The sequence below is a fragment of the Chryseobacterium sp. A301 genome, assembly GCF_054489425.1.
In genome coordinates, this window is record NZ_JBTMWY010000003.1 from 346,029 (window position 1) to 395,608 (window position 49,580).

Annotated in this window: 43 protein-coding genes and 1 tRNA gene (1 of these 44 only partly in view); 27 read left to right on the plus strand and 17 right to left on the minus strand. The window is 40.9% G+C overall.

All coding sequences use genetic code 11. From position 1 onward, the window contains the following. A protein-coding gene (locus ACX3PU_RS07495) for a TonB-dependent receptor (RefSeq protein WP_459084352.1) crosses the window boundary here: on the minus strand, nt 1-649 show its 5' portion. 776 nt of this gene lie to the left of the window's left edge; only the first 649 of its 1,425 coding nucleotides appear in the window; its start codon is at nt 647-649; its stop codon lies off the left edge, out of view. A 44-nt stretch (nt 650-693) separates the two neighbouring features. Here ACX3PU_RS07495 and ACX3PU_RS07500 point away from each other — a divergent pair, with 44 nt between their 5' ends. The 5 genes from ACX3PU_RS07500 to ACX3PU_RS07520 all read left to right on the plus strand — a co-directional run bounded on the left by ACX3PU_RS07500 (nt 694) and on the right by ACX3PU_RS07520 (nt 4,764). Beyond that, complete coding sequence (locus tag ACX3PU_RS07500; RefSeq protein WP_459084353.1) at nt 694-1,461, plus strand: MBL fold metallo-hydrolase; 768 nt, start codon at nt 694-696, stop codon at nt 1,459-1,461. Nucleotides 1,462-1,521: 60 nt separating this feature from the next. Next, a tRNA-Leu gene (locus ACX3PU_RS07505) sits at nt 1,522-1,602 on the plus strand. A gap of 699 nt (nt 1,603-2,301) precedes the next feature. Continuing rightward, a complete protein-coding gene (locus ACX3PU_RS07510) occupies nt 2,302-2,832 on the plus strand; it encodes a YceI family protein (protein WP_459084354.1) in 531 nt (176 codons plus the stop codon). 26 nt (nt 2,833-2,858) lie between these two features. Further along, a complete protein-coding gene (locus tag ACX3PU_RS07515) occupies nt 2,859-4,196 on the plus strand; it encodes a hypothetical protein (RefSeq protein WP_459084356.1) in 1,338 nt (445 codons plus the stop codon). A 70-nt stretch (nt 4,197-4,266) separates the two neighbouring features. Further along, nucleotides 4,267-4,764: a hypothetical protein gene (locus tag ACX3PU_RS07520; RefSeq protein WP_459084357.1), complete on the plus strand. Its 498-nt coding sequence runs from the start codon at nt 4,267-4,269 to the stop codon at nt 4,762-4,764. 23 nt (nt 4,765-4,787) lie between these two features. Here the strand turns inward: ACX3PU_RS07520 and queG are convergent, their stop codons facing one another. Next, the gene (queG, locus tag ACX3PU_RS07525; protein ID WP_459084359.1) at nt 4,788-5,714 is read right to left on the minus strand and encodes a tRNA epoxyqueuosine(34) reductase QueG; all 927 of its coding nucleotides are present in this window, start codon (nt 5,712-5,714) and stop codon (nt 4,788-4,790) included. A gap of 113 nt (nt 5,715-5,827) precedes the next feature. Here queG and ACX3PU_RS07530 point away from each other — a divergent pair, with 113 nt between their 5' ends. Further along, nucleotides 5,828-6,118, plus strand: coding sequence for a rhodanese-like domain-containing protein (locus tag ACX3PU_RS07530; RefSeq protein WP_459084360.1), 291 nt, complete (start codon nt 5,828-5,830; stop codon nt 6,116-6,118). Nucleotides 6,119-6,167: 49 nt separating this feature from the next. On the opposite strand, the gene ACX3PU_RS07535 is transcribed toward ACX3PU_RS07530, so the two are convergent. The 5 genes from ACX3PU_RS07535 to mutY form a co-directional block, all read right to left on the minus strand. After that, a complete protein-coding gene (locus ACX3PU_RS07535) occupies nt 6,168-7,157 on the minus strand; it encodes an NAD(P)H-dependent flavin oxidoreductase (RefSeq protein WP_459084361.1) in 990 nt (329 codons plus the stop codon). 48 nt (nt 7,158-7,205) lie between these two features. Beyond that, complete coding sequence (locus ACX3PU_RS07540) at nt 7,206-8,570, minus strand: foldase protein PrsA (RefSeq protein ID WP_459084409.1); 1,365 nt, start codon at nt 8,568-8,570, stop codon at nt 7,206-7,208. Nucleotides 8,571-8,634: 64 nt separating this feature from the next. Continuing rightward, nucleotides 8,635-10,464, minus strand: a complete 1,830-nt coding sequence (locus ACX3PU_RS07545; RefSeq protein ID WP_459084363.1) for a peptidylprolyl isomerase — start codon at nt 10,462-10,464, stop codon at nt 8,635-8,637. A 12-nt stretch (nt 10,465-10,476) separates the two neighbouring features. Next, nucleotides 10,477-11,406 (minus strand): PfkB family carbohydrate kinase, encoded by a 930-nt coding sequence (locus ACX3PU_RS07550; RefSeq protein ID WP_459084365.1) that lies wholly within the window; start codon nt 11,404-11,406, stop codon nt 10,477-10,479. Between the two features lie 156 nt (nt 11,407-11,562). Further along, complete coding sequence (gene mutY / locus ACX3PU_RS07555; protein WP_459084367.1) at nt 11,563-12,621, minus strand: A/G-specific adenine glycosylase; 1,059 nt, start codon at nt 12,619-12,621, stop codon at nt 11,563-11,565. A 251-nt stretch (nt 12,622-12,872) separates the two neighbouring features. Between mutY and ACX3PU_RS07560 the strand changes: the two genes are divergently transcribed. The 12 genes from ACX3PU_RS07560 to ACX3PU_RS07615 all read left to right on the plus strand — a co-directional run bounded on the left by ACX3PU_RS07560 (nt 12,873) and on the right by ACX3PU_RS07615 (nt 24,704). Then, the gene (locus ACX3PU_RS07560; protein WP_459084368.1) at nt 12,873-13,247 is read left to right on the plus strand and encodes an HU family DNA-binding protein; all 375 of its coding nucleotides are present in this window, start codon (nt 12,873-12,875) and stop codon (nt 13,245-13,247) included. 244 nt (nt 13,248-13,491) lie between these two features. Continuing rightward, nucleotides 13,492-15,048 carry an Rne/Rng family ribonuclease gene (locus ACX3PU_RS07565; RefSeq protein WP_459084369.1) on the plus strand — a complete coding sequence of 519 codons (1,557 nt, stop codon included), beginning with the start codon at nt 13,492-13,494 and terminating at the stop codon, nt 15,046-15,048. A 118-nt stretch (nt 15,049-15,166) separates the two neighbouring features. Further along, nucleotides 15,167-15,796, plus strand: a complete 630-nt coding sequence (locus tag ACX3PU_RS07570; RefSeq protein WP_459084370.1) for an NUDIX hydrolase — start codon at nt 15,167-15,169, stop codon at nt 15,794-15,796. Between the two features lie 28 nt (nt 15,797-15,824). Further along, complete coding sequence (locus ACX3PU_RS07575; protein ID WP_459084371.1) at nt 15,825-16,628, plus strand: lysophospholipid acyltransferase family protein; 804 nt, start codon at nt 15,825-15,827, stop codon at nt 16,626-16,628. Nucleotides 16,629-16,640: 12 nt separating this feature from the next. Beyond that, nucleotides 16,641-17,075, plus strand: coding sequence for a hypothetical protein (locus ACX3PU_RS07580; RefSeq protein ID WP_459084372.1), 435 nt, complete (start codon nt 16,641-16,643; stop codon nt 17,073-17,075). A 14-nt stretch (nt 17,076-17,089) separates the two neighbouring features. Beyond that, on the plus strand, nt 17,090-17,638 hold the full coding sequence (locus ACX3PU_RS07585; RefSeq protein WP_459084374.1) for a hypothetical protein: 549 nt from the start codon (nt 17,090-17,092) through the stop codon (nt 17,636-17,638). Nucleotides 17,639-17,932: 294 nt separating this feature from the next. Further along, nucleotides 17,933-19,120, plus strand: a complete 1,188-nt coding sequence (locus tag ACX3PU_RS07590; RefSeq protein ID WP_459084375.1) for a homogentisate 1,2-dioxygenase — start codon at nt 17,933-17,935, stop codon at nt 19,118-19,120. A gap of 122 nt (nt 19,121-19,242) precedes the next feature. Further along, a complete protein-coding gene (locus tag ACX3PU_RS07595; RefSeq protein ID WP_459084377.1) occupies nt 19,243-20,520 on the plus strand; it encodes an acetyl-CoA hydrolase/transferase family protein in 1,278 nt (425 codons plus the stop codon). Between the two features lie 270 nt (nt 20,521-20,790). Continuing rightward, nucleotides 20,791-21,921, plus strand: a complete 1,131-nt coding sequence (gene hppD / locus ACX3PU_RS07600; protein ID WP_459084378.1) for a 4-hydroxyphenylpyruvate dioxygenase — start codon at nt 20,791-20,793, stop codon at nt 21,919-21,921. Between the two features lie 50 nt (nt 21,922-21,971). Then, nucleotides 21,972-22,418: a hypothetical protein gene (locus tag ACX3PU_RS07605; RefSeq protein ID WP_459084379.1), complete on the plus strand. Its 447-nt coding sequence runs from the start codon at nt 21,972-21,974 to the stop codon at nt 22,416-22,418. Nucleotides 22,419-22,520: 102 nt separating this feature from the next. Then, nucleotides 22,521-23,768: a fumarylacetoacetase gene (gene fahA, locus ACX3PU_RS07610; protein ID WP_459084380.1), complete on the plus strand. Its 1,248-nt coding sequence runs from the start codon at nt 22,521-22,523 to the stop codon at nt 23,766-23,768. A 51-nt stretch (nt 23,769-23,819) separates the two neighbouring features. Then, on the plus strand, nt 23,820-24,704 hold the full coding sequence (locus tag ACX3PU_RS07615) for a flavin reductase family protein (RefSeq protein WP_459084381.1): 885 nt from the start codon (nt 23,820-23,822) through the stop codon (nt 24,702-24,704). 217 nt (nt 24,705-24,921) lie between these two features. Here the strand turns inward: ACX3PU_RS07615 and ACX3PU_RS07620 are convergent, their stop codons facing one another. The 4 genes from ACX3PU_RS07620 to polA form a co-directional block, all read right to left on the minus strand. Beyond that, on the minus strand, nt 24,922-25,755 hold the full coding sequence (locus tag ACX3PU_RS07620; protein ID WP_459084382.1) for a TerC family protein: 834 nt from the start codon (nt 25,753-25,755) through the stop codon (nt 24,922-24,924). A gap of 269 nt (nt 25,756-26,024) precedes the next feature. Further along, nucleotides 26,025-26,492: a nucleoside deaminase gene (locus ACX3PU_RS07625; protein WP_459084383.1), complete on the minus strand. Its 468-nt coding sequence runs from the start codon at nt 26,490-26,492 to the stop codon at nt 26,025-26,027. Nucleotides 26,493-26,622: 130 nt separating this feature from the next. Next, a complete protein-coding gene (locus tag ACX3PU_RS07630) occupies nt 26,623-29,481 on the minus strand; it encodes a M16 family metallopeptidase (RefSeq protein WP_459084384.1) in 2,859 nt (952 codons plus the stop codon). 63 nt (nt 29,482-29,544) lie between these two features. Continuing rightward, nucleotides 29,545-32,382 carry a DNA polymerase I gene (polA, locus tag ACX3PU_RS07635; protein ID WP_459084385.1) on the minus strand — a complete coding sequence of 946 codons (2,838 nt, stop codon included), beginning with the start codon at nt 32,380-32,382 and terminating at the stop codon, nt 29,545-29,547. 109 nt (nt 32,383-32,491) lie between these two features. On the opposite strand from polA, the gene ACX3PU_RS07640 reads away from it, so the two are divergent. Both ACX3PU_RS07640 and ACX3PU_RS07645 read left to right on the plus strand, forming a co-directional pair. Further along, nucleotides 32,492-33,271, plus strand: coding sequence for a HipA family kinase (locus tag ACX3PU_RS07640; protein WP_459084386.1), 780 nt, complete (start codon nt 32,492-32,494; stop codon nt 33,269-33,271). Next, complete coding sequence (locus tag ACX3PU_RS07645) at nt 33,258-33,641, plus strand: DUF3037 domain-containing protein (RefSeq protein ID WP_459084387.1); 384 nt, start codon at nt 33,258-33,260, stop codon at nt 33,639-33,641. The genes ACX3PU_RS07640 and ACX3PU_RS07645 overlap by 14 nt, the downstream gene beginning before the upstream one ends. A gap of 48 nt (nt 33,642-33,689) precedes the next feature. Here the strand turns inward: ACX3PU_RS07645 and ACX3PU_RS07650 are convergent, their stop codons facing one another. Next, the gene (locus ACX3PU_RS07650) at nt 33,690-36,026 is read right to left on the minus strand and encodes an ATP-dependent helicase (protein ID WP_459084388.1); all 2,337 of its coding nucleotides are present in this window, start codon (nt 36,024-36,026) and stop codon (nt 33,690-33,692) included. A gap of 342 nt (nt 36,027-36,368) precedes the next feature. Here ACX3PU_RS07650 and ACX3PU_RS07655 point away from each other — a divergent pair, with 342 nt between their 5' ends. The 3 genes from ACX3PU_RS07655 to secG all read left to right on the plus strand — a co-directional run bounded on the left by ACX3PU_RS07655 (nt 36,369) and on the right by secG (nt 40,289). Then, a complete protein-coding gene (locus ACX3PU_RS07655; RefSeq protein ID WP_459084390.1) occupies nt 36,369-37,652 on the plus strand; it encodes a M16 family metallopeptidase in 1,284 nt (427 codons plus the stop codon). A gap of 19 nt (nt 37,653-37,671) precedes the next feature. After that, the gene (locus ACX3PU_RS07660) at nt 37,672-39,717 is read left to right on the plus strand and encodes a M16 family metallopeptidase (protein ID WP_459084391.1); all 2,046 of its coding nucleotides are present in this window, start codon (nt 37,672-37,674) and stop codon (nt 39,715-39,717) included. 230 nt (nt 39,718-39,947) lie between these two features. Beyond that, nucleotides 39,948-40,289 carry a preprotein translocase subunit SecG gene (secG, locus tag ACX3PU_RS07665; protein ID WP_459084393.1) on the plus strand — a complete coding sequence of 114 codons (342 nt, stop codon included), beginning with the start codon at nt 39,948-39,950 and terminating at the stop codon, nt 40,287-40,289. A gap of 101 nt (nt 40,290-40,390) precedes the next feature. On the opposite strand, the gene recR is transcribed toward secG, so the two are convergent. Continuing rightward, the gene (gene recR, locus ACX3PU_RS07670) at nt 40,391-41,002 is read right to left on the minus strand and encodes a recombination mediator RecR (protein ID WP_459084394.1); all 612 of its coding nucleotides are present in this window, start codon (nt 41,000-41,002) and stop codon (nt 40,391-40,393) included. A 188-nt stretch (nt 41,003-41,190) separates the two neighbouring features. Here recR and ACX3PU_RS07675 point away from each other — a divergent pair, with 188 nt between their 5' ends. Next, the gene (locus ACX3PU_RS07675; protein WP_459084395.1) at nt 41,191-41,610 is read left to right on the plus strand and encodes a hypothetical protein; all 420 of its coding nucleotides are present in this window, start codon (nt 41,191-41,193) and stop codon (nt 41,608-41,610) included. Between the two features lie 84 nt (nt 41,611-41,694). After that, entirely contained in the window at nt 41,695-43,137 is a 1,443-nt protein-coding gene (locus tag ACX3PU_RS07680) for an aminoacyl-histidine dipeptidase (RefSeq protein ID WP_459084396.1), read from the plus strand. Nucleotides 43,138-43,266: 129 nt separating this feature from the next. Here the strand turns inward: ACX3PU_RS07680 and ACX3PU_RS07685 are convergent, their stop codons facing one another. Beyond that, nucleotides 43,267-43,599, minus strand: a complete 333-nt coding sequence (locus tag ACX3PU_RS07685; RefSeq protein WP_459084397.1) for a 2Fe-2S iron-sulfur cluster-binding protein — start codon at nt 43,597-43,599, stop codon at nt 43,267-43,269. A gap of 17 nt (nt 43,600-43,616) precedes the next feature. After that, nucleotides 43,617-44,672: an NAD(P)/FAD-dependent oxidoreductase gene (locus tag ACX3PU_RS07690; protein ID WP_459084398.1), complete on the minus strand. Its 1,056-nt coding sequence runs from the start codon at nt 44,670-44,672 to the stop codon at nt 43,617-43,619. Nucleotides 44,673-44,827: 155 nt separating this feature from the next. On the opposite strand from ACX3PU_RS07690, the gene ACX3PU_RS07695 reads away from it, so the two are divergent. Next, nucleotides 44,828-45,595 (plus strand): DUF3108 domain-containing protein, encoded by a 768-nt coding sequence (locus ACX3PU_RS07695; RefSeq protein WP_459084399.1) that lies wholly within the window; start codon nt 44,828-44,830, stop codon nt 45,593-45,595. A 69-nt stretch (nt 45,596-45,664) separates the two neighbouring features. Beyond that, the gene (locus ACX3PU_RS07700) at nt 45,665-48,127 is read left to right on the plus strand and encodes a DUF5916 domain-containing protein (RefSeq protein ID WP_459084400.1); all 2,463 of its coding nucleotides are present in this window, start codon (nt 45,665-45,667) and stop codon (nt 48,125-48,127) included. Nucleotides 48,128-48,402: 275 nt separating this feature from the next. On the opposite strand, the gene ACX3PU_RS07705 is transcribed toward ACX3PU_RS07700, so the two are convergent. Both ACX3PU_RS07705 and ACX3PU_RS07710 read right to left on the minus strand, forming a co-directional pair. Continuing rightward, complete coding sequence (locus ACX3PU_RS07705; RefSeq protein WP_459084401.1) at nt 48,403-48,798, minus strand: DUF3997 domain-containing protein; 396 nt, start codon at nt 48,796-48,798, stop codon at nt 48,403-48,405. Nucleotides 48,799-48,821: 23 nt separating this feature from the next. Next, the gene (locus ACX3PU_RS07710; protein WP_459084410.1) at nt 48,822-49,565 is read right to left on the minus strand and encodes an RHS repeat-associated core domain-containing protein; all 744 of its coding nucleotides are present in this window, start codon (nt 49,563-49,565) and stop codon (nt 48,822-48,824) included. Between the last annotated feature and the right edge of the window lie 15 nt (nt 49,566-49,580).

Genomic DNA, 49,580 nt, shown 5'->3' on the forward strand with positions numbered 1-49,580 from the left:
GCAGAGACATAAGGCGATTGTCCACATAAGGGAAAGCGGGCCCCTCAAAATGAATGGTATCAATTTCAATTTTGTCCACTGAGATATCATCGTACAAAGACTTGAGCAAATTCCGGGGATTGTCAAAATAATTAAAGGCACCGTAGATAAGATTCACGCCTAAATTCCCCAACGTTTCTTGCTGTAAACTCGCTTCGTTTTCTTTAAATCGGACGTGAAGAATAATCTCACTATACTTTTCATTCGGCTGATGCTGAAACATAAGTCCCACCCAACCGTGACCTTTAAACGTTTTGTGATAGTTTATCGTTGTGACGGTATTGGCATAGGAAAAATAGCGACGGTTTGGCATCTCCGATTGGTTTAGCCGCTCGCTTATGAGTCGCATTTCGTGACTAAGCATTTTCTTTAGACGGGTCTGGGTGACAAAACGATTTTTGTCTTCCGTCCCATAAATTGCATTGCTATATTCCTTATCGTATGCGGACATTGCTTTTGCAATCGTATTGGAGGCACCGCCCGCCCTGAAAAAATGGCGTACCGTTTCCTGTCCAGCACCGATTTCTGCAAATGTGCCGTATATATTATGGTCTAAATTGATTGCTAATGCCTTCTGTTTCGGGGTTAAGAATTGCTTAATCTCGGACATTTATATTTTTTTGTAAATTTACCAAAATAATAACCGAGCGCAAAATGAAACTGAAATTTCTAGGCACAGGAACCTCCCAAGGCGTCCCCGTCATAGGATGCAGTTGTGAGGTTTGCACCTCACAAAACCCTAAAGACCAACGCCTAAGAGCCTCGGCCATCCTAACCACAGACTCAAATCATAAAATATTAATTGACTGTGGACCTGATTTCCGCGCTCAAATGCTTAAATTCAAGGAAACCTCGGCCGATTCCCTACTTATAACGCACGAACACAACGATCATATTATTGGGCTTGACGACGTACGCCCCCTGATCTTTCGCACCCGAAAAGACCTTGAACTCTACTGCCAAGCGCGCGTGGCAAAAGAAATACAAGGCAGATTTCCATATGCTTTTGCTGAGAATCGTTATCCCGGGGCGCCCTCTTTTGAGATTCATGAAATTAACGCGACTCCTTTTACACTTTGGGACACTCTTATTACGCCCATCCAAGTCTTACACTATACCCTTCCCATCTTTGGGTATAAATTCAAGAACTTAGCCTACATCACGGATGCAAGTTTGATTCCTGAAGAAGAAAAAGAAAATTTAAAAGATCTGGATTACCTCATCTTAAATTGCATTCGAAAAGAAGACCCGCACCCCGCCCACTTCATCCTTCCTGATATTAAAAAACTCAATGAAGAGCTAAAACCCAAGGTCTTACTTCTCACGCACATCAGCCATCATTTTGGTCTTCACCTAGAAAACGACCCTGATCTTGACCCGAACATTTCTTTAGCCTACGATGGTCTTGAAATTGAATTCTAACAAATTCGAGAAAAACATTTTTAAATTTTAAATTTTACCTTATATTTGCACACCAAAATTGCCCAGGTGGCGGAATTGGTAGACGCGTTGGTCTCAAACACCAATGCCATTGGCGTACCGGTTCGATCCCGGTCCTGGGTACTATTAATTAAAAGTAATCTATTGAATTTCAATAGATTACTTTTTTTTGGTTCCGAGAGGTTTTGTTTTGCACCTAATAGACGGATAAATCAAGGCAAGTGAATCATGTTCCATACTATTAATTTGCAACTTATTGCATCTAAATAATTTGCCAAGAACCTTTCGTCCTTCCTATTATGGACGTGTTTTTCAATCTCGGAATCCTCTATTTCTAGATTTCCTGCTAATTCTCTTCTAGCAACTTTTTTATTTTTTACTATTAAACGATATACCAGATCCTGCGTTGGAGTCAGTTCTGTTCTAGAACAGTTAATTTGACCACCTTCTTTCCAAAATATCTAATTGCGACAGAAAATTCAGCTAATAACTGCGAGAGAATTCTTCTCTAATTTTGGCGCATCTGTATAATTTACAATTTAATTATATCCTAATCACAAACGACTAGAATGACTTTCATCATAGTGGTTTTTGCTAAGGTTTCTACTATTCCCAATTTAAAACCATCAATTTTTATCAAACTAATAAATAATTAAACAAACGTTGAACAATCGCTATATTCCATCAACTTAAATTACAATATATGTAAAACATTAGCGAGTATTGATATATATCACTTATAATTTTCTCTAAATATTTACGAATACCCAAACCATTAGGTATCTTTGTATAAGAAAATGAAACCAATTAAAATTATCAATAATGAGAAAAGTATCAAGAGTCAAATTACTCGCCTTGTCCCTAAGTTTTGTAGCTGGAATTTTCAGTGCCCAACAGCTTTCGAGCAAAAGTGTAAATGTGAGTGTAGAGGGAACCTCACCCATGCACAACTGGACAATGACCTCCACTACGGGTTCCTTTAGCGCCCAACAGAATGGGAACACATTAACCAATGTAAAATTTACGATGCCTGTGAAAAACCTCAAAAGTAGCAAAGGGAAAATGATGGACAACAAAGCATACGGTGCTTTAAAGGCTAGCACATCACCTACCATTTCCTTTACCACTTCAAGTTTAAATGTAGGCAAATCGGTAGTGAACGCTCAACTCTCGATTGCGGGAAAATCCAAAACAATTTCGATGCCCGTGACACTTACAAAAACTGGAAATGCCTACAAAATCGTTGGAATTCAAAATTTAAAAATGTCTGACTTTGGAATGGAAACCCCCGGCTTTATGGGAGTAAAGACAGGAGACCAAGTAAAAGTATCCGTATCCATCGTAACCAATTAGAATAGTAACTCTAAAATGATAAAATAATGAAAACTCAAAACTTGAAATTAGCTCTCGCTACCGCGATTTTCACAAGTAGCATTTCGTTTGCACAAAACAGCGACATGCGAGCCTACTTAGCTCCTGAAAAATACCAAAGAAATATCTTTGAGGATCCAAAAATGCAGTCTCCTGACTACGAGGGAGTCAAAGTATCGATTGGAGGAGATTTCGCTTTGCAATTCCAAGCACTGGATCATTCTACCAAAGGAAATCTAGGGTACAAATTGGACGCAAGCGGACAACCTACGTCCGAGGCAATTCAGCTCTTAAATTTAGGAAGTGATGTCAATCTTCCCACCGCCAATTTAGATGTGAATGCCTATCTAGCCAAAGGAGTTAAAATGCATTTAAGAACTTACCTATCAGCGCGTCACCATAACGAAGCGTGGGTAAAAGGGGGATACATTCAAATTGACGACTTAGACTTCGTATCCGAAGGACTGTTATCCAATGTGATGCAGTACGCGAGAGTAAAAGTGGGAATGGATGAACTCAACTATGGAGACTCGCATTTTCGACGCACCGATAACGCGGAGGCATTAAATAACCCGTTTGTTGGGAACCTAGTGATGGACAACTTCACCACAGAACCTTTCTTAGAAGCCTACTTATTTCACAAAAACTTTTTAGGAATGGTGGGAGTTTCGAATGGAAAACTCAACCAAACCGCTGTAAAAGGAAAAAGCGACAACAAACCGTCGCTCTATGCTAAAGTGGGATATGACAAACAAGTGGACAAGGATCTACGCGTTAGACTAACCGGATCCCTCATGAAAACCAACGGTCTTACCACTGGGGGCAACCTTTACGGTGCGGATCGAGCAGGATCTCGCTATTACTATGTCCTACTTACCGAAATGGATGCAATGGGAACCAGCAATTACGCTACAGGACGATTCAATCCTGGGTTTAAAGAAATGACCGCCATCCAAATTAACCCGTTCGTAAAGTACCAAGGACTTGAATTCTTCGGAACCTTTGAAAATGTAAGTGGAAACAAGCTTGTAAGTGGTGCAAAGCGAGATACCCGCGGGAATTATACGCAGCTTGCGGCTGAACTTCTCTATCGATTTGGCCAGAAGGAGCAGTATTACTTCGGAGGCAAATACAATACGGTTTCTGGTAAAGACGACAAAAACGCAGCAAAACGCTCGATCGATCGATACAACATCGGTGCAGGTTGGTTCATGACCCCAAATGTACTTGCAAAAATCGAATACGTAGATCAAAACTATAACAACGACACTGTATGGGGTGCCTCTAGTCCACTTATGGGTGGTCAATTCAACGGAGTGATGCTAGAAGCGACCATAGGTTTTTAATTTTATCTTTTTAAATTTTTTTGGAAGGGGGGCAATCCAATTGCCTCCTTTTTTTCTAGAAACTTGCTATATGAAAATTGAACAGCTATTAATTCTACTGCTTCCTTTCTTCTTTTTTGCCCAAAACAACAGCATTGTGATTGCGGGCAAAACGAACGTGAATGCCTTTAAATGCACCCACACAAACATGCCACTACTACCCGCCTTGCAAAGTGACAAGCTGCCAAACATTCAGTTAAAAGTGGTTGATTTTGATTGCCGAAACAAACTCATGACAAATGACTTTCGTAAAACTCTAAACCACACGAAGTATCCAGACCTAACCATTCGTTTTGTAAAACTTAAAAAGCTCGGTACAAGCAATTATTACAAGGCCACATTGGAGGTTCAGCTCATGCGCAGTCAAAAGACCTACGACATTACACTATTCCAAGAAGGGAATCAACTGGTGGGAACCAAAAGAATTCAATTTAGTGATTTTCACATCTCACCGCCCACTCGGTTAGGAGGCACCATTAAAGTGCAGGATGAATTAGATCTATCGGTGAGTCTAAAAACTTTACCCTAAACTAAGTAAGGTATACTCTAAAATCAACTTAGAAATTCAATATTCCGTTTTAGTCCACTAAATTTTGTGCGCTTCACAGCCGATTTTCGAAACACCTCGGAGAATAGCTCCTGCGTTAGTTCTTTCCACTGTGCTTTTGAGAATTGATCTAAGCCTGGATTGGGATCAAACCTTGGCTGTTTATGGGGAAGCGAAAACCGATTCCAAGGACATACATCTTGGCAAATATCACATCCAAACATCCAATCCTCCATCGAATCCTTAAACGATGCAGGAATGGACTCTTTAAGCTCAATAGTAGCGTACGAGATGCATTTACTGCCATCAATGACACTAGGCTCCACTATGGCCTCGGTAGGACAAGCCTCAATGCAGCGGGTACAACTTCCGCAATAATCCCCCATCGGAGAATCATACTCGAGTTCCAAATCGCAGATAATCTCTGCCAAGAAGAAAAAAGAACCTTTTTGCTTGGTTATTAGATTCGCATTTTTTCCCACCCAACCGATTCCGGATTTGCGAGCCCAACTTCTTTCAAGAACAGGAGCTGAATCTACAAATACCCGAAAAGAAAATTCGCCGATTTCTTCCTGAAGCTCCTGAACCAACTGCGCCAAAATCCCCTTGATAATAGGATGGTAATCCTCACCATAGGCATACTTTGAAATTTTAAAATTTTCAAGCGTGGGAAGCTCCTCACTTGGATAGTAATTGTACGACAGAGAGATTACAGATTTGGAGCCTTCTACAAGCAGTCTTGTATCCACACGCTTATCAAAATGATTCTCCATATACTGCATCTTCCCCTGAAAGCCTTTTTTCAAATAATTTTCAAGCGCTTTTGCATCCTGTTCTAAAAACCCAGACTCAGCGATGCCGCAGTCTTGAAACCCAAAAGCTTTCGCTTTGGTTTTAATCAATTGGGTCCAAGATTCTTTTGATGCATTCATTCCACTGCGAAGATAAAGCAAATTCCAATGTCAAAAAAAGAGAGCTCAAGAATTCCTCGAAATTTCCTTATAGAATTTAAAAAATTTGCTACTTTAGCAAAAATTCTAAGCATATGAGTACAATACAAGAAGTCTTAACCTCTGGAAATTATCATCTAATTGATGTACGCGAACCGATTGAACTAGAAATGGACGGTGCAATTGAAGGAGCCACCAATATCCCCTTAGGTGAGGTAGAGGCACGCGCCGAGGAAATCACTAGCTTACCCAATCCGGTCATTCTCTTTTGTAGAAGTGGAAACCGAAGTGGAAAAGCCCTTGAACTTCTTTACGACCATGGACTAAAAGAAGGCTACAACGGAGGTGGATACATTCAACTGCAGGCTCTTCTAGAAGATCAATAAAATTGAGATCACGACCTAAAAAAAACACCTCTTGGGTGTTTTTTTTGCTTTAGGCTAGAAAATCGACAAACGTAGCCGATTGAAATTCTTCTAGTAATCTTTCAAAGACTTCGTCCACACTGAGCACCTGGTCTATTAGGGCGGATACCTGCCCGATTTCGAGTTCGCCTTCTGCTAAGTCGCCCTCGAACATTCCTTTTTTGGCTCTTGCTCGGCCGAGCACGCGCCGTAATTCCTCTTTATCTCTTCCCGATGCATAAATCTCCTCGAGTTGGTTAAAGAGCTCATTTTTCACCATTCTAACCGGCGCCAGTTCCTTTAAAGAAAGCATTGTACTTCCCTCCGATAAACTTGTGATATGCTCTTTCCATAGATCGTGTGCACTTGCTTCCTTCGTGGCTGCAAAACGACTGCCGATCTGAACTCCATCAGCTCCCAAAATTAGGGCTGCTTTCATTTGAGAACCCAGGGCAATTCCTCCTGCGGCAATGAGCGGAGTTTTTATATGTCTTTTCACATTCGGAATCAAAACAAGGGAGGTCGTCTCCTCTCTACCGTTATGTCCACCCGCCTCAAAACCTTCCGCCACAATTGCATCCACGCCCGCATCTTCGCACTTGACCGCAAACTGGGTAGAGGACACGACATGTGCCACCTTCACTCCTTCTTTTTGAAGCGTTTCTGTATACGTTTTAGGACTTCCCGCGGAAGTAAAAACTATTTTTACGCCGTGGGAGAGGACTATTTCAATGATTTCCTCTAGGTTGGGATAGAGCATGGGGATGTTCACTCCAAAGGGTTTGTCCGTAGCCGCTTTGCATTTGACTAAATGTTCCTTTAAAACATCGGGATACATACTTCCTGCCCCAATTAAGCCTAACCCTCCCGCATTGGACACAGCACTCGCAAGACGCCATCCGGAATGCCAAATCATGCCCCCTTGAATGATAGGGTATTTTATTTTGAAAAGCTCGGTAATACGGTTTTGTTTCTCGCTGTACATTTTCTCTGCGATGCCAAAATGAATAAAATTGCTCATGTACCAAAAATAGAAAATCCTTTAGAGATTCTAAAGGATTTTCTAGGGTTATTCACTTTCTTTATTCCACTCGCTGGTAAAAGCGCAGTGGTTGTATCGTTCGTTAATTGAGATAAACGTATCGGATAATTTCTCCTTTACCCATTTCTCAACAAGCTGTGCCTTCTTTCGTTCCGCAGCGAGATGTTTAATTCTCTCATAATCGGTTTCAATCGCGAGCTGGTGAGAAGCTATTTCCTCGTTTACCATCACAATATTCACTGTTTTTCTTTCGTTGGCGGCTTGGTCTTGGAATACTTCTGTCATATCGTGAGGCTTTATTCCTACGATTTGATACGCTAACGTAGCGGGAAGATCAATCTTTTCGATCTTATCCCCTCCATCGGCACCGGTCAAAGTACCTCCATTAAATTTCGTGTTTTTGTCGTCCGAGAATTTGAACGCCGCTTCTTTAAAGGTTAATTTTCCTTCAATAATTCTTGTACGGATAGAATCAAGCTCTTTTCTAGCACTTTCAATTTCTTCCGCGTTTGGTTCCGCTTTTAAAAGAATGTGCCTAGCATCGTACTGCTTCCCACTCTTTTTCACAAGTTGAATCAGGTGGTAACCAAAATCAGTTTCTACAGGTTCTGACATCTCCCCTTCTTGTAAGTTTAAGGCAGCAGCTTCGAAAGGCCTTACCATTTTTCCTCTCGAAACATTGGTGTAAAGACCACCCTGAGCAGCGGATCCAGGATCTTCAGAGTAAATACGAGCCATTTGCTCGAAACTTTCTCCATTTAGAATGTCCTGTTTGATTTTTAAGAGTTTGGCTTTTAGTTCGTCTTTATGTGCTTCCGTTAATTTAGGATACATCATAATCTGCGAAACCGAAACCTCGTCCTTTACCATAGGCAATTGATGTTGGTACATCGTATAGAAATCGGTTACTTCGTTTGGAGTTACGTCCACTTTCTCCGTAATTCTAGCATATTTTTGTTGACCGTAGTAATTGTCCGCGTCAATTTTCTCAATGGCGTTTTTCATCTCGTAAGAATTACGAAACTTATATCCTGCAAGCATTGATTTCTCGTCTGGGAATTGAGCAAGAATTTGATTGTATTTCTCGTTTGCCATTTCTTTAATCGCCGCCGTTTTATTCTCAATAAGCGTATCGCGCTTCGCTTCGTAGATCAGAAGCTTATTGTTCACGATGTTTGCAAGAAACGTACAGCGGTCACTCACTTGAGCTCCTTGCTGCTTGGCGTAATTCATTTGTTCGTCAATGTCTGACTCCAAAACAATTTCATCTCCGATTACCGCCGTAATCCCATCCACTAATGCTCCTTTTTGAAGTTGCTGTCCCTGAGCGCTTCCTGCAAAAAGGGTTATAAAAAACACACTTAAAAAAAGTGATTTTACATTATTTACCATCATAAAACTATCTAGTTTGCAAAATTAGGATTCTTCGCGGATTCCGCTCAAAATAAACTTATAATTATTTCTTAAAATTTTTCTCTAGGTCCTGCATAAATGCAGCGGGCACCACGATTTGAGTTTTTGCTCTCTGTTCCTGCAAAATCCCCTTGAGTCTTTCTTCCGTCACTCTAGCAATCACATCCTCTTTGGCCTCTTCAAAGCTCATTAACGTTCGAGGTGTAATTTTATCAATCGCAATGACTACGTCGCGCGCACTCATTTTGGTTGAAAAGACCCCTTTTTTAAAGGGTACCTTATATTGGGTGAAGATTTCAGCATCGCTATACATTTCACCTTCTTGGAAGGAAACTAGAACTTTATTTTCTTTATTCAACTTCCCCTCGTACTTCTTTTTAAGCTCTCCCCATTTGTTTGGATCTTCTATGGCTTTTATTACAGACTTCGTTAGACTCTCGTCACTCAAAATCGCCACTCTACCCTGGGCCATTTCCTCCCATTGAAATTCATTTTTATTGGCGTTGTAAAAACGTCTGAGATTTGCATCAGAAGCATCTACTTCGCTTTTAAGAAGATCAGAGTAAATATACTCAGAAAAAAGCATTCTACGTTCGGTTTCAAGAGCCGTTTTCACCTGCGGTTTTGCGAAAAACTCTTGGGAATACACACTGTACAAATCGCTTTTGATTCGTAGGTCTAAAAGGGATTTCCACTGGGAAGGTGTAACCGTATCCAAGTTTTGATAAAGCTGCTCCACTTGCGCCTTGAGTGTTTTGTAGTCCATCGAATGGTTCTTGTATCTCCATAGGATTGCATTCGGATTGGAAAAACTCTTAAAACTCGCATACGATTTCTCTAGGTTTTTAAAGTCATCGGTTAGACTAAAATCCGGACTCGTTTGCCTTTGATTAATCACCTGATCTTCCAAAGCCTGCAGGTAATTGCTATTTAGCATATCTGCACGAAAAAGCTCTTTGGTTTTGTCCGTCACTTCGTAAGGAACCAAGTCATAGATATAGAAAACATAATAGTTCCCATCAAAAAGCACAGGTTCTTTTGTGTACTCTCCCGCCTTCATGCCTTTTAGTGCTGCATACACGTGGTCAGGTAAACTTGGAGACCCCATCACGGCACCTCCAGCATTAATTTCATTTTGAGTCGTTCCAAATTCTTTGGTCACCTCGTTGAAAGCCTTTCCTGAGGTAAGCGCCTTGTAGATTGCTGCTTTTTGTTTCGGTGCATTTGCATCGTCCGCATACCTAAGCGTTCCAAAGATCATATACCCCAAGCTAGGTCTGGTACTGACTAACTTTGCAAAGGTTACGCTGCGTCCTTGATCGTGTAACCTCGTGTACCCCCCTGCTTTGGCCGCCATTAACTCTTTATATAGATCCTCACCAATTAAGCCCGGCTTAATGTAAATCGGTTTAATGTCCTTTTTGATGTAGGTTGAAATAGCCTGATCCATTGTCATCTTACCACTCACCACATCCTGATAAACTTTGGTGTAATCGGTGGTATCTCCCTCTTCCTTCTCCAAAGTGAACACATGCACGAGCCTCTCTAGTTTATTGGCCTGCACGTATGACTGAGTCATGCGCTCCACTTGTGCAGGGTCGAAAAAATACTGATCATGCAACTCCTGAATTTTCTGCGCCATTCGCTGGCGAAAATGCATCGTCGTGTCTGCCTTTTTCTCTTCTGCCAGTTGCTGAAAGAGCAAGAAATCTTGCGTACTTGTTAGGGTTTGAGTGATGCCGACAGACTTCAAAGTCTGTTCATTGTCTTTTTTAAAATCCTGAAGCGAAATACTGTCTGAACCTACAGTCATGACTTGCGCAAAACCGAGTCCTGAAAGGAGCGTAAGGGATAGATATACTATTTTTTTCATATAATCTTAAGATTAATCGAAGTACAAATCTACTTCAAATGTCGTTAATTGTTTGAATGCGTTGACCCGGGTACGCAAGTCTTCCACACTTACTTTTTGAAGTCTTTCCGTTCCGAACTCCTCCACCGTGTAGGAAGCCATGGCAGACCCTACAATGAGTGCGGATTTCATGTTCTCGAAGGACAAATCTGAAGTTTTTGCTAAATGTGCAGCAAAGCCTCCTGCAAAAGTATCTCCTGCCCCTGTCGGGTCGAAAACGTCTTCTAGCGGAAGAGCGGGAATGGCAAAGATTTTTCCCTCATGGAAAAGAAGAGCACCGTGTTCTCCTTTCTTTATAATCACATAGGTAGGTCCCATTTCATGAATCTTTTGCGCTGCTTTTACCAAAGAATACTCTCCGGAAAGTTGACGCGCTTCTTCGTCATTAATGGTGATCACATCGGTTCTTTTAATCATTTCTAAAAGAGTCTCTAATGCAGTGTCCATCCAGAAATTCATCGTATCTAAAATCACAAGCTGTGGACGCGTTTGCATTTTATCCAGTACCGACAGTTGAATGGAGGGATGAAGATTTCCTAGCATTAGAATTTCTGCATTTTGCGCATCCTGCGGCACTTTTGGATCAAAATTCTCCATGACGTTCACTTCCGTTACAAGCGTATCCCTGGTATTCAAATCGTTGTGGTATTTGCCACTCCAAAAGAATGTTTTTCCTTCCTTGATGATTTCAATTCCCTCGGTCTTTATGTTTCTAGATTCTAAAAGATCTAAATATTCTTGAGGAAAATCTCCTCCTACCACGCTCACTAAACTTACATCGGTTCTAAGAACCGAAGCGGCAAGACCAATAAAGGTAGCAGCACCTCCTAATATTTTATCTGTTTTTCCAAAAGGGGTCTCGATCGCATCAAAAGCGACGGAACCTACAACCAAAAGTTTCATTTATTTCCGTTTAATTTATCATTTAAAAGGGTGCTCAAGAAACCCTCGTGCCTGCCCTTTGCGACTTAGGAAATAAGGACTTGTGCCTCATTTCATTTTTTATTCGCGCGAGGCAAAAATACGGTTTTTCGCTTAATAAAAACACTTCGTACTTTTCTATCGCTTTGTCTTCTCTAAATTGCCCTCTCCAATCTGATTATTCTTTGCCCATTCTTTGATGAATTGATCTAACGGACGAGGAAAAGATTTGAGATTGGAGTCTTGAAAGGCCATAGGGAAAACTCCAGAATCTCTTGAATACAGTTTAAAATCGTCTTGAGAATTCAACTTAACTGTATGGATTCGTATGCTCATCGTTCTATGGGAGAGCTGATGACGAATTTCAAGGCTATCTATCCCCTGGGAGCTTAGAGATTCTGGAAGCTCCTGTGGGAATTCGTAGAGGCGTTTCCAAATGGAACTTTCGTCCCTTTGCCGAACTAAAAAAACATCCTCATGGTACACAAAATAATAACGGAGCGATTCCACTCCCACTTTTACCTTTCGGGATTTCACAGGAAACTTCTGCTGCGATCCTACTGCGTAGGCAAGACAGGTCGAATTCAAAGGACACTCTATGCAGTTTGGGTTTTGAGGCTTGCATATACTCGAGCCTAAATCCATGACCGCCTGATTAAATCCGCCTGGATCCTCCGTAGGCATGAGTCTTTGCGCAAGCTGGGCAAAGTGCTCGAAAGCTCCCGAACTCGTCACATCAAATCGATCAGCGAAATAACGAGACCAAACCCGGTACTGATTCCCATCAATCGCCACTTTTGGCTCTTGAAAACAAATACTGGCTATGGCAGCAGCCGTATATTTCCCGATACCTCTCAAGTGAAGAAGGGAATCGTAATCCCTTGGAAAAATTCCATCCAAATCCTTTTGAACCTGAATACTTGCCTTGTGCAAATTAATCGCACGGCTATAATACCCTAGTCCCTTCCAATAAAGAAGTACTTCATCTAAGCTTGCCTCACTTAGTTCTTGCACTGTAGGAAAACGCTCAATGAAACGCTCATAGTATTGAGTGCCTTGAGCTACCCTTGTTTGTTGCATAATAATTTCCGAGATCCAAATGGAATAAGGATCTTTCGTTTCACGCCAGGGTAGCGATCGCGAATGCTGATGGTACCACAGCAAAAGCTGCTGTCCCATTTCAACGTCTGTCTTCATTGGCGCGCAAGATATTAAACTTATTTAGGATAGAAAATATGGACTTCAAAAATTTATTTAGTACTTGAAAGAGAAAAGCTAAAAAAGAGACTCGCAGAAGACCCCTATTTAATAGAGATTCAAAAAAAAGGCAACTCACAATCAAAAATTCACAATCAAGAATTGCAGATTCCAAGAATTTCGATGCAAAATAGAGTGGAAATTTTCCTCGATTGAAAAACCGTTACCGACTCAGAGTCAGACTTTAATCAATGTTAAGAAAATCAGGCTTTTGTTTGTTTCAATTCAAAAAATCTTCTTATATTTGCACACCAAAATTAAAAACAATTAAGGAAATGACAAAGGCAGAATTGGTAAATACGATCTCCACCAAATTGGGTACAGAAAAGAACGAAACCCAAAAAGTAATAGAAGCATTTATGCAGGAGATAAGAACCTCAATGTACAATGGTGACAATGTATACTTAAGAGGTTTTGGATCTTTCATCATTAAAACAAGAGCAGCGAAGACAGGAAGAAACATTTCTAAAAATACGGCCATTGAAATTCCAGCGCACAACATCCCCGCTTTCAAGCCGTCAAAAAGCTTCGTGGAAAAAGTGAAAACGAAAGTAGCAGTAAAATAAAAATTTAACTAAAATATTAACCTTAACACATTACGACAATGCCAAGCGGAAAGAAAAGAAAAAGACATAAGGTAGCGACGCACAAAAGAAAAAAAAGAAGAAGAGCTAACAGACACAAGAAAAAGAAATAGTTTTTCTAGAACAATATAATAATATAGTTGATGAAGCTTTATTCATTAACTATATTTTTGTTTAAACACAGTTTGTAGCCCTATCAACCCAAGTCTAACAATAAATTAGAGCAATGAAAAAAGAACTTATCATTTCTCATGAAAATGAGCGCACGAAAATTGCGATGCTCGAAGACGGTAGGCTTTTTGAAATCCACGAAGAAGAGGACAACAGAGAGTTTAGTGTCGGCGATTTATTTTTAGCTCGAGTTAGAAAACTTGCACCGAACCTTAATGCAGCCTTCGTCAATATCGGATACGAGAAAGACGCATTCTTGCATTACCAAGATTTAGGACCCGATTATTTAAGTTATCAGAAGTTTCTGAAAGATACGTTTGCAAAACGTCATCAAACTTCTAGCCTCAAAAATTTTCCGGTTCAAAAAGAAATTAACAAATACGGCACCATAGACAAGGTGCTGTCCAAAGACGATGTGGTTCTGATTCAAATCACGAAAGAACCCATCTCTACGAAAGGACCTCGAATCTCTACTCAAATCTCCCTAACGGGCCGATTTTTAGTTTTGATTCCTTTTGACAACAAAGTTTCGATTTCTAAAAAGATCAAAAGTGCGGAAGACCGTGAACGACTTCGTACCTTAATTGAAAGCATTAAACCCGAAGGCTTCGGTGTGATTATTCGCACCGTAGCAGAGGGTAAAAAAGTCGCTGAGCTTCATAACGATATGAACCAGCTGATTCACAAATGGGAATCGACTTTCAAAAACATTCAAAAGCAAAAAGTCCCTTCAAAGATTTTAAGTGAAGAAGATAGAGCGTCTGCTATTTTGCGAGACAATTTCAACCAAGATTTCACCGGAATCATTTCCGATGATGAAAACATGGTCCAGGAAATTACCCACTACCTAGAGGTTATTGCCCCGGAAAGAAAGAACATTGTCCAGCATTACGATTCTCATATCCCACTCTTAGAATATTACAATGTGGAGAAACAACTCAAGCAGAGTTTCGGTAAACACGTGAATATTCCAAGCTCAAAGGGTGCTTATTTGGTCATTGAACATACCGAAGCTCTTCATGTGGTGGACGTAAATTCAGGTCCGAATATCGCCTCAAGCACGACCAATAAGGACCACGCACTTAGTGTGAACAAAATGGCCGCCACCGAAGTAGCTCGACAACTTAGGCTAAGAGACATGGGCGGAATTATTGTCGTAGACTTCATTGACATGAGCAGTGCCGATCATCGCAAACAACTCTACGAACATCTTCGTGAGGAAATGCGTAGAGACAAAGCAAGACATAAAATCTTACCTCCAAGTAAATTTGGACTGATTCAAATCACTCGACAAAGGGTGAGACCTGAGAAGCAAATTAAAACGGCGGAGCAAAATCCGAACACGGACGGTGAGATCTTAGCACCGATTGTCGTGGTCGAAAGAATGGAAGAGCTCATAAGAAACAGAATGCAGAAGGAAAAAGGAAAACTTTACCTTCACGTTCACCCTTTCGTTGAGGCTTACCTCACAAAAGGAATCATGAGTATTCAAACTAAATGGTACCTAAAGTATAAAAAATGGGTTACCATTATCCCTAGGGATAGTTTTAAGTATTTAGAATATCGTTTGTACAATGCAAACAAAGAGGAAATCGCAAGTTACTCGAACTAAAAATAAGCGCATGAGCGCAAAAAAAAAGGTCTCTACTTGTAGGGACCTTTTTGCGTGAGATCCTAATTTTAACCTTTCCTTAAAACTTCTGCACGAAGATTTTGACTAAATTTGTGAAATGCAAGTTTTTGGTAGAGATTTTCTAGAACGAATTAAAAAGGCAGATTTACATGGAGAATCGGCCCACTCAAGATACTCCCCTCCTTACCGTCCCCTTTTCACTCATGAACAAATCGTCAGTCGAGATCCAAGGTACGCGGCGGTCAACATACTTCTTTACCTTAAAGACGGAGAGTGGCATTTTCCCTTAATGGTTCGTACGCATAATATAAACGATCGACACAGCGGGCAGATTTCCCTTCCTGGTGGCAGCCGAGAACCCGACGATTTGGATTTTGCACATACGGCGAAAAGGGAAACCAGTGAAGAAATGGGAATTGACATTCATTACATTCGCGTTGTGCGAGAAATTTCTCCCATTTACATTCCACCTAGCAATTTTTACGTGTATCCCTACATATCGTATACGGGAAAGAACCCTACCTTTGTTCTTCAAAAAAGCGAAGCGATGGAGCTCATCGAATTCCCGGTCTCTTCGTTTATGACCCTAAAAGATACGCCCGAACTAATGGTTCTTCCTGACTCGAGAGGACAGAAGGTACCGGTCATTAATTTCAACGGCTATATCATCTGGGGAGCGACCTCAATGATCCTAAGTGAATTTAGTCACTTGCTGAAAAATTTGTAAATTCGCACTCTATTTTACCAGGTAATCAATGGCTAAAAAAAATATTTTTACCGATGCATTCGGTACTCCCTATTTTCTAAAACGACTAATCATTTTTATTTTAGGAATGGTTTCTTATCGTCGTTTTAATGGGTTTAATAAATTGAAAATTACAGGATCTGAGCATTTCAAAGATCTTCCGGATTCAAACGTACTCTTTGTATCCAATCACCAAACCTATTTTGCCGACGTGGCAGCCATGTACCATGTGTTTTGCTCGGTCAACAATGGCTATCTGGACACGATTAAAAACCCAGTGTACTTACTCAATCCCAAAGTGGATTTTTATTACGTTGCGGCCGAAGAAACGATGAACAAAGGGATTCTTTCTCGGATTTTCAAACTCGCGGGCGCCGTCACAGTAAAAAGAACTTGGCGTGCAAAAGGAGAAAACGTAAATCGAATGGTGGACATGAGCGAAGTGGATAATATCATGAAGGCACTTGACAATGGCTGGGTCATCACCTTCCCTCAAGGAACCACTGCTGCATTCGCCCAAGGAAGAAAAGGAACAGCAAAACTCGTTAAACAACAAAAACCCATCGTGGTTCCCATCAAAATCAACGGATTTCGAAGGGCTTTTGATAAAAAAGGATTGAAAATCAAAGTGACGGGAGTGAAACCTACGCTAGAAATCAAAAAGCCGCTTGACATTGACTACGAGAACGATACGGCCCAACAAATCTTAGATAAAATTATGGCAGCCATCGAACAGACCCCTGATTTCAATGTGCTTCACGATTACGAAAAAGAACGAAGTAGCAAAAGCGAAATTCAAAATACAAGTCTTTAAACACCCAAACCCATGAAGAAACTCCTATTAATTTTACTGATTGGATGCCTTTACAGCTGTACAAACCAGTCGGTATTTGAGCACTACGAATTAAGTTATAGTCGCAGTGGCGGATATGCACCGATCTACGAAAACCTTCTTATTGAAGGAAACACGGCTCGTTTTTATTTTGAAGGACAGAACCAAAAATACAATAAGAAAACCAGCATCTCTAATGAAGAGAAAGCTCTCATTCAAAAAGCAATTGAGACCAGTAAACTCAAAGAAATTCGCGAGGACTACAAGAAAGTTTACGACAACATCACCACCACGATCAAGGTAAAAACTCCAAACGAAAAGCTCTTCAAAGACGATGGTAGCTTTATCATTCCAGAACATCAAGCTAGATGGAATTCAATAATTCAAGCATTTGAATCGTTTATCCAGGCCAAAAAACTAAGACAATAAAAGGTAGTCCACGTATGTCAAATTCTGCATTGCATGACTTTAGTAACAAAACAAGAGTCTCGATCGTTACAAATCACCAATCGATCGCAAAATTCATTATTCACGTTCTTGAATTCAATCAAAAATCGATTTTCTATCAATTGGAAGGGGAATCGCTGGTCGAAAGCCCCGGAAGCGATTTCGTTTTGGTAGAACATCAAAACTTAGAAAAAGCAGCTGAGTTCGAGCCCAATATAGTTCTTGTGACTACTTCGCCCTTATATAAGCAGTATCAAACTCTACTCAACCAAATTGTAAATGGCGGAATCCTAGTGTATCCGGCCAAGGCCTTAGAGCTTCATAAGGAGTTAAAAACAGCACCAAGTTTTTTTCGAAAGATTCCCTATGAGGTTTCGATTCTTGAGTCCCATTATTTAAAAACCTCCATTGGATCAATTCCCTTGACGCTAGAAGATGAAATCCTTATTGAACATTTGGAGGGACTCCAGCACCTTTTGCAGCACCTAGGAATCATGGAAGAGGAATTCTATGAAGCGCTAATGGCCTTTGAAATGCAATCCTAAGGATAGATCTACAAAGTCTTAGGCTTTCCTTAAACTTAAAGTAAATTTTCCTGCCTGTTTCCTTTGGAGACAGGCAGTTTTTTAAGTTCTCTTTTAAACGAGCACGCTGAAAAGCATGGCGCCTTAGGAAACGAAAGTGCTGAATTGAAAGTCCTCTTTAGCGTGCCTCCTTTTAGCACTTTTTGCCTGCAAACAAACTTTCAAGTTATTAGAAGCCTCATTCCTTTCCAAATACAAGCCGAAGTCAAGGAATCCAAAATTTTAATTAAATTTACAAGAATCAAACTTTGTATCATGCATTACATTCAAGAAGGGAAAATTCCCCCAAAAAGACATACGGTTTTTAAATCCGAATCGGACTCGTTCTATTACGAACAACTTTTCGGCACAGAAGGCTTTCACGGCATTTCCTCTCTGCTTTACCATTTGCATCGACCCACTCAAATCAAAACGATTGGAGAACCAAAAGATGTAGCTCCCAAAATAGCAGTGGCAAGGAATGTAACCCCGCGAATGTTTAAGGGAATGAACGTAACGCCTGAAGATGACTTTCTTGAAAGTCGTAAATTTCTAATGGTGAACGATGATCTTAAAATGGGACTTGCCAAACCGCGCCATTCCATGGATTATTTTTACAAAAATGCCCACTGCGATGAACTACTTTATGTGCACGAAGGATCGGGCACATTAAAAACATTCTTAGGGAATTTAAACTTTGAATTTGGAGATTATTTAATCTTACCTAGGGGAACGATCTATCAACTTGATTTTGACACGGACACCAATGTATTTTTCATTTTAGAAAGCAATTCGCCAATTACCACTCCGTCGCGTTATCGGAATGAATTTGGTCAACTTTTAGAACATTCACCTTTCTGTGAGCGAGACATTACGACTCCAAAGCTAGAGACCCCGGTAGATCAGATTGGCGATTTTTTAATTAAAGTAAAGAAACAGGATCAAATTTGGGATTTCACCTATGCGACTCATCCTTTTGACGTCGTAGGTTGGGATGGATTTTTCTACCCCTACAAGTTTAACATCAAGAATTTCGAGCCTATTACAGGCAGAATCCACCAACCCCCGCCTGTTCATCAGAATTTCCAAGCACATAATTTTGTAGTTTGCTCCTTTGTGGCTAGAATGTATGATTATCACCCCGAGTCCATTCCTGCCCCTTACAACCATTCCAACATTGATAGTGACGAAGTGCTCTTCTATACAGAGGGCGATTTTATGAGTCGGAACCATATTGATTTGATGGATTTCACCCTGCATCCCGGTGGGATTGTGCACGGACCTCATCCCGGGGCCATGGAGCGCAGCATCGGCAAGAAATTCACCGATGAATTCGCAGTGATGGTTGATCCTTTCCGCCCTCTTAAACTCACGGAAGAAGCCTTAAAAGTGGAGGATCCTTCCTACATGACGTCCTGGCTTGACTCTCCTGAAAACAATATTAAGGACCGTCTGATGGAATAATGAGTGTGATATCTTTGATGAAACATAGGCCTCGTTTGACAAATATCATCTTTCCTTTGCGCCTTAAATCCCGTATCTTTGAAATAGCTCATAAATTCAGCAACTAAACAAAATTTACTATCATGCTTAACTATGTAAGTCCTCAAGAAGCAGTTTCTGTCATTCACAGTGGAAACCGCGTCTTTTCTCACGGAAGTGCCTGTACACCAAATATTCTTCTAGATGCTCTTGCCGAAAGAGCTCCCGAGCTACGCAACGTCGAGTTTGTCTCCATTACACAACAAGGGAACATGGAAGTGGCAAAAGAACAGTACAAGGATAGCTTTTATATCAACTCTTTGTTCACCTCTACTCCTGTTCGTCAGGCAGTCAATTCCGAGCATGGCGATTACGTTCCTGTATTCTTAAGTGAAATTCCTATTTTATTTCGCGACGGATACTTACCGATTGATGTCGCACTCATCACCGTTTCTCCCCCAGACCAACATGGATATTGCACTTTAGGAACCTCAGTGGATGTAGCACGGAGTGCTGTAGACACCGCGAAAATCATCGTTGCGGTTGTGAATCCAAAGATGCCACGTACGCATGGCGATGGCAACGTCCACGTCTCAAAAATCAGCAAAGCGGTTTGGAATGAAGAAGAATTACTCACGGTGGATTACGGAGCTAAAGTAGGGGCTGAAGAACTTCTTATTGGAAAGAATGTAGCCGAATTAATTGACGATCGCTCCACCTTACAAATGGGGATTGGAACCATTCCAGATGCGGTATTAAAAAGCCTTGGCAATCATAAAGATCTAGGTATTCATACGGAGATGCTAAGCGACGGGGTCATTGATCTTATCAAAAATGACGTAGTTAACAACAAATACAAAGGTACTCACAACAACCAAACCATTACCAGCTTTTGCTTTGGGACGCGCCGACTGTATGATTTTGTGGACGACAATCCCTCCATCACATTTTTAGATGTGAAGCACGTGAACTACCCTATCAACATCATGAAAAACCACAAAATGACCGCGATCAACTCCGCGATCGAAGTCGATTTGACCGGACAGGTTTGCGCCGACTCTATCGGAACGTTTCAGTTTAGCGGAATTGGAGGTCAAATGGACTTCATGAGAGGAGCAGCTCTTAGTGAAGGAGGAAAACCAATCATTGCCATTTCCTCAAGAACGAAAAAAGGAATTCCACGGATTGTGCCTCACCTGAAATTAGGAGCAGGAGTTGTGACCACTAGAGGGCATATGCACTGGGTTGTCACGGAATACGGCGCTGTCAATCTTTATGGAAAAAATCTTCGACAAAGAGCACAACTGCTTATCAGCATTGCCCATCCGGACGATCGTGACATGCTAGAGCGGGCCGTTTTTGAGCGATTCAAACAGAATTAAACCTTTTCAAAAGGCAGTTTTTTTAAACTGCCTTTTTTATACTCTTCATTTACCCCCCCAAGTAGATACTTGCACCGCCATTTCTAGCGGAAACTCATTGCAACGCAGTTTTATTTTGCGTTGACTTACTTGGCGCAGAAAGAATTCAAGTTCCAGTGGACCTATAAAAAAAGCAACCAAACGATTCTCAAAAGACAAGAAATCAACCCTTTAAAGTTTCAGATTATTTGTTTAAATTAGGGCAATCAAACTTCAAAGAACTACCCTTATATGTCAAATTTAACCTTTGCAGAAAAAATTGCAAAAGCAGAAAACTTCCTTCCTATCAATGGGACAGATTACATTGAATTCTATGTGGGCAATGCAAAACAAGCAGCGCACTTTTACAAAACGGCATTTGGATTCCAAAGTGTCGCCTATGCGGGACCGGAAACAGGCGTAAGAGACCGTGCAAGCTACGTTTTGCAACAGGGCAAAATAAGACTGGTTTTAACTACAGGATTAAAATCAGACTCTCCAATTAATGAACATGTAAAAAAGCATGGGGACGGAGTCAAAATCCTAGCCCTTTGGGTTGACGATGCAACGAGTGCGTTTGAGGAAACCACCAAAAGAGGGGCTAAACCTTACTTAGAACCAACCACCATTCAAGACGAACAGGGCGAAGTGGTTCGTTCTGGCGTCTATACGTACGGAGAAACCGTGCATATGTTTGTAGAGCGAAAAAACTATTCTGGACTCTTTATGCCAGGGTATCGCAAGTGGGAATCGACCTACAATCCAAGTGAAGTAGGCCTACTTTATGTAGACCATTGTGTAGGCAACGTGGGGTGGAATCGTATGCTTCCCGTAGTAAAATGGTATGAGGAAGTAATGGGCTTTGTCAATATACTTAGTTTCGACGACAAACAGATCAATACAGAATATTCCGCCTTAATGTCAAAAGTGATGAGCAACGGAAACGGGTTTGCAAAGTTCCCAATTAACGAGCCTGCAGAAGGCAAAAAGAAATCACAAGTAGAGGAATACCTTGACTATTACGAAGACGAAGGTGTACAACACATTGCTGTGGCTACAAAAGATATCATTCGAACGGTCACCGATCTTAAAGCTCGAGGCGTCGAATTCCTGTCGCCTCCACCGGAAGCCTATTATGAAATGGTACCAACCCGAGTAGGAGAAATTGACGAAGATTTAAGAAAACTCCAAGATCTCGGAATTCTAATTGACCACGATGAGGAAGGGTATTTACTTCAAATCTTCACAAAACCGGTTGAGGATAGACCGACTCTCTTTTTTGAAATCATCGAACGACACGGAGCACAAAGCTTTGGTGCAGGAAATTTCAAAGCACTTTTTGAAGCTTTAGAACGCGAACAGGAATTACGAGGAAATCTTTAAAATTGGTTTGGATTGATATTTGTAATCTTATTGAGGTAAAAAGTAACACAATGAGAAAACTATTATTAATGATAGGTATATTTTTAGCTTTCGGAAATGTGCACGCACAGTTCGAGAAAGCGAATTACCGTCTAGCCAAATTGAAAAAGCAAAATCCGGGATTCAAATCGCTCAAGAACGTCGATTTAGAGGCTCAAAAATTTGTTTTAATCAAAGATTTCGAAGACCATACAGAACGTCAAATTATAAGCGTGACCGGTAATCAAGCAACATATGTCGAAGTATTTGATGACAAAGCTTTAAAAAAGAGTAGTTCCAATGTCTTTTCAGGAGATGTGATCAAATCCGATTCGGGGGTTCTTTCCTTTCGATTTGATGAACTTGAAGGAAATAAACTACCACTTCCCATCGCAAAAAACTTTGTTGCAATGGAAAAGGATAACACCTTGGTTTTGGTCGATGTAAACACCAAAGATCGATGGATTAGCTATCCGTAAAGTAGAAGGCTGTAAAGGCTTTATACATCTAAGAAAAAGCAGGTTCATAACCCTTCGAGGTTATGAACTTTTTTTTATATATTTAAGTTCTAAATTTAACTTATGAAATCATTCGTATCCTATCCTGAAAATTCAGACTTCTCTATACACAACATTCCGTTTGGTGTGGCCGTTTTCGATAAAGAATACATCGCCTGCGCAACCCGAATTGGAGACATTGTCATTGACCTGGCCACCTTATATGATTTCGGCTATTTCAATGACGTAGATGGACTTCAGGACAATATATTTGAAGCCTACACACTTAATGAACTCATTGAACTAGGCAAACCCATCACAAAAAGCATACGAGAAAAAATTCAGTCTCTGCTTTTGGAGGGATCTTCTCTTTCGAAGGACGAAAAAAGCATTGAAGAATGCTTTTTCAACCTAGACCAAGTAAAAATGCTTATGCCAGTGCATGTAGCAAATTACACGGATTTTTACTCTAGCATTGAACATGCCACAAACGTAGGAAAGTTATTCCGCGATCCCGAGAATGCACTTCTTCCAAATTGGAAACATTTGCCGGTTGCTTACCACGGAAGAGCTTCTTCCATTGTGGTTTCAGGAACTGAAATCATTAGGCCCAAAGGGCAAACCAAAGCGAAAACAGAACCACTTCCTACCTTTGGACCGTGTAACCAACTTGACTTTGAGTTAGAACTCGGGTTTATTGTAAACCAAAACACCGAGATGGGCGATCACATTAGTGTCGAACAAGCTGAGGATGCCATCTTTGGTTTAGTACTCTTTAACGACTGGTCAGCTCGGGATATTCAATCTTGGGAATACGTTCCCTTAGGTCCCTTCCTTGCTAAGAATTTCGCAAGTTCGATCTCCCCTTGGGTGGTGACACTTGAAGCTTTAGACCCATTCCGAACGGAATCTCCGAAACAAGAACCAGAAGTATTAGAGTATTTAAGATCTTCTGGCAAAAAGAACTTTGATATTAACCTAGAAGTGGGGCTTACTCCGGACAAAGGCACCGAAGTAATTCTTACCCAAACCAATTTCAAGACGATGTACTGGAATATGGCTCAACAGCTTGCTCATCATACGGTCAATGGATGCAATGTCGAAGTAGGCGACTTGTATGCTTCCGGAACGATCTCGGGCACGGAACCGGATTCTTTTGGTTCTATGCTTGAGCTTACGTACCGCGGAGAAAAGCCCCTTGTGCTGAACGACGGGCAGAAACGAAAATTCCTAGAGGATCATGACACGGTATCCATGCGTGGTTGGGCAGAAAAAGACGGCATTCGTGTCGGCTTTGGGGAAGTTGTGGGAACGATACTTCCCGCAAAATAAACGGGTCATGGGTAGACCTATACCCTTCTCTAATCTATAAAAACAATTTCTTTGAAAACAATTGATCCAAAAGACTTAAGTTCGCAAGATCTCCAAACCTTAATGCAAACGGCAATTGCGCCTAGGCCTATTGCCCTTGCCTCTACGATTAATAAAAAAGGGGAACCCAACTTATCCCCTTTCAGCTTTTTCAATATGGTTTCTACGGTCCCGCCCATTCTTGTATTTTCGCCCTCAAGAAGAGTTCGTGACAACACAACAAAACATACCTTAGAAAATATCATTGAAACGAATGAGGTTGTAATTGGGATTGTAAATTACGACATCGTTCAACAGGTGAGTCTCAGTTCCACGGAATACGAAGAAGGCGTTAATGAATTTGTGAAAGCAGGTTTTACGATGATGGAGGGTGTAAAAGTAAAACCTAAACTCATTGCGGAATGCCCAGTTAATTTTGAATGCCGTGTTCTTATCGTTCAATCCTTAGGCTCGGAAGGGGGCTCTGGGAACTTGGTGATCTGCCAAGTGGAACATATTCACATAGATCCAAAATACTTGGATTCGAAAGGAAGACTAGACCAAATGAAATTAGATCTCGTTTCTCGCCTCGGCGGTCCCTATTACGGTCGAAACAATGAGGCCAACTTATTTAAAGTCCCAAAACCTTTAACTAAAAAAGGAATTGGGTTTGACAACTTACCCAAAGTCATTTTAACGAGTACAGTACTTACAGGAAACGATTTGGCCTTGCTTGCCAATGTGGAGACCGTTCCGGAAGGTCATTTTTCAGCAGACAAAGAAATTCACCTTAAAGCGCAGGCTCTTCTCCTTGAGGGAGAGGTCGAGCAGGCTTGGAAAACGCTTGGACGTCCCACAACCGACGAAGATCAAAAATTAGATATTCTGCGACACATATTTAGCATCATTAAGAAATAAGACTCGCGTACGCATTTCTTTACCCTCTAAAGGTTCCCTCACGTAAATTATGTAGAGGGAATTTTTATTTCTTTCTAGGATCTCCATGCTCTACTATTCTGTACGTATAGGATATGGAACAGACTTTATAATGAATATTTCCCAATGCATTTTGGCTTAAGTCGAATTCATTGGCTTTTCTAGGATCTGTATCCATTTGAGAGGATACGATTCTACTCTATGGATTCTCCGAATCCTTGATTTCAAAATTCTTTTCGAGTTCAGGACTAATTTTTCTGAGGTTCTCGGCGCGGCTCCGGAAACGAATATTAAGCACTTCAACGACAAGACTAAATGCCAAACAGGAGTAAATAATATTTTTACTAACATGTTGATGTATACCTTCGGCGACAAGCATTACCCCAATCACAACCAAGAAGGCCAACGCTAGCATTTGCAGGCTGGCATGCTTATTAATAATGGCAGAAATTGGACCGGCAAAGAGCATCATAATTCCCATGGAAATCACGACCGCAATAATCATAAGCATTACGTTATCCACAAGGCCAATTGCAGTTAGAATGGAATCGAGCGAGAATACCATGTCAATCAGGATGATTTGTAAAATGACCATGGTCAAAAGGCCACTAACACCGGACTTTGTAGTAGAACTTACTTCATGTTCTTGGAATTGCATCTTCGAATGAATTTCAAATGTACTCTTACCTATCAGGAAAATACCTCCCGCCAATAGAATCAAATCTTTCCAACTTAATGCCAACTGACCTTCTCCATTGGGCTCCATAAACCAGTCAAGTGTGAGCACGGGATCTTTCAAACCGATGATCCAACTAATCATTAAAAGGAGAACAATCCGGAAAATCATGGCAAACGCAAGTCCAATATTCCGTGCGAATCTTCTTCTTTCTTTTGGTAATTTATCGGATATAATAGAGATGAAAATAATATTGTCAACTCCCAGAACAATTTCTAAAAAGGTCAAAGTCAATAGAGAAACCCAAATTTGAGGATCCGCGAAATTGGGCCAGTCTAGAGCAGCAAATAAATCCATTTTTATGATCTTAATTTAAGCTTCGAAGATAATTTATCTCATTGAAATACATACTATTTTACTTCCTCTTTTTTCTTCGTAAATCAATATTTATTTTGCTTTAAGCACAGAAGGAAAAATGGCAGAAGATTGCCTTTATGCATGATATACCACTATATAGGACAGCAGTTTAATACCAAGTTTGTATAATCCCTTTAACTAAGGATTTTCAAAGCGTAGGAAAGCCTATTTCCCTTGTGAACAACCTGCATGAGTTTGCGAGCGATCACCTACTCTAAATTTGAAAGATACTCTGTGAATTGATCGTTTAAGATTTCACATTCGTGTTTCAACAAACCGCTTTTAATCTCTGGCCTTCTACCCCATTTGGGAATCGTTTCGGTTTCAAGAATTTTAAACTCTGAAGATTGGCCCCCTAGAAGAGGCACGTGCAATCCAAATCTAATTCTTCCAATTTGATGGTGTCTAATCACATAAGAGCACATAAGACAAGGTTCATGAGTCGAGTACAAAATGCAATGAGGCAAAGCCTCTGCAAAGCCATTTTTCAACGCGTCTTGTATGGCTAGAATCTCCGCATGCTTTGTTATATCACCGGAGGATTTCCCAGACTCTATTCCTCTACCGATGATTTGATGCTCATGCACAAGCAAAGACCCAACAGGTGGATTCCCATTTTCTAGTGCCATTTTTGCGAGCTCAATGCATTCATGCATATACATTCGATCCTTTTCCATAGTCCTTTCTTTTGAAAAATAGCAGCAACGTAAAAAACCAAGACTTTCTTAGCCCTAAACTTGGGTACATCAATTCTATTGCAAAGCCAAAATGGCTTCGCAGGTTAATTCTTTCTAACTTAAATAGCGTCTAGAAATTAAATAATTCATCTAAATCTAGCTCGACTACTGTCCCTAGGGTTTCAAGTTCAGAAAAATCTAGTTCCTTTCGGTTTCCAATCAATGCCATATTGTACTTCAGACCGTTAATTCGGTCTTGGTAGAAGGAGGCTAATTGTTCAAACGTTAAACTTTCAATTTGTTTGTACATCTCTTCTCGAATGTCATAATCGACGCCTAGTTTCTTTAGTCGATGGTGATTACTGAATATCGCACTGCGTCGAATCCTTCCGGAAGCAATCCGCTTAAGCGCCTGGGATTTTGAGCTCTCGAATTGGGACTTATAGTAAGGAAGTTCTTTCATTAACTGATCCATTGAATTGAGAGCTATACTCAATTTATCACTTTGCGTTCCTAAAAAACTAAGCAAATAATCGGGCTCGCCTATGCGATTTGCCGTTTGGTACTGAGCATAAGCAGAATACGCTAAACTTTTACGCTCCCGAATCTCTTGGAAAACAATACTTGAAAGACCACTGCCAAAATATTCATTAAATACATTTGCGATTCCAAAGGTTTTCGGATTCACCACTTCTGACCTTCCTACTTTGGAAAGTTCAACCTGGACCATATCGTAATTAACAAAATATAAAATACCCTCACCTTTCGGAGTATCGTAGGTTTGAGGCTTGGGTATTCCCCTCGTCTCTGGCTCGATAAATGGGGTAATATAACGAACAAAGGCTTCCAAATCATTCCCGTAGAAAAACAGTTCGTACGGAAAGGAAAACAGGGACTTCGTGTTTTGCACAATTTCAACGCAGGAAAGAGCTTCGAGATCTTCTTTTGATATCACATCTCTCAGACGTGAATTTTTGCCGAATTTCGCATAGCTCCTAAGGGCACTACTTATCTTTCCTTTGTCATTCTTAGCCACTTCACGACTTTCCACAATGCTTTGAACAAATTCCAGATACACGTTTTGGTCCGCTTCAAGCTCCTTAATCCAATGGTTTAAAAGACGAATTCCCTCATTTAAGTTCTGTTCCAGGCCTGAAAGAACAATGCTCAATTCATCCGAAGTAATTTGGAAATCAAATGTGATCCCTAGCTTGAAAAATTCTAATTTTAAGGCTTCATTGCTATATTTCGAGGTCCCCAAATACTGAAGGAGATAAATAGCAAGCTCCAGGGTTTTGTCATGATCTTTCCCCATTGGAAAAATATAGAAGAGTTGCGCCCTTTCGTTCAGAGGATTCTTCACATAGCTCAGTGTTTTCCCGTTTGCATTTCGGGTTGTGATTTTTGCTTTGTAATCGATGAACTCAGGTTCAATTTGTGAACTCTCCATGTGAAGAAGTGATTTCGCAAATTCACTCTGAGCTTCTTGGTTCAATTCTACCGGTGTAATGCCTGGATTTTCCACCCGAATGAGGTCAGGATTTGCTCCTTTTTCTTTGAAAATCTCTACGTAATTATCAATGAAAAATTCATTGGCAAATTCCATAATCTCCTGCTTGGTGATGGACTCATAGATAGAAAGTTCCTCAAGTTCTTGCTTCCAAGACTGCCCTCGAATATAGGTTTGATAGAGATTGGTTGCAAGCCCATCGGAGGACTCTAAACCTTTAATTTGTTGAAGTTTAAAATCATTGACAATGGCCCAAAGCATCCAATCCGGAAACTCACCCTTTTTTATTTTTTCTAGCGCCTCGAAAAGCAGTGCTTTCCCCTGCTCAAGACTTTGATTTTCTTTCGGTACTAAAACCAACGAAATCATTCCGTAATGTTTGAACCCCATGGCATAAGCACCTGCATAGAGGGCTTTTTGCTTGTTATTCACATCCAAATCCAGAAGTCCTACTTCCCCACGATTGGTCAGTAAACTTGAAATCATGTCTACAAGATAATACGCTCGAGTACCGTAACTCGGCGTCCTCCATCCTAAATGCAGTCTTGGAGAAGAAGGACTTTGAATCACAGAAGTCTGAATCTCAGTGAGAGGCTGTTCTACAATTTCCTCATCATCAGGGAGCTCCACGGGCGTAAAGGTTCCGAAATATTGATCCACCATTTCAATGGTTTCCTCGAATTGAAGATCGCCTACAAGAACCATGGCATAATTGTTCGGTACATAATACTGATCAAAATAAGCATGAATCGCCTTCATGGAAGGATTCTTCAAATGCACTGCCTTTCCTAAGGTCGTTTGCTGTCCGTTTGGATGGGTAGGGAACAGCAAACTCATCATCGTATCGTTCACCTGGCGAGAGTCTTGATCTTGCGCTCGGTTAAACTCTTCGTATACCGTTTCTAATTCGGTATGAAAGAGACGAAGAACCAATTCTCCAAATCGCTCTCGCTCCACTTTAAGCCATCGCTCTAATTCATTGGAAGGGATTGCATTTTTGTAAACCGTTTCATCAAGCCATGTATGTGCATTGGTTCCGGTTGCCCCTAAAGAGGAGACCAGTTTGTCGTATTCTCCTGCAATCGCATAGCTACTTGCCTTATGAGAAAGTGCATCGATCTGCTTGTAGATTTCCTTTTTATTTTCAGGAGAAGCCTTTTTATGCTCTTCGTATAGTTCTGAAATTTGATTGATTAACAAGGATTCTTTCTCCCAATCTAAAGTACCGATCTTAGAGGTTCCCTTGAAAAGCATATGTTCGAGATAATGGGCAAGCCCCGTATTGTCCTTAGGATCTCGGTTACTTCCTGTACGGACCGCGATATAGGTTTGAATTCTCGGGTGCTCTGAGTTGCTTGCCAAATAAACTTGAAGTCCATTTTTTAGCGTATAAAGTCTCACCTTGTGGGCGTCATTTTCGATCCATTCGTAGGTGTAGCCGTTTGCGTCGGTTGTGTATTTTTCTTCGTATTGTGTCATACTAATCTATCGTCAAAAGGGGCACTTTTTGATGTAGCCCCCTATTTTGTTTGTTTTTTAAATTTAATGGGCCTCTAGCCACGTATTGCCAACGCCTATCTCAACGGTTAAAGGAACCGCCGTTTCCACCGCATTTTCCATTTCGTGGCGCACGAGTTCTGTGGTCAACTCGAGTTCATTCTCAGGAACTTCAAACACTAATTCGTCGTGCACTTGCAAGAGCATTTTGGTTTCTAAATTCTGTTCTTTCAATTTTTGATCGATTCGGATCATTGCCAGCTTTATAATGTCCGCTGCTGACCCTTGAATGGGAGCGTTGACTGCATTTCTTTCCGAATGTGCTCTGACCACAAAATTGGCAGAATTAATATCTTTCAAATGGCGTTTACGTCCCATGAGAGTGGTGACAAATCCTTTTGCTTTCGCATTCTCGACCTGGCTTGCCATCCAAGCTTTTAATTTCGGGTAGGATTCATAATAGGCCTCAATCATCGCTTTCGCTTCTTTTCTCGAAAGTCCTGTTTGCTCCGCCAATGCGAAGGCACCTTGTCCATAAATAATACCAAAGTTCACCGTTTTGGCTTGGCTTCTCTGAGATTTTGATACCTCCTGAATTGGCAAATCAAAAAGCTTCGCAGCGGTCGCCGCGTGAATGTCTTCCCCTTCTTGAAAAGCCTTCAGCATATTGGTCTCATCTGAAATCTCCGCAATCAGTCGAAGCTCAATTTGAGAGTAGTCTGCCGCCAGAATCTTGCATCCGGGTTTCGCCACAAAAGCTCCACGGATCTGCTGCCCTCGAAGGGTTCGAATGGGAATATTTTGAAGGTTTGGATTAAGCGAAGCAAGTCTTCCGGTGGCGGCTGTGGTTTGTGAAAAACGCGTATGAACACGTTGATCCACGGGATCAATTTGCGTTGGAAGTGCATCGACATAGGTCGATTTTAGCTTCTGTAAAGTTCTGTATTCCAAAATGGGTTTAATCACCTCATGTTTCCCTAAAAGTTTCTGCAAAACCTCTTCGGAAGTAGCATATTGTCCGGTCTTGGTTTTCTTTGCTTTCGCATCTAACTCGAGTTTATCAAATAAGATTTCCCCGAGCTGACGAGGAGAATTCAGATTAAACTCCTGATCGACAAGTTCAAAAATCTGACGTTCTAAACCACGCAAATCCGATTCTAGATCTTGACTTTCCTTTTCGAGCCACGCTTGGTCTAATAGGATTCCTTCTAGCTCCATACCTGCTAGAACTTTTAAAAGGGGCATTTCTATAGTTTCAAAGACAGAGTCTAGCCCTTCCGTAACCAATTGAGGTGCAAAAAGTTCATACAATTGAAACGTGACATCTGCATCTTCACTTGCGTACGAAGTTTGAGTTTGTATATCGAGATCGGCAAAAGACAATTGATTCTTCCCTTTTTTCCCAATTAACCGCTCGAGGGGCACAGGTTCGTAGTTTAGGTACATTTCCGACAAATAGTCCATCCCGTGTCTCCCGTCTGGGTTTAACAGGTAATGAGCGATCATGGTGTCAAACAAAGGACCCTCAAATTGAATCCCGTAGCGGGTTAGTATTTTGTAGTCGTATTTTAAATTGTGTGCAATCTTAATGACTTCTTTGCTTTCAAAGAAGGGCTGAAAGAGTGCGAGGGTCGCTCTGGCCTGGGTTAGATCCGAGGAAATAGGAATGTAATAGCCTAATCCTTTTTTATAGCTAAAGCTAAGCCCCACCATTTGAGCATGCAATTCATCGAGTGAAGTCGTTTCCGTATCAAAACTGACCGCCTTTTGCGAGAGCAAATTTTGCACTAAGACACGCTGCATCTTGGGAGAGTCTATGGTTTGGTAGAAATGATCATTCTCTTCTAAAGTCAGTTTACTTGATGTGGCCCTTTCTAGCTGCTCAAAATCAGCAAACAGATCAAGCTGTACCCCATGCGCCGGATTCACAATTGAAGCTTTCTTATTAGGTGTAGATTCCGGTAAAATCGCACTCGTTTCCGTGGTGCTTTGAGGGGCAAAAGTTCGGTATAGAGTTTCGTAGAGTCTTCTGAATTCAATCTCATCAAACACTTCTCTTACTTTCTCAAAATCAGGAGTTTCCAGGTCGTACTTCTCATGGTCAAAATCGATGGGCACATCGCAAATAATCGTGGCAAGCGTCTTGGAAAGTCGCCCACGCTCCGCCGAATTCTCCACCTTTTCTCTTAGTTTTCCTTTCAATTCATGGGTGTGGTCTAAAAGATTTTCAAGGCTCCCGTAGGTTTGCAAAAACTTCATTGCTGTTTTCTCCCCAACGCCTTCTAGCCCAGGTATATTGTCTACGGCATCTCCCATCATGGCAAGAAAGTCTATCACTTGCTTTGGATCTTTAATCCCGTATTTTTCATTTACCTGCTCGACTCCTAAGATCTCAAAATCAGCTCCCCGGGAACCCGGCTTGTAGATTTTTATATTTTCCGTGACCAACTGCGCAAAGTCCTTGTCAGGAGTTACCATGTAAGTGGTATACCCCTGCTTTTCAGCCTTGCATGCAATGGTCCCAATTACATCATCTGCTTCATACCCTTCTATACCTAAAATGGGCACATGCATCGCTTCTAAAATTCGATGAATATACGGAACGGCAATTTTAATTGCCTCGGGCGTCTCACTGCGGTTGGCTTTGTACTCGGCATATTGCTCTGTTCTGACACTCGCCTTTCCCACGTCAAAAACCACTGCCAAGTGCGTTGGATTCTGCTTACGGATAAGCTCGATTAGAGAGTTGGTAAACCCGAAAATTGCAGACGTATCAATGCCTGTACTTGTTACTCTAGGGCTTCGGATGAGCGCGTAGTAGCCACGAAATATCATGGCAAAAGCATCCACTAAAAAAAGACGTTTATCGTGTGGTTGTGACATAGGGACAAAGATAAACAAAACTAGTTCAGCAACCTTTGCTTATAAACCGTCTTTTTGCCTCCATCAAATAAATCATGCAAAATAGAAACTTTAACCCTAAATTTGCCTTATGCAAGATCTATCCCTTCGTTCTGTCACCGTGACACGCTACATTCTTCCCCTTCGCGAAGGCGGAAGTCTGCCGGCTCTTGCCGAAGCCGACGACGATTTCAAATACGTTGTGAAATTTAAAGGCTCAGGACACGGCGTTAAAATGCTAATTTCCGAACTCATTGGAGGTACCCTTGCAAAACTACTTGGCTTAAATATGCCGGAACTTGTTCTGGTTCATCTTGGAGAAGAATTTGGTCAAACCGAAGGAGACGAAGAAATCCAAGATTTACTAAAATTCTCAAAAGGACTTAATCTAGGGCTCCATTATCTTTCGGGTGCCCTTAGTTACGAACCCAGCATGAAGGTAGATTATTTATTAGCTTCGAAAATCGTTTGGTTAGACTGCTTCATTACCAACATTGATCGCACTTACAAAAACACAAATCTTTTGTTATGGCACAAGGAGCTTTGGGTCATTGACAACGGCGCCTCCCTTTATTTTCATCACTCTTGGCAAAACTTTGACCAAGCGGCGAAATCTCCTTTTCCTTACGTGAAAGACCATGTGCTACTTCCGAAAGCCCATCGACTCGATCAGGCAGATGAATTTGCAAAGAGCATTCTAAACGACCAGACCCTATGGGAGGTCGTGAATTTAATTCCTATGGAGTGGCTCAAGTGGGAAGACACCGACCAAAGTCCGCAGGAAATCCGAGCGATTTACCACACGTTTTTGAAAACCAGACTTGATAACTCACACCTATTTCTAGACCATGCCAAAAATGCAAGAAAATAAATTGTACGAGTACGCGGTCATCCGATTGGTACCCCAAGTTGAACGCGAAGAATTTTTTAACGTGGGACTTATTCTATTCTCAAAAAAAGAAAAATACATTGAGTCTCGCATTCATCTTTGTGAAAAGAAATTTAATCTCATGCAAAGCAAACTGGATTTCCAGGAGGTAAAACAAAGTTTAGAAAACTTTCAACGCATTGCGAAGGGGGATCCTTCGTCTGGACCGATTGCTGAGCTCGATCTAACGGAACGTTTCCGCTGGCTCACGGCCCTTCGTAGTAGTTCCATTCAAACTTCAAGACCGCATCCAGGCAAAAGTTCAGATCTGCAGGCGACTTTTGAGCGTCTCTTCGAGGAATTGGTTCAATAGGGCTAAGGTTTCTGGATTCAGTCTCCTGCCAACCCTTGGGAGCCACAATTAAAGTTTAATTAGTTTGGCAAATTTTAAAATTAGGTTTTTCTCTCCCTCGTTTTGAAATTTCACCTTAGCTTTGATATTGCTCGGATCGCTTCCGTCCAAAAAGAGGACCTCCCCCAGCCCAAAACGTTCATGGCGTACTTTGTCTCCAACCTCAATATCTTGATCGCTCGTTCCACTCGGACCGTTTATTCTAGCGCTGGTCACTGGTTTTAAATTCTTTGATAGTTTCGATTCTTCCAATTCCTGCGTTTTTCGAAGGGCTTTTTTAGGCTCCAATTTTCGAAAAGTTCGAGGCTCTCCTACTTGGTCATCGAAGAGTGAACTTTTGAGCCCTGCATGATTCACAAAGCGACTCTCCATTGCAGGATTGATAAATTCCATATAATTCGTATTCACTTCACTTAAAAACCGCGAAGGCTCCGCATCCGTAATCTTTCCCCATTGGAATCTTGATATCGCATACGTCAAAAAGACTCTCTTCTCCGCTCTAGTTAGGGCCACATAGAAAAGCCTTCTTTCTTCCTCAAGCTCTTCTCGCGTCGAAGAACTCATAAAACTAGGAAATAGATTTTCTTCAAGACCTACCAAATGGACAATTGGAAACTCTAGCCCTTTGGATAAGTGGATGGTCATTAGTGACACTTTGTTAGGATCGTCGTCCTTCTCCTTGTCCGCATCGGTGGAGAGCGCAATGGACCCTAGAAAGTTGCTAAGGCTTGGATCACCATCCTCAATTTGTTGTTGCTCGTCTATGAATCCGCGCATGGAATTTAGGAGCTCTTGGACATTCTCTACCCTTGAGATTCCTTCTGGAGTTTGGTCGTCTTTTAGGAATTTGATGAGCCCACTGCGCTTGGCTACTTCCATCGCAACTTGGTAGACATCCTCCGACTTCAATAGGACTTTAAAAGCCTGAATCATACTCCAGAAATCCGCTAGTTTTCTAAGGACCCCATTGTTTAACCCTAAACTGGGAGCATACATAGGCAGGTCCGCTAAGACCGCGGACAGACTTAGGTTTCTTGAATCTGCAAAAACGAGCAGTTTGTTCTGCGTCGTTTCTCCAATACCCCTGGTAGGATAATTTACAATTCGGCTGAAGGCCTCGTTATCGTTTTCATTGACAAGCAGGCGTAGATATGCCAATAGGTCTTTTACTTCTCTTCTTTGATAGAAAGAAAGGCCTCCGTACACTCGGTACGGAATGTTTTTCTTTCTGAGTGCATCTTCAAATGCTCTTGTCTGAGAATTGGTCCTATAAAGAATGGCAAAATCACTAAAGTTCTTTTGCTCTGAATTGTGGAGTTGCCAAATGTTTCCCGCTACGAATCCAGCTTCGTCCGCATCGGAAAGCGCCCGGTACACTTTTATTTTCTCACCAATTTCATTGTCACTGAAAACATTCTTTTTGAACTGTTGGGTATTTTTAGCAATAACATCGTTCGCTGCGTCGACAATGTTTTGAGTAGAACGGTAATTTTGCTCCAGTGCCACAGTCACCGCATCCGGGTAATCTTTCTTAAAATTCAAGATATTATAGATGTTCGCACCTCGAAAGGAATAGATACTTTGCGCATCGTCTCCAACGACGCAAATGTTTTCAAATTTGGAAGCAAGAGCCTTCACAATTAAATACTGAGAATGGTTGGTATCTTGGTACTCGTCTACTAAAATATAGCGGAACCGATCTTGGTATTTAGCAAGAACTTCAGGAAAACGAGTAAGAAGTTCATTTGTTCTTAACAGCAAATCATCAAAATCCATGGCTCCATTCCGGTAGCATGTGTCTACGTATCTTTTGTAAATCGCACCCATGGATTTCATATTGGCCTTTTCATCCGCCTCAATAAGCTCCGGATTGTTAAAATAAGCCTTTACGGTGATTAAATTATTCTTATAATTAGAAATTCGACTCAGAACTTTTTTCGGTTTGTAAAGATCCTGGTCAATAGAGAGTTCTTTCAAAACTTTTTTAAGCACATTCAAAGAATCCTGCGCATCGTAAATGGTAAAATTAGACGGAAATCCTAGCAGCATCGCTTCGCTCCTTAAAATCCTTGCAAAAACAGAGTGAAAAGTTCCCATCCACAACGACTTGGCGTCACTTTGACCCACCACTTTTGCGATCCTCTCCTTCATTTCCTTGGCTGCTTTGTTGGTAAAGGTCAGAGCCAAAATATGGAAAGGACTTACCCCTTGGGTAATGAGATGCGCAATGCGCATTGTAAGCACCCGGGTTTTACCAGAACCCGCTCCGGCAAGCACCATAAGAGGTCCTTTTGTAGTAATAACTGCTTCGTGTTGGGCTTCGTTTAATCCTTTGAGGTAATCCATTATGCTGAGTGAAAAATATTAGAATTTACAAAGTTAAGGAAATATTTTCTCGCTTTATTGACAAAACAATTTCTGTTTTCCCAGGAATCGAAAACGACTGATAAACGATTCCCCAACAAAATTTTAATCGAGGGGAAAGTCACGTGCAAAACAAGCGGATCTTGCCTTCATAAAAATAAGAACAAAACAGAAAAAAGAGAATTTCAAAACCGAAGATTTTGTAAGAATAATAAAAATGCACTGAAATCCCCTTTGGGAATCGCATATTTTTTTATCTTTATAAACGACCAAAATGTAACATTTGATATAAAAAAACCACCTATATACTACAAAATTCATACTATGAACAAAAAACTTCTTTCTGCTGCGGCCATTTTAGACAACGGTCTTCACGTGATTCTTCACCAGGACAATACGGCACCCGTCGTAACGACCTCGGTAATGTACCACGTAGGCTCGAAAGATGAGCAAGCGGGGAAAACAGGGTTCGCCCATTTCTTCGAACATTTATTATTTGAGGGAACTCATAACATCGATCGTGGGGAATGGTTTAAAATTGTTTCCGCTCATGGAGGCTCAAACAATGCAAATACAACCACAGACCGTACGTACTATTATGAAACCTTCCCATCCAATAACCTTGAGTTAGGACTTTGGATGGAATCAGACCGTTTGTTACAGCCCATTATCAACCAAGTGGGTGTAGACACGCAAAAAGAAGTAGTACAAGAAGAAAAAAGACAAAGGCTAGACAATCAACCTTACGGCCGTTTTAGTTACGGTGAGGCTTTGTCTCCCCATATTTTTGACAAGCACCCGTACCGTTGGAGCGTCATTGGATCTTTTGAAGATTTGAGCAGTGCGAAATTAGAAGACTTCAAACATTTTAGCAAAACGTTTTACATCCCTAACAATGCCGTTCTTGTCGTGGCTGGAGATTTCAAAACGCCAGAAGCTAAGAAAATGATTCAACAGTATTTCGGAAACATTCCAAAAGGAGCTCCGTTAACCAAAAGCTTTCCGAAAGAAACGCCTATCACCCAAGAGCGTCGCGTAACGGAATACGATAGCAACATTCAGATTCCTTTACTTGCCATCAACTATAGAACGCCAGACAACAAGTCGAAAGATGCCGTTGCATTAGACATGCTATCTACCTACTTGTCAGGAGGAAAAAGTTCTGTTTTGTATAAAAAATATGTAGACCAGAAAAAAGAAGCGTTGCAAATCTTCGCCTTTAACCGTCAAATGGAAGATTATGGAATCTATACCATTGGCGTGCTTCCACAAGGAGCAGTACCTCTAGAGAAATTAGAAGCGGACATCCAGCAAGACATTGAGAAAGTGCAAACGGACCTTATTTCAGAGTCTGACTACCAAAAACTACTTAACACGGTAGAAAATGGTTTTGTGTCTCAGCGTTCTGGCGTAGAAAACATCGCACATCAACTTGCAGACGCTTACATGCTTCAAGGCGATACGAACAAAATTAATACGCAACTGAAAACCTACCAATCGGTCTCAAGAGAAGACATTAGAGAGGTCGCTAAAAAATACCTAGGCAAAAACCAACGTGTCATCGTGAATTACTTACCGGAATCCACGAAAGACAAAAAAACCAACTAATTATTAACAGAGAATTTCTATGAGAACAAAAATAATATCCCTTGCCCTGGCGTTGGTCGCTGTGTCGTTTAGCGCACAAATCGACAGACCGATGCCAAAACCAGGACCCGCTCCTGTGGTAAACCTCGGAAAGTCGAATGAGTTCAAATTAAAGAATGGACTTACGGTCATTGTCGTTGAGAACAATAAACTTCCTCGAATTAGCACCACGCTAAGCATCGACAACAAACCCTTTGCTTTAGGTGCGAAGAAAGGAGTGGACGGTCTTCTAGGGGAAATGCTAGGAACCGGAACCCAAAGTCTTTCTAAAGACGAGTTCAACAATAAAATCGAACAATTAGGTGCACGTGTAAGCTATTGGAGCGAAGGCGCTAGCGCTTCTGCTTTAACCAAATATTTCAATGAAATCTTCGGTTATTTTGCAGACGGAGCTTTGAATCCGAACTTCTCGCAGGCTGAATTTGATGCAGTGAAAGCACGCTACATAGAAGGACTTAAAGCCGATGCGAAAAGTGTGGATGCAGCAGCCTCTCGTATGACTAGTGTTCTAACTTACGGAAAAACCCATCCTTTCGCTGAGTACGATACCGAAGAGAAAATCTCCGCAATCACCTTACAAGATGTAAAAGACTATTATAACAAATACTACAAACCAAACAACGCATACCTTGTATTTGTAGGAGACATTAATGAAAAAGATGCAAAAACTTTAGCAGAGAAACAGTTTTCTTCCTGGAAAGCGGGCAATCTTGCAATCCCAGCACTTCCTAGTGTCTCTTCTGTAACGAAAACGGAAGTAGATGTTGTGAACATGCCGAATGCCGTTCAATCGGTTATTTCAGTGGCCTACCCTGTGCAACTTACAAAGAAAGACCCAGACTATTATGCGGTTCAAGTGGCCTCTACCATCTTAGGGGGTGACTTCAATTCCAAACTGAACATGAATCTTCGCGAAGCTCACGGTTGGACGTACGGAGCAAGAGGTGGCGTTTCTGACTCGAGATATATCGGTCGTTTTATGACAAGTACAACGGTTCGAAATAACGTAACGGATTCGGCAGTGGTCGAAACGATCAAAGAAATCAAGGGCATGACTTTGAACAAAGTTGATCAAACAGAACTTGAAAATGTAAAGGCTAAATTCTTAGGCAACTTCGTGTTATCCCTTGAGCGTCCGCAAACCGTGGCAAGCCAAGCGTTAACCACAAAAACGAATGACTTAGACAAGAATTTCTATGCATCGTACATTCAAAACATTAACAAAGTGAGCGTGGATGACGTTCTTCGAGTAGCCAAGAAATACTTCAAACCTGAGCAGGCAAGAATTATAGTGACTGGAAAAGCAGAAGAAATCACTCCAAGTTTACGTAAGTTAGGATATCCAATTAATTTCTATGATTCTTACGGAAATACAATTGCAGATCCTGCGGCTGCTAAAAAGCAGGTCAACGTAACGACGGATGAAATCAAGGCAAAATACCTAGAATTTGTAGGCGGTGCCACAGCAGTTAGCAAAATAAAAACCATGGTTCAAGAAGGCAAAATGAGCATGATGAACATGGAAGGAGAATTCACGGGCAAATACGAGTTTCCAGACAAATCCCTTACTTTGATCAAAATCATGGGAATCGAAATCAAAAATGTCTTTGATGGAAATGCAGGATACGTTTCTCAAATGGGACAAAAAATTGATTTCACTCCAGAGCAAGTCAAAGGATTAAAAGGATACAATACCGTTTTCCCAGTACTTTCTCCTGCTTTTGCAAAAAGCAAAGTGGATGGACAAGTTAGCGAAGCGGGGGTAGATTTCTACAAAGTATCCAATACCGATGCAAAAAAAATCGAGTATTTCAATGTGAAAACCGGTGAACTTGCTAAAACGGAGCAGACTATTTCCACACCTCAGGGCGATATTCTTTCCACTACACTATACAAAGATTACAAGGCGTTCGACGGGATTAAAATTCCAACGACTCTTGAAACGCAGGCAGGTCCACAATCTTTTACAGTGGTTGTGACCAAAGTGGAAATGAATAAAAATGTAACCCCAGCGGATTTCAAATAAATCTCTAGGTATTCAGTCCCTAATAGGTCTAACCTTAATTCCCTGACCTAGGGAGAATACACAAGGTAAAGAACGAAAGCGAGCCGTCTCAAAATAAATTTTGAGACGGCTTTTTTCATCTGGCTGGCTCCAGGGTTTAAAAAGACCCCGCGATCCAAAGTTTTACGACTTATAGTTTTGGGAAATAGAACTAAATGAGTATATTTGCAACCTAATTTTTAAGACAACAGATGAGTACAATTTTTACATTATTCATGATCCTAATCATCATCGCATCGGTTTTACTGATCATCATTGTGATGGCACAAAACCCAAAAGGTGGAGGATTATCAGGAACATTCGGGGGTTCAGGAGCCGCTCAATTTGGGGTTCAAAGAACAAACGACTTCATGGAAAAAGCAACATGGACACTTGGGATTGTCATTGTAGCATTAATTGTACTAAGTGTAGTTCTGACTGCTAAACCTAGCCCTAAGGCCGTTCGTCAAGCCGTTCCTACACAAAGCACAGCGCCTGCAACCTCGGCGCCTGCACAAAGTACACCGGCAGCGACCCTACCTGCAACGAAATAAAGAGAGCTTACGTTAACCTCGAGCACGATCGGGGAAAACATTACAATAAAAAAATCGACCTTAATTTGAAATTAAGGTCGATTTTGCATTTGCAACTTCCCTTAATCCGACTCCCTGTAGGGTACACGGTTTTGAATGGAACGACCCAAAGAAATTTCATCTGCATATTCAAGCTCATCCCCTACCGAAATCCCTCTTGCAATGGAGGAAAATGCAACGGGATGCGACTTTAATTTTTTATATAGATAGTACGCAGTCGTATCTCCTTCCATCGTCGCACTCAAAGCGAAAATAAGTTCTCTTATGGTTCCGCTATTGAGTTTGGACTCTAAAGCCCCTATATTTAGTTGCGAGGGCCCGACCCCTTCCATCGGGGAAATCTTGCCTCCTAAAACTAAATATTTGCCCTTAAACTTGCCCGTGTTCTCAATGGCCATTACATCTCTTACGTCTTCCACCACGCATATTTGGGAAGAATCCCTACTCTCGCTTCGACACAAATCACATACCTCTTGGTCAGAAAAATTGTGGCATTCTTTGCAATACTTTATTTCAGTCACTAATTTTGCAATGGCCTCAGATAGCGCTAACGCTTGAGAATCATGCTGTTTTAGAAGATGAAGTGCAAGGCGAAGGGCAGACTTTTTCCCAATTCCAGGAAGCCCCGAAATCTCTTCTACTGCTTTTGATAAAACTTTACTCGGATACTCCATCGCGCAAAGATAAAATATTTGACTGAGCCTAAAGAAATTCCATATAGGAAACTAATGGATTTCCTCTTATCTTTGAATATCAAATAAAATCTATGCGGAGACTAAAAACCTATTTCGTTTTTTCCTTGATCCTAAGTGCTTTTCTTCTCTTTTCTTGCCAAAAGAAGGAGACCTCATCGAAAGCCGAAATGAAAACTAGTCCAACCCTTGCAAACTCATCCGTACAAAAAGCACTAGAAAAGGGCGAAAAACTCACTTTCAAATCCTTTGCTTTTCCACAACAAGTGGAGGGCTGTTCTTGCTATTTCGGGGCCACTCGCAAAGAGTTCATTAATCAAAACTACATTTATGTAGACGATTTTGAAAAGAGCGTTTTCTTGCAACTTGGCGACAACGGGATTCAAATTAAGTATGGAGACAAAAATGAGGTCACGGGAAACGACAGTCTTATACTTGAATCCAAAGGAAAAGATTTCAATCTCATACTAAAGGCTAAAAAAATTGATCAAGGAGAAGTGGAGACGGCTCTTTATCAAGGCAAAATGACACTTACGACAGAGGAAGGGATTATCATCGAATCTATGATTTACGGCGAATGTGGATGTTAAAATTTCCTTAACAAGCGTGAACTTAAGGCTGAGAAAATTTCAGTTGCGCAATTTAATCCTTAAATTTGAGCAAAATCAACTTTTATGAATTTAACCACAATAGAACCTAAGGTCATTTGGAAAAATTTTGAAAAGCTAAATAGCATTCCAAGACCTTCCAAAAAAGAAGAAAAAGTCATTGCCTTCATTCAAGAATTTGGTACGAGCCTAGGGCTTGATACAAAAGTAGATTCTGTAGGCAATGTGATTATACGAAAACCAGCCACCCCAGGCATGGAATCTCGAAAAACCATTGTGATGCAATCTCACTTAGATATGGTTTGTCAAAAAAACAACGACGTCAATTTCGACTTTGATACCATGGGTATTCAAATGGAAATTGACCAAGATTGGGTAAAAGCAAAGGGAACTACTCTAGGTGCAGACAATGGACTTGGAGTCGCAGCCATTATGTCCATCTTAGAATCTACCGAAATTCCGCATCCTGCTTTGGAAGCTTTATTCACAATTGATGAAGAAACTGGCATGACAGGTGCAATGGGTCTTCAACCGGGAGAATTAACTGGAGAAATCCTTCTCAATTTAGATACTGAAGAAGACGATGAAATTGACATCGGATGCGCTGGTGGCGTAGACGTAAGTGCGAGAGCCAACTACAGTCTTCAGGCCGCAAGCGGTATGGGTGTAAAAATCGAAATCAAAGGACTTAATGGGGGACATTCCGGCATGGACATCCACAAAGGATTAGGGAATGCGAATGTACTTCTTGCCCGTTTTCTCCATTTAGGATTAAAAGATCAAAACCTCGAACTTGTCTCCATCGACGGAGGAGGCCTTCGCAATGCGATTCCAAGAGAAGCCTCTGCGGTTGTAAGCGTACGCCACGCAGTAGAATTTATTGAAGCGTGTACCGTTCTAAAAGCAGAAATCCTGGATGAGTTCGCAAGCGTTGAAAAAGACCTAGTGATCCAAGTTGAAAACTTTTCAAGTGAAAAGAAATCAATTTCTGCGCAGGATTCTAAAAAAATAGTCCTAGCGCTAAGTTCTGCTCACAACGGAGTGTACCGTATGAGCCCGGATGTAGAAGATTTAGTAGAATCCTCTAACAACATAGCAAGAGTGGAACTTAAAGACGGAGACCTAAAAATCTTATGCCTATCTCGCTCTTCAGTAGAATCGAGTAAGACCAGTGTAGCCAATCAACTTGAAGCGGTCTTTACCTTAGCCGGAATGGAAGTGGAACTAAGCGGCGCTTATCCAGGTTGGAAGCCAAAACCTGGCTCTGAAATCGTGAAAATCATGGAAAAGATCTACGAAGAGAAATTCAAATCAAAACCGCAAGTAGTTGCCTGTCACGCAGGCCTAGAGTGCGGAATCATTGGAGCGAATTACCCCGAGATGGAAATGGTTAGTTTTGGACCTACCATCCGAGGAGCTCACTCGCCGGACGAGAAAGCAAGTATTTCTTCTACTCAAAAATTCTGGGATTTCTTAAAAGAAATTCTCAAAAACATTCCTGAGAAATAAAAAAGGAATAGCGCCTTTTGCGGCAAGCCTTTTAAGGGGAATACCGTGAATGCAAAAAAGAACCTATTTTAAACAAAGAGCCGTCCCCATAGAAATGGAGACGGCTCTTTGTTTGTTCTTGCTATTGGTTTACGGATAAGGTGCGAGAGCGACCTCTAATCCATCAAGTTCTGGCGTTAAAAAGATCTGGCAGCCTAAACGAGAGTTTTCTTTCACGTGGTAAGCCTCACCAAGCATGGCATCCTCTTCGTCTCCCATGTCTTCTAGTGAATCCTGACCTCCTAGTACATAGACTTGACAGGATGCGCACATAGCCATTCCGCCGCATACGCCAATGGTCCCTTCCTCCGCTAGCTCATAAGAGCGAATCGCTTCCATCAAATTCATGGACATATCGGTGGGTACCACCATTTCATGGCGCACACCTTCGCGGTCAATAAGATTTACGGTGATGTCTGACATTCTACAACTTGTTTAGATTAATCAATTTTCTTAACCACGGCTTTTTCCGCTTCCTTACGGCTTCCGTCAAACCCATCTACTCCACTTACCGTCGTGTACTTTAAAACGAATTTTTTTCCTGGGTTCATACGGTTATAAACACTTTGACACATAAGGGTAGCTTCGTGGAATCCACATAAGATCAGTTTCAACTTTCCTGGGTAGGTATTGATATCCCCTATGGCATATACGCCTTCAATATTGGTTTGGTAATCTAGAGAATTGTTTACTTTGATTGCATTCTTTTCAATCTCAAGTCCCCAATTGTTTAAATCCCCTAATTTCGGTGTTAGTCCGAAAAGTGGAATAAAGAAATCGGTTTCAATTTCAAGAGATTCCCCATTGGTTTCCACCGTAATGCTTTCTAAATGACTGCCACCTTTCAGTGACTTCACTTCAGCCGGTGTAATTAGGTTAATTCTACCTTGATCTTTAAGAATTTGAACTTTCTCTACTGAATCGAGTGCTCCTCTAAATTCATTTCTTCTATGAATTAACGTGACACTGCTTGCAATGTCAGCCAAAAAGATACTCCAATCTAAGGCAGAATCTCCACCTCCAGCGATCACTACTTTTTTTCCTCTAAAATGCTCTGGGTCCTTTACAAAGTATTCTATTCCGTTCTCTTCAAATTGGGCTAGGTTTTCTAAATGCTCAGGTTTACGAGGCTCAAAGGTACCTAAGCCTCCTGCAATAGCAACCGCTCTTGCGCGATGCACAGTTCCTTTGTTTGTCACCACTTCAAAGTAATCGTCATCAACTTTTTCAAGGCTTACGGCGGTTTCTCCTAAAGTAAAGCCCGGTTGAAACTGCTTGATCTGTTCCATCAAATTATCCACAAGCTCACCTGCATTAATGCTTGGAAATCCAGGGATGTCAAAAATGGGCTTCTTAGGATAAAGTTCAGAAAGCTGACCTCCAGGCTGAGGAAGCGCATCAATAATGTGGCATTTTATTTTAAGTAATCCTGCTTCGAACACGGCAAAAAGACCGGTAGGTCCAGCGCCGATTATAAGTAAGTCGGTCGTGATCATTGCTCTTTAAAATTTGGTTATTTAAACTTTGCGAAAGTACAAAAAAAATACGAAATTAGCCTCGCAAACGGCTAAGTACGAATTGACCTATTAGCTGATTTATATCACAATAGAAGCATTTTTAACAATGGCAAAGTATTTGCAAAACACATGCTATGAAGAAAATTTTCAGCCTATTCTTTCTCTCTTTCCTAGTCTTTGGGTATGGGCAGTTAGAAAACATTAAATCAGGCGAAATATTGCACTATAGAATTCATTACGGCGTTTTGAATGCGGGTACAGCGACCTTGTCTGCGCAAAAAACCACGTACGGGGGCTTGCCCCATCTCTATGTAAAAGGTATAGGACAGTCGACAGGTGCTGTAAGAGCCCTATTTAGAGTGAATGATTTGTACGAAAGTTATATCAATTTTAACACAGGACTTCCAAGCTTTTACATCCGGAATGTAAAAGAAGGGGGGTATTCGCAGCATCTAGAAGCAAAATTCAACCAGCGCAATCACAGCCTTGTACTCACGGACAAGAAAACGCCTTCTAATCCTCCAAGGAGAATTCAAACTGTAAAAGGAATACAAGACATGCTATCGGCCTTTTACCATTTGAGAGGACTGGATAGTCTAGAACTCAAACCTGGACGAACGATAAAAATGAACGTTTGGATTGACGACAATCTTTTTCCATTCCAACTTCGTGTTGACAAATACGAAACCATAAAAACAAAATTCGGATCCATTAGTGCCATTCGAATCACCCCTATGGTGTTGAGCGGACGCGTATTCAAGGCGAGAGAAGGTGTGACTATGTGGATTTCAAATGATCGCAACCATGTACCGCTTTTAGTCCAAGCGGAGCTAACGGTCGGCTCTCTGAAAGCAAGCATTGAAAATTATTCTAACGTGAAATATCCGTTGAAATTCAAGTAAAAAAAACGATCCTATTTTCGTTTTTTTTCAATTAATTCCCTTTTCGATGTAACAAAGTAAAGTCTTCTAGTGTCCTATAGTAAGATGGACCTTACGATGAAAGTATACTTTACACTTAGCTGTTTTTTATTTGCAATTGGCTTGGCCCAGGCGCAGCAAACCCCCACGGTTCAACCTCCAAAGGAGATTGTGACTGTACGTACCTCAAGCCCCATCCGAATTGATGGAGTCATGGACGAAGACGCATGGGCAAATGCGCCCATCGCAAATCAATTTATCGAAAGATCCCCAAACAAGGGCCAAAAAGAACTCCCAGAGCATGCCACGACGGTCAAAGTCCTATATGACGATACCGGAATCTATTTTGGAGTACAAATACTTCATCCTAATCCCGACGAAATAGCTCGCGAGCTAATGGAAAGGGATCAAATTGGAAATGATGATTTTTTCGCAATTACGTTGAATGGAAATAACGATAACCAGCAAAGTTTGCTATTTTTGGTACAAGCCTCAGGCGTCCAAGCCGATGCAAAGATCTTAATTAACGCAAACGATGACTACAGCTGGAATGCCATTTGGTACAGCGCCGTAAAACGCGACGACAAAGGCTGGAAAACGGAAATAAAAATTCCGTATTCTGAATTACGATTCCCAAAAGAACAAATTCAAAAATGGGGAATCAATTTCATCACCAACTTGCAAAAAAAGCAAATTCAATATACATGGAATTTTGTCGACAATGCGAAGGGTTCGTTTTTATTGTATGACGGGCTTCTAACAGGTATGGAAAACTTAAGTCCCCCTACGAGACTTTCCTTCACTCCCTATCTATCAAGCTATTTTACGAATTACAAGCAAAATAGCGATTTGAATGTGAATGGGGGTATGGATTTAAAATACGGTCTCAATGAAGCCTTCACATTAGATATGACCCTTATTCCCGACTTTGGCCAAGCTTCCTTTGACGAGGCTGTATTAAATTTAGGTCCGTTTGAACAACAATACGAGGAGAACCGCTCTTTCTTTATGGAAGGAACCGAACTCTTTGGAAAAGGGAACCTATTCTATTCCCGCAGAGTGGGAGGAAGTCCTACGGGGAGCCTAAATCTTCAACCCGGCGAAGAAGCGGGGGCCACAGCATCCAAAGTCAATTTATTTAATGCGATTAAGCTCTCGGGAAGGACTAAAAAAGGACTAGGCATCGGTGTTTTCAATGCAGTCACGGAAAAACTCACTACGAAAGTATCGAATGCTAGCACGGGGGAATCAAGAGAAGTTGTATTAGAACCTTGGAGTAATTACAACGTACTGGTTCTCGACCAACGATTTGGTGGAAACTCCTCTGTTACCCTAGTCAATACGAATGTAACACGAGATGGACATTTTCGGGATGCTAACGTAAGCGCCTTGCTTGCGGACATTTCGAACAAGGAAAACACTTACAATGTCTTTGGAAGTCTAAAACAAAGCATCGTGAATACAAACGGGTACCTTTACGGTACCGAGGCTTCCCTTGGAGCGGGTAAAACCGCTGGAGCACACCGCTATACTCTAGATGCGAAACTTAGAACCAAAAATTACTCTATCGACGATTTAGGGTATACAGGAGGTAATAATTTCGTGAATTATCACGGATATTATTCCTATCGATATTTAAATCCTAGAGGGAATCTAAACAATCTAAATTACCAGCTAAATGTAAACTACTCGAATCGATTAGAACCTTATCAATATAGAAGCTTTGACATTCATCAAACCTTAAGTGTAACTAATAAAAAATTTCAGAACATGGGGCTTGGTCTCCTTGTGACTCCCTTCGGTGAGAAGGATATGTATGAGCCGCGGATGTTTGGTAGACACTTGAATGTACCCATGATGGTGAATCCGTGGATTTTCTACAATTCTGATCAACGTAAAAAACTTAGCTATGGAGGTTATACCGAAATCTACACATACGACCAGCCAGGTAGGACCAGATATGTCACGGAACTTGATTTTCGATACCGTGTATCGGATCGCTTCTCGATAGAATATGGATTTAACACAGACATTCATCTTCGTGATATAGGTTTCGTCGAGATCAACAAAGGAGATATTATAATGGGGAGACGTGATGTGCATACCTTTGAAAACTCAATTGAATCACAATACATTTTTAACGAAAAAATGTCCTTAAATCTTTCATTTCGTCATTACCTGTCTACTGTTAATTACCTCGATTTCCATAGTTTAGCTCTGGATGGGAACTTAAATCCCACCTCTTATTTAACCAGTCAAGATGGATCTTATAATTTCTGGAATCTTGATTTGAGGTACAGCTGGTGGTTTGCGCCTGGCAGCCAGCTCACACTGCTATATCGTAACGCAGCAGACAGCTATCAAGCACAAGCAATTAACAATTTGAAACACAATTTGCAAAATGTATTTGATCAACCTATGCTCAATACCCTTTCCTTAAAAGTGACTTACTACCTCGATTACAATGCAGCAAAACGTATGTTGAAAGGCAGAAAAATAGATTCCTTTAAATAGCGTCAGCAAGGAAGAAGGTTTAGTCATTACATAATACCAGCTGAAAATTAACAGCACGAGGCAAGACTACAATATGGATGTTGACCAGATTATCAATTAGGGCGTTTCTATTCGAAAAGAAATTATATTTTCAATAAAAAAAATCGAACAAATAAGTATGATACGGGCATCCCTCGATAATGATACTATCCTTGCTCTTACTACTTATTTGATACCTCAAAAAACCAAAATGCCAAGCTAAATGTCTGGTGTTTATGATCTATTGTTTAAAAAATCTATATTTTTATTATAAGCTCTAATTCATCAGGTACACCCATTTTTTTACGTTGGTTCATAAATTCCGATAATGTAAATGGCCCCATTAGTGATTCTTGTTGTACATCGATAATCCAAAATTGTATCACATCTATATTTGCGATCTTTATTCCTGTAGCTTCTGTGTGAATACAGGGATCTGAAGGCTGTTGATAAACTAAAATAAAATCATTATTAAATGTATAAGATATAACACTACAAGGAATAAATTGTTTATTCTTGCCATATATAAAACTTTGATCTTTGCTTTCACTTATAAATTGGTAACCTCCCGGAAGTTTTTCAGCATAATCACTCGTCCCTCCTCCACACGATGCAAAAAGCATTGTAGATAATATTAACATTATAATTTTCATATTCTACAATATTAAATCTAAAATTACCATTTAATTTCTCCCGGTTTTAGTAATCCTGGGTTATCAGGTGTAAAAACTTCTCTATTAGGGCTTATCCTTCCTTTTCCATAGAAATGAATTCGATAACCAGTTCCATTACCTGATTTCCAATCACCTACTTTAGTTTCTATATTCCTGATTACATTTACCGCACTGTTCCAAGGTCTTATATCAAAATCATAGTCATCAAAATATCCTTTTACTTCATTATTTCCTAGATTTGTCAGTCCTATTGTTCCATAAACAAGACCATCTTTTCTATTTCCTCTGAATAATAAATTAAAGTACGTTATATCGTTGTTTTCAAATTGGTTTGGAGTAATAGAACCTAAATTTAACCGTCCTAAATCAGCAAAAAGTGGTTCTCCATTGCCATTTCTGTACCAATCATTAGCTTCATTTAAAGTTACGCTTCCATCATAATCTGGTCTGTCTTTTAGCCCGTTGAAATGTGAAAGCAAACTCGATTGAGTTTCGAAACTGCTTAAACCTTTCGCACCTAAACTATGACTAAGAGCATCTTCGTGGGACATACCTTGTGTAAAGTTTTCCTTATTCATTACGATAGCTTTACCTTGCAATCCTTTATGATCTGTACCTAAAAAGTTTCCGTACGTATCATAAATAGGATTGTCTAACATCCCTGTTGGATCTATTCTGTTGATAGGATTGTTGCTTACATAATGGTATGGTGTCTTGTTTGGTTGATTTTCCGTCAGCGGATCCACAACACTCCATCTTCC

Coding starts and splice junctions, on each gene's coding strand:
- ACX3PU_RS07500 (WP_459084353.1), top strand. CDS start 694: ATGAAACTGAAATTTCTAGGCACAGGAACCTCCCAAGGCGTCCCCGTC.
- ACX3PU_RS07510 (WP_459084354.1), top strand. CDS start 2,302: ATGAGAAAAGTATCAAGAGTCAAATTACTCGCCTTGTCCCTAAGTTTT.
- ACX3PU_RS07515 (WP_459084356.1), top strand. CDS start 2,859: ATGAAAACTCAAAACTTGAAATTAGCTCTCGCTACCGCGATTTTCACA.
- ACX3PU_RS07520 (WP_459084357.1), top strand. CDS start 4,267: ATGAAAATTGAACAGCTATTAATTCTACTGCTTCCTTTCTTCTTTTTT.
- queG (WP_459084359.1), bottom strand. CDS start 5,714: ATGAATGCATCAAAAGAATCTTGGACCCAATTGATTAAAACCAAAGCG.
- ACX3PU_RS07530 (WP_459084360.1), top strand. CDS start 5,828: ATGAGTACAATACAAGAAGTCTTAACCTCTGGAAATTATCATCTAATT.
- ACX3PU_RS07535 (WP_459084361.1), bottom strand. CDS start 7,157: ATGAGCAATTTTATTCATTTTGGCATCGCAGAGAAAATGTACAGCGAG.
- ACX3PU_RS07540 (WP_459084409.1), bottom strand. CDS start 8,570: ATGGTAAATAATGTAAAATCACTTTTTTTAAGTGTGTTTTTTATAACC.
- ACX3PU_RS07545 (WP_459084363.1), bottom strand. CDS start 10,464: ATGAAAAAAATAGTATATCTATCCCTTACGCTCCTTTCAGGACTCGGT.
- ACX3PU_RS07550 (WP_459084365.1), bottom strand. CDS start 11,406: ATGAAACTTTTGGTTGTAGGTTCCGTCGCTTTTGATGCGATCGAGACC.
- mutY (WP_459084367.1), bottom strand. CDS start 12,621: ATGAAGACAGACGTTGAAATGGGACAGCAGCTTTTGCTGTGGTACCAT.
- ACX3PU_RS07560 (WP_459084368.1), top strand. CDS start 12,873: ATGTTAAGAAAATCAGGCTTTTGTTTGTTTCAATTCAAAAAATCTTCT.
- ACX3PU_RS07565 (WP_459084369.1), top strand. CDS start 13,492: ATGAAAAAAGAACTTATCATTTCTCATGAAAATGAGCGCACGAAAATT.
- ACX3PU_RS07570 (WP_459084370.1), top strand. CDS start 15,167: ATGCAAGTTTTTGGTAGAGATTTTCTAGAACGAATTAAAAAGGCAGAT.
- ACX3PU_RS07575 (WP_459084371.1), top strand. CDS start 15,825: ATGGCTAAAAAAAATATTTTTACCGATGCATTCGGTACTCCCTATTTT.
- ACX3PU_RS07580 (WP_459084372.1), top strand. CDS start 16,641: ATGAAGAAACTCCTATTAATTTTACTGATTGGATGCCTTTACAGCTGT.
- ACX3PU_RS07585 (WP_459084374.1), top strand. CDS start 17,090: ATGTCAAATTCTGCATTGCATGACTTTAGTAACAAAACAAGAGTCTCG.
- ACX3PU_RS07590 (WP_459084375.1), top strand. CDS start 17,933: ATGCATTACATTCAAGAAGGGAAAATTCCCCCAAAAAGACATACGGTT.
- ACX3PU_RS07595 (WP_459084377.1), top strand. CDS start 19,243: ATGCTTAACTATGTAAGTCCTCAAGAAGCAGTTTCTGTCATTCACAGT.
- hppD (WP_459084378.1), top strand. CDS start 20,791: ATGTCAAATTTAACCTTTGCAGAAAAAATTGCAAAAGCAGAAAACTTC.
- ACX3PU_RS07605 (WP_459084379.1), top strand. CDS start 21,972: ATGAGAAAACTATTATTAATGATAGGTATATTTTTAGCTTTCGGAAAT.
- fahA (WP_459084380.1), top strand. CDS start 22,521: ATGAAATCATTCGTATCCTATCCTGAAAATTCAGACTTCTCTATACAC.
- ACX3PU_RS07620 (WP_459084382.1), bottom strand. CDS start 25,755: ATGGATTTATTTGCTGCTCTAGACTGGCCCAATTTCGCGGATCCTCAA.
- ACX3PU_RS07625 (WP_459084383.1), bottom strand. CDS start 26,492: ATGGAAAAGGATCGAATGTATATGCATGAATGCATTGAGCTCGCAAAA.
- ACX3PU_RS07630 (WP_459084384.1), bottom strand. CDS start 29,481: ATGACACAATACGAAGAAAAATACACAACCGACGCAAACGGCTACACC.
- polA (WP_459084385.1), bottom strand. CDS start 32,382: ATGTCACAACCACACGATAAACGTCTTTTTTTAGTGGATGCTTTTGCC.
- ACX3PU_RS07640 (WP_459084386.1), top strand. CDS start 32,492: ATGCAAGATCTATCCCTTCGTTCTGTCACCGTGACACGCTACATTCTT.
- ACX3PU_RS07645 (WP_459084387.1), top strand. CDS start 33,258: ATGCAAGAAAATAAATTGTACGAGTACGCGGTCATCCGATTGGTACCC.
- ACX3PU_RS07650 (WP_459084388.1), bottom strand. CDS start 36,026: ATGGATTACCTCAAAGGATTAAACGAAGCCCAACACGAAGCAGTTATT.
- ACX3PU_RS07655 (WP_459084390.1), top strand. CDS start 36,369: ATGAACAAAAAACTTCTTTCTGCTGCGGCCATTTTAGACAACGGTCTT.
- ACX3PU_RS07660 (WP_459084391.1), top strand. CDS start 37,672: ATGAGAACAAAAATAATATCCCTTGCCCTGGCGTTGGTCGCTGTGTCG.
- secG (WP_459084393.1), top strand. CDS start 39,948: ATGAGTACAATTTTTACATTATTCATGATCCTAATCATCATCGCATCG.
- recR (WP_459084394.1), bottom strand. CDS start 41,002: ATGGAGTATCCGAGTAAAGTTTTATCAAAAGCAGTAGAAGAGATTTCG.
- ACX3PU_RS07675 (WP_459084395.1), top strand. CDS start 41,191: ATGAAAACTAGTCCAACCCTTGCAAACTCATCCGTACAAAAAGCACTA.
- ACX3PU_RS07680 (WP_459084396.1), top strand. CDS start 41,695: ATGAATTTAACCACAATAGAACCTAAGGTCATTTGGAAAAATTTTGAA.
- ACX3PU_RS07685 (WP_459084397.1), bottom strand. CDS start 43,599: ATGTCAGACATCACCGTAAATCTTATTGACCGCGAAGGTGTGCGCCAT.
- ACX3PU_RS07690 (WP_459084398.1), bottom strand. CDS start 44,672: ATGATCACGACCGACTTACTTATAATCGGCGCTGGACCTACCGGTCTT.
- ACX3PU_RS07695 (WP_459084399.1), top strand. CDS start 44,828: ATGAAGAAAATTTTCAGCCTATTCTTTCTCTCTTTCCTAGTCTTTGGG.
- ACX3PU_RS07705 (WP_459084401.1), bottom strand. CDS start 48,798: ATGAAAATTATAATGTTAATATTATCTACAATGCTTTTTGCATCGTGT.